Source organism: Sphingomonas hankookensis, assembly GCF_022664465.1.
Classification (GTDB): Bacteria; Pseudomonadota; Alphaproteobacteria; order Sphingomonadales; family Sphingomonadaceae; genus Sphingomonas; species Sphingomonas hankookensis.
Map to the genome: position 1 here is coordinate 775478 of NZ_JAKREV010000002.1, position 54224 is coordinate 829701.

48 protein-coding genes and 3 pseudogenes (1 of these 51 cut by a window edge) are annotated in these 54224 nt (G+C 67.5%); 25 read left to right on the forward strand and 26 right to left on the reverse strand.

Going from position 1 to position 54224, the window contains the following annotated elements; genetic code table 11:
- Positions 1–459: the 3' portion of a LytR/AlgR family response regulator transcription factor gene (locus MF610_RS09085; RefSeq protein ID WP_242195131.1), read on the forward strand. Its footprint begins 345 nt before the window's first position; only the last 459 of its 804 coding nucleotides appear in the window; its start codon lies beyond the left edge, outside the window; the stop codon is at positions 457–459.
- A 136-nt stretch (positions 460–595) separates the two neighbouring features.
- Positions 596–1528: an oxygen-dependent tRNA uridine(34) hydroxylase TrhO gene (trhO, locus tag MF610_RS09090; protein WP_242195134.1), complete on the forward strand. Its 933-nt coding sequence runs from the start codon at positions 596–598 to the stop codon at positions 1526–1528.
- 112 nt (positions 1529–1640) lie between these two features.
- Here trhO and MF610_RS09095 read toward each other — a convergent pair whose 3' ends face one another.
- Both MF610_RS09095 and MF610_RS09100 read right to left on the reverse strand, forming a co-directional pair.
- Entirely contained in the window at positions 1641–1931 is a 291-nt protein-coding gene (locus tag MF610_RS09095; protein WP_242195135.1) for a DUF3297 family protein, read from the reverse strand.
- Between the two features lie 170 nt (positions 1932–2101).
- Entirely contained in the window at positions 2102–2533 is a 432-nt protein-coding gene (locus MF610_RS09100; protein ID WP_242195138.1) for a hypothetical protein, read from the reverse strand.
- 153 nt (positions 2534–2686) lie between these two features.
- Between MF610_RS09100 and MF610_RS09105 the strand changes: the two genes are divergently transcribed.
- Positions 2687–3088 (forward strand): EVE domain-containing protein, encoded by a 402-nt coding sequence (locus MF610_RS09105; RefSeq protein ID WP_242195141.1) that lies wholly within the window; start codon positions 2687–2689, stop codon positions 3086–3088.
- 270 nt (positions 3089–3358) lie between these two features.
- Here the strand turns inward: MF610_RS09105 and MF610_RS09110 are convergent, their stop codons facing one another.
- Both MF610_RS09110 and MF610_RS09115 read right to left on the reverse strand, forming a co-directional pair.
- A complete protein-coding gene (locus tag MF610_RS09110) occupies positions 3359–4642 on the reverse strand; it encodes an MFS transporter (protein ID WP_242195144.1) in 1284 nt (427 codons plus the stop codon).
- A 193-nt stretch (positions 4643–4835) separates the two neighbouring features.
- Positions 4836–5663: a 2-keto-4-pentenoate hydratase gene (locus MF610_RS09115; RefSeq protein WP_242195147.1), complete on the reverse strand. Its 828-nt coding sequence runs from the start codon at positions 5661–5663 to the stop codon at positions 4836–4838.
- 118 nt (positions 5664–5781) lie between these two features.
- On the opposite strand from MF610_RS09115, the gene MF610_RS09120 reads away from it, so the two are divergent.
- A complete protein-coding gene (locus tag MF610_RS09120; protein ID WP_242195150.1) occupies positions 5782–6810 on the forward strand; it encodes a LacI family DNA-binding transcriptional regulator in 1029 nt (342 codons plus the stop codon).
- Between the two features lie 145 nt (positions 6811–6955).
- Positions 6956–8488: a carboxylesterase/lipase family protein gene (locus MF610_RS09125; RefSeq protein ID WP_242195152.1), complete on the forward strand. Its 1533-nt coding sequence runs from the start codon at positions 6956–6958 to the stop codon at positions 8486–8488.
- Positions 8489–8558: 70 nt separating this feature from the next.
- On the opposite strand, the gene MF610_RS09130 is transcribed toward MF610_RS09125, so the two are convergent.
- The 3 genes and pseudogenes from MF610_RS09130 to MF610_RS09140 all read right to left on the reverse strand — a co-directional run bounded on the left by MF610_RS09130 (position 8559) and on the right by MF610_RS09140 (position 11014).
- Complete coding sequence (locus tag MF610_RS09130; RefSeq protein WP_242195345.1) at positions 8559–8909, reverse strand: cupin domain-containing protein; 351 nt, start codon at positions 8907–8909, stop codon at positions 8559–8561.
- Between the two features lie 36 nt (positions 8910–8945).
- Positions 8946–9746 (reverse strand): annotated as a pseudogene (locus MF610_RS09135) (ThuA domain-containing protein); the annotation flags it as partial.
- Positions 9644–11014: a pectate lyase family protein gene (locus MF610_RS09140; protein WP_380870968.1), complete on the reverse strand. Its 1371-nt coding sequence runs from the start codon at positions 11012–11014 to the stop codon at positions 9644–9646. The pseudogene MF610_RS09135 and the gene MF610_RS09140, both read right to left, overlap by 103 nt.
- A 242-nt stretch (positions 11015–11256) precedes the next feature.
- On the opposite strand from MF610_RS09140, the gene MF610_RS09145 reads away from it, so the two are divergent.
- The 4 genes from MF610_RS09145 (at position 11257) to MF610_RS09160 (ending at position 17540) form a co-directional block, all read left to right on the forward strand.
- Positions 11257–14094: a TonB-dependent receptor gene (locus MF610_RS09145; RefSeq protein WP_242195155.1), complete on the forward strand. Its 2838-nt coding sequence runs from the start codon at positions 11257–11259 to the stop codon at positions 14092–14094.
- 23 nt (positions 14095–14117) lie between these two features.
- On the forward strand, positions 14118–15674 hold the full coding sequence (locus MF610_RS09150) for a family 43 glycosylhydrolase (protein WP_242195158.1): 1557 nt from the start codon (positions 14118–14120) through the stop codon (positions 15672–15674).
- Positions 15675–15766: 92 nt separating this feature from the next.
- Complete coding sequence (locus MF610_RS09155) at positions 15767–16201, forward strand: hypothetical protein (RefSeq protein WP_242195161.1); 435 nt, start codon at positions 15767–15769, stop codon at positions 16199–16201.
- Between the two features lie 67 nt (positions 16202–16268).
- Complete coding sequence (locus MF610_RS09160; protein ID WP_242195164.1) at positions 16269–17540, forward strand: MFS transporter; 1272 nt, start codon at positions 16269–16271, stop codon at positions 17538–17540.
- Positions 17541–17564: 24 nt separating this feature from the next.
- Here MF610_RS09160 and MF610_RS09165 read toward each other — a convergent pair whose 3' ends face one another.
- The 8 genes from MF610_RS09165 to MF610_RS09200 form a co-directional block, all read right to left on the reverse strand.
- The gene (locus MF610_RS09165) at positions 17565–18173 is read right to left on the reverse strand and encodes a hypothetical protein (protein ID WP_242195167.1); all 609 of its coding nucleotides are present in this window, start codon (positions 18171–18173) and stop codon (positions 17565–17567) included.
- Positions 18170–18520 carry a thioredoxin family protein gene (locus MF610_RS09170; RefSeq protein ID WP_242195170.1) on the reverse strand — a complete coding sequence of 117 codons (351 nt, stop codon included), beginning with the start codon at positions 18518–18520 and terminating at the stop codon, positions 18170–18172. The genes MF610_RS09165 and MF610_RS09170 overlap by 4 nt, the downstream gene beginning before the upstream one ends.
- Before the next feature lie 29 nt (positions 18521–18549).
- Positions 18550–20010, reverse strand: a complete 1461-nt coding sequence (locus tag MF610_RS09175) for a metallopeptidase TldD-related protein (RefSeq protein WP_242195173.1) — start codon at positions 20008–20010, stop codon at positions 18550–18552.
- Complete coding sequence (locus MF610_RS09180) at positions 20007–21359, reverse strand: TldD/PmbA family protein (RefSeq protein ID WP_242195175.1); 1353 nt, start codon at positions 21357–21359, stop codon at positions 20007–20009. Before MF610_RS09180 ends, MF610_RS09175 begins: the two co-directional genes overlap by 4 nt.
- Entirely contained in the window at positions 21356–23140 is a 1785-nt protein-coding gene (locus tag MF610_RS09185; RefSeq protein ID WP_242195178.1) for an ABC transporter ATP-binding protein/permease, read from the reverse strand. Before MF610_RS09185 ends, MF610_RS09180 begins: the two co-directional genes overlap by 4 nt.
- A gap of 31 nt (positions 23141–23171) precedes the next feature.
- Positions 23172–25493: a TonB-dependent siderophore receptor gene (locus MF610_RS09190; protein ID WP_242195181.1), complete on the reverse strand. Its 2322-nt coding sequence runs from the start codon at positions 25491–25493 to the stop codon at positions 23172–23174.
- A 261-nt stretch (positions 25494–25754) separates the two neighbouring features.
- The gene (locus MF610_RS09195) at positions 25755–26738 is read right to left on the reverse strand and encodes a LysR family transcriptional regulator (RefSeq protein WP_242195184.1); all 984 of its coding nucleotides are present in this window, start codon (positions 26736–26738) and stop codon (positions 25755–25757) included.
- A 52-nt stretch (positions 26739–26790) separates the two neighbouring features.
- Positions 26791–30372, reverse strand: a complete 3582-nt coding sequence (locus MF610_RS09200) for a hydantoinase B/oxoprolinase family protein (protein WP_242195187.1) — start codon at positions 30370–30372, stop codon at positions 26791–26793.
- A 103-nt stretch (positions 30373–30475) separates the two neighbouring features.
- On the opposite strand from MF610_RS09200, the gene MF610_RS09205 reads away from it, so the two are divergent.
- Together MF610_RS09205 and MF610_RS09210 are read left to right on the forward strand one after the other, a co-directional pair.
- A complete protein-coding gene (locus MF610_RS09205) occupies positions 30476–30988 on the forward strand; it encodes a winged helix DNA-binding protein (RefSeq protein WP_242195189.1) in 513 nt (170 codons plus the stop codon).
- Positions 30988–31986 (forward strand): DUF2891 domain-containing protein, encoded by a 999-nt coding sequence (locus MF610_RS09210; protein ID WP_242195192.1) that lies wholly within the window; start codon positions 30988–30990, stop codon positions 31984–31986. The genes MF610_RS09205 and MF610_RS09210 overlap by 1 nt, the downstream gene beginning before the upstream one ends.
- 12 nt (positions 31987–31998) lie before the next feature.
- Here the strand turns inward: MF610_RS09210 and MF610_RS09215 are convergent, their stop codons facing one another.
- Both MF610_RS09215 and MF610_RS09220 read right to left on the reverse strand, forming a co-directional pair.
- Entirely contained in the window at positions 31999–33228 is a 1230-nt protein-coding gene (locus MF610_RS09215) for an NAD(P)/FAD-dependent oxidoreductase (protein WP_242195195.1), read from the reverse strand.
- On the reverse strand, positions 33225–33425 hold the full coding sequence (locus MF610_RS09220) for a hypothetical protein (RefSeq protein ID WP_242195197.1): 201 nt from the start codon (positions 33423–33425) through the stop codon (positions 33225–33227). The genes MF610_RS09215 and MF610_RS09220 overlap by 4 nt, the downstream gene beginning before the upstream one ends.
- Between MF610_RS09220 and MF610_RS09225 the strand changes: the two genes are divergently transcribed.
- The gene (locus tag MF610_RS09225; RefSeq protein WP_242195200.1) at positions 33424–34422 is read left to right on the forward strand and encodes an alpha/beta hydrolase; all 999 of its coding nucleotides are present in this window, start codon (positions 33424–33426) and stop codon (positions 34420–34422) included. The two genes, MF610_RS09220 and MF610_RS09225, sit on opposite strands and share 2 nt — an antisense overlap.
- A 133-nt stretch (positions 34423–34555) precedes the next feature.
- Here MF610_RS09225 and MF610_RS09230 read toward each other — a convergent pair whose 3' ends face one another.
- The gene (locus tag MF610_RS09230; RefSeq protein ID WP_380870952.1) at positions 34556–36850 is read right to left on the reverse strand and encodes a GH92 family glycosyl hydrolase; all 2295 of its coding nucleotides are present in this window, start codon (positions 36848–36850) and stop codon (positions 34556–34558) included.
- A gap of 292 nt (positions 36851–37142) precedes the next feature.
- On the opposite strand from MF610_RS09230, the gene MF610_RS09235 reads away from it, so the two are divergent.
- The 5 genes from MF610_RS09235 to MF610_RS09255 are packed head-to-tail and all read left to right on the forward strand — an operon-like array spanning position 37143 to position 42124.
- The gene (locus MF610_RS09235; protein WP_242195203.1) at positions 37143–38090 is read left to right on the forward strand and encodes a hypothetical protein; all 948 of its coding nucleotides are present in this window, start codon (positions 37143–37145) and stop codon (positions 38088–38090) included.
- Positions 38087–38959: a HesA/MoeB/ThiF family protein gene (locus tag MF610_RS09240; protein WP_242195206.1), complete on the forward strand. Its 873-nt coding sequence runs from the start codon at positions 38087–38089 to the stop codon at positions 38957–38959. The genes MF610_RS09235 and MF610_RS09240 overlap by 4 nt, the downstream gene beginning before the upstream one ends.
- Complete coding sequence (locus MF610_RS09245) at positions 38956–40074, forward strand: hypothetical protein (protein WP_242195208.1); 1119 nt, start codon at positions 38956–38958, stop codon at positions 40072–40074. Before MF610_RS09240 ends, MF610_RS09245 begins: the two co-directional genes overlap by 4 nt.
- The gene (locus MF610_RS09250; RefSeq protein ID WP_242195210.1) at positions 40071–41168 is read left to right on the forward strand and encodes a GNAT family N-acetyltransferase; all 1098 of its coding nucleotides are present in this window, start codon (positions 40071–40073) and stop codon (positions 41166–41168) included. Before MF610_RS09245 ends, MF610_RS09250 begins: the two co-directional genes overlap by 4 nt.
- On the forward strand, positions 41165–42124 hold the full coding sequence (locus MF610_RS09255; protein WP_242195211.1) for a hypothetical protein: 960 nt from the start codon (positions 41165–41167) through the stop codon (positions 42122–42124). The genes MF610_RS09250 and MF610_RS09255 overlap by 4 nt, the downstream gene beginning before the upstream one ends.
- On the opposite strand, the gene MF610_RS09260 is transcribed toward MF610_RS09255, so the two are convergent.
- The 6 genes from MF610_RS09260 to MF610_RS09285 are packed head-to-tail and all read right to left on the reverse strand — an operon-like array spanning position 42121 to position 46575.
- The gene (locus MF610_RS09260; RefSeq protein WP_242195363.1) at positions 42121–43764 is read right to left on the reverse strand and encodes a c-type cytochrome; all 1644 of its coding nucleotides are present in this window, start codon (positions 43762–43764) and stop codon (positions 42121–42123) included. The genes MF610_RS09255 and MF610_RS09260 overlap by 4 nt on opposite strands.
- Positions 43749–44414 carry a zinc ribbon domain-containing protein gene (locus tag MF610_RS09265; RefSeq protein ID WP_242195214.1) on the reverse strand — a complete coding sequence of 222 codons (666 nt, stop codon included), beginning with the start codon at positions 44412–44414 and terminating at the stop codon, positions 43749–43751. The genes MF610_RS09260 and MF610_RS09265 overlap by 16 nt, the downstream gene beginning before the upstream one ends.
- Before the next feature lie 45 nt (positions 44415–44459).
- Positions 44460–45092, reverse strand: coding sequence for a hypothetical protein (locus MF610_RS09270; protein ID WP_242195217.1), 633 nt, complete (start codon positions 45090–45092; stop codon positions 44460–44462).
- Positions 45093–45105: 13 nt separating this feature from the next.
- Positions 45106–45693 carry a TetR/AcrR family transcriptional regulator gene (locus MF610_RS09275; protein WP_242195220.1) on the reverse strand — a complete coding sequence of 196 codons (588 nt, stop codon included), beginning with the start codon at positions 45691–45693 and terminating at the stop codon, positions 45106–45108.
- A gap of 4 nt (positions 45694–45697) precedes the next feature.
- The gene (locus MF610_RS09280; RefSeq protein ID WP_242195222.1) at positions 45698–46153 is read right to left on the reverse strand and encodes a DUF5991 domain-containing protein; all 456 of its coding nucleotides are present in this window, start codon (positions 46151–46153) and stop codon (positions 45698–45700) included.
- A gap of 32 nt (positions 46154–46185) precedes the next feature.
- The gene (locus tag MF610_RS09285; protein WP_242195226.1) at positions 46186–46575 is read right to left on the reverse strand and encodes a hypothetical protein; all 390 of its coding nucleotides are present in this window, start codon (positions 46573–46575) and stop codon (positions 46186–46188) included.
- A gap of 150 nt (positions 46576–46725) precedes the next feature.
- Between MF610_RS09285 and MF610_RS09290 the strand changes: the two genes are divergently transcribed.
- Together MF610_RS09290 and kynU are read left to right on the forward strand one after the other, a co-directional pair.
- The gene (locus MF610_RS09290) at positions 46726–47538 is read left to right on the forward strand and encodes a tryptophan 2,3-dioxygenase (RefSeq protein ID WP_242195228.1); all 813 of its coding nucleotides are present in this window, start codon (positions 46726–46728) and stop codon (positions 47536–47538) included.
- A complete protein-coding gene (gene kynU / locus MF610_RS09295) occupies positions 47535–48773 on the forward strand; it encodes a kynureninase (protein ID WP_242195231.1) in 1239 nt (412 codons plus the stop codon). Before MF610_RS09290 ends, kynU begins: the two co-directional genes overlap by 4 nt.
- Before the next feature lie 278 nt (positions 48774–49051).
- Here the strand turns inward: kynU and MF610_RS09300 are convergent.
- Positions 49052–49808, reverse strand: a pseudogene (locus tag MF610_RS09300) (IS5 family transposase).
- A gap of 46 nt (positions 49809–49854) precedes the next feature.
- On the opposite strand from MF610_RS09300, the gene MF610_RS09305 reads away from it, so the two are divergent.
- From MF610_RS09305 to MF610_RS09315, 3 genes are all read left to right on the forward strand, one after another.
- A complete protein-coding gene (locus MF610_RS09305) occupies positions 49855–50076 on the forward strand; it encodes a tautomerase family protein (RefSeq protein WP_380870956.1) in 222 nt (73 codons plus the stop codon).
- A gap of 123 nt (positions 50077–50199) precedes the next feature.
- Positions 50200–50943, forward strand: coding sequence for an alpha/beta hydrolase (locus MF610_RS09310; protein ID WP_242195237.1), 744 nt, complete (start codon positions 50200–50202; stop codon positions 50941–50943).
- An 84-nt stretch (positions 50944–51027) separates the two neighbouring features.
- A complete protein-coding gene (locus tag MF610_RS09315; RefSeq protein WP_242195240.1) occupies positions 51028–51438 on the forward strand; it encodes a nuclear transport factor 2 family protein in 411 nt (136 codons plus the stop codon).
- Positions 51439–51609: 171 nt separating this feature from the next.
- On the opposite strand, the pseudogene MF610_RS19210 reads toward MF610_RS09315, so the two are convergent.
- Positions 51610–51876: pseudogene (locus tag MF610_RS19210) on the reverse strand (helix-turn-helix domain-containing protein); the annotation flags it as partial.
- A 100-nt stretch (positions 51877–51976) separates the two neighbouring features.
- Here MF610_RS19210 and MF610_RS09320 point away from each other — a divergent pair.
- The 3 genes from MF610_RS09320 to MF610_RS09330 form a co-directional block, all read left to right on the forward strand.
- A complete protein-coding gene (locus MF610_RS09320) occupies positions 51977–52753 on the forward strand; it encodes a recombinase zinc ribbon domain-containing protein (RefSeq protein WP_242195244.1) in 777 nt (258 codons plus the stop codon).
- 262 nt (positions 52754–53015) lie between these two features.
- Positions 53016–53773 (forward strand): IS5 family transposase gene (locus tag MF610_RS09325; protein WP_242195246.1). Its coding sequence is split into 2 segments (ribosomal slippage): positions 53016–53349 and positions 53349–53773, totalling 759 coding nucleotides; the frame shifts between segments, so codons are not numbered across the junction.
- Positions 53774–53850: 77 nt separating this feature from the next.
- On the forward strand, positions 53851–54224 hold a 374-nt coding region (locus tag MF610_RS09330), incomplete at its 3' end, for a transposase family protein (protein ID WP_479687779.1).

Consider the following 54224-nt stretch of genomic DNA (forward strand, 5'->3'; position numbering starts at 1 on the left):
GTCCGCCAGCGCCTGACCGAAAAGCGCGGCCAGGCCGAGGTCGAGAAGCTGAAGGAAGTGCTGGCCGAAGTCGCGCCCGACACCGCGGCCGAGATGGAGGCGGAGGGCGACGACGCGGTCGGCGCCAACCGTTTCGAAAAGCTCATCAACATCAAGGATCGCGGCCAGATCTTCCGCGTCGACGTCGACACGATCGAGATGATCGAAGCGGCGGGCGATTACATGGTCATCAACACCGGTGACAATTCGCTGGTGCTGCGCGAGACGATGAAGGACCTCGAAAAGCGGCTCGACCCGCGCCGTTTCCAGCGCGTGCATCGCTCGACCATCGTCAATCTCGACCTCGTCAAGCAGGTGAAGCCGCACACCAATGGCGAATGTTTCCTGATCCTCGAATCGGGATCGCAGGTGAAGGTCAGCCGCTCCTACCGCGACGTGGTGGCGCGCTTCGTCCATTAGAGGCTGCCTTCCCCCGTTTGAACCAGACGTCATCCCAGCGCAGGCTGGGATCTCCCGGTCAAAGCACGGGACAGGAGCCGCTTGAGGCCCCAGCTGGCGCTGGGGCGACGTTTCTGCCTGAGTGGATCAGAGGCTGATGGCCGAGATTAATGTTGCGGCGCTGTACCGCTTTGTTTCGATTGCCGATCCGCAAACCACCCGCGACGCACTGGAAACGGTGCTGGCGGGTGCCGGCATTCGTGGGACACTACTGATCGCGCCCGAGGGGATCAACGGTACCATCGCCGGCAGCGCGGACGGCATCGCCACCGCGCTCGCCGCGATCCGTGCCCTGCCCGGCTGTTCTGACCTGGCACCGAAGTTCAGTGCGGCGGAAACCATGCCGTTCCACCGGCTGAAGGTGCGGGTAAAGCGCGAGATCGTGACGATGGGTGTGCCCGGCACCGATCCGAACCGGATCGTCGGCACCTATGTCGCGCCCGCCGACTGGAACGCGCTGATCGCCGATCCGGAGACGGTCGTGATCGACACCCGCAACGCCTATGAGGTGAAGGTCGGCACCTTTGCCGGCGCGGTCGATCCGGGCACCGACAGCTTCCGCGACTTTCCCGACTGGTTCCGCGCGAACCGCGCCACGCTGCTGGCGGGCAAGTCGAAGGTCGCGATGTTCTGCACCGGCGGCATCCGCTGCGAAAAATCGACTGCCTTCCTGAAAGGCGAAGGGGTCGATGCGGTCTATCACCTCGACGGCGGCATCCTGAAATATCTGGAAGACGTGCCGGCCGAGGCCAGCGCGTGGGAAGGCGAATGCTTCGTCTTCGACGAACGCGTCGCTGTGGGACACGGGTTAGCCCAAGGCACCCACGCCCTGTGCCGCGGCTGCCGGATGCCGGTCAGCCCGGAAGACCGCGCCTCGCCATCCTTCGAGGACGGCGTGCAATGCCCCGCCTGTGCCGGCACCCGCGACGCGGCCACGCTGGCAGCAAAGGCGGAACGACATCGGCAGGTGACGCTGGCCGCGCGGCGTGGCGAGCAGCATGTCGGAGCGCGGATGGAAAGGGAAGCCTAGCCTCCACGATCCGCGCCACAAACGTCACCCCAGCGCAGGCTGGGGTCTCCCAGCGATGGAGCGCGCTCCTCGCCGCAGGAAGCCCCAGCCTTCGCTGGGGCGACGTTCTTTACTACTCGGCCCCGTCGTCCTTCGCCTCGTCCGCCGGCACCTCATCACCCTCGGCCGCCGTCTGGAAATACGCTTCCACCGGCCCCGACAGCTTGATCGTCAGCGGCTGGCCCTTGCGGTCGACCTTCTTGCCGAGGCCGACGCGGATCCAGCCTTCGGACATCGAATATTCCTCGACATCGGTGCGCTCGGCACCCTTGAAGCGGATGCCGATGCCGCGCTCCAGCGTCGGCTGGTCGAAATGCGGGCTGCGCGGATTGATCGACAGGCGATCGGGGGGCGTATCAGTCATGGGCGCGGCCCATGCCGCAAAACGCCGCACCCGCCAAGTGGAAAGGGCGGAGGACATGCTCCCCCGCGCGTTAGCCGTGCGGTGCCGGCCCGCTCCCCCACCCGGCCACCCACAGCGTATCCTGACTGGGTGGCCGGGTGGGCGAGCGGGCCGGCACCGTCTTTCAACGATCAGTTACATACGCGGACGCGGACGTTCTGATCGTAATAGGGATCGTAGCGCCGCTCGATCCAGCACCGCTGGTAGTTGTTGTAGCGATGGGCGTAATAGCCGTCGTTCGGATAAAAGCCGCGCTGGCGATAGAAGCGGTCGTCGTAATTATAGGCAAAGCCCCGATCGCGATAATAGCGATCGCGGAAGCGGCGGTCGTTCGCGCTCGATGCCAGTGCCGCGCCGATGGCGAGGCCGGCGATCCCGGCGACGACGGCGGTGCCGCCATTGCCGCGGTTGCGGTTCCAGCCGCGGTCCCAGCCCCGGTCGTACCCACGGTCCCAGCCCCGGTCATAGCCGCGACGCCATTGCGCGTCGGCGGGGGCGGCGGCGGTCAGCGCGGTGGCGGCCAGCGAAAGCCCCAGGGCCGCCTTGGTCAGCAAGGTGTTCATGCCAATCTCCTCGACATACATGGGGGCTAACGCGCCCCCAAAGTCCCGTCTTGTCACGTCGACGCATCTGCGCCGATGATCGATTCGGTAGCAGCAAGCGACTGAACGCACGCGGAACCGGGTATTCACCGGCCGTTTATGAAGAGGTTAACCATGGCGCACTGGCTGTTGAAGTCCGAACCCGACAGCTATGGCTGGGACGATCTGGTCCGGGATGGCGGGACCGAATGGGACGGGGTGCGCAACCATGCCGCCGCGAAGCATCTGCGCGCGATGGCGGTCGGCGACCGGGCGTTGTTCTACCATTCGGGCAAGGACAAGGCCGCGGTCGGCGTCGCGCGGATCGCCCGGACGGCGCAGGCGGACGGCGACGAAGGCTGGGTGTCGGTACGGGTCGAGCCCGACCATCCCCTGCCCCGCCCGGTCACGCTGACGGCGATGAAGGCGGAAGGGGCGCTGAACGACATGGCGATGCTGCGCCAGTCGCGGCTGTCGGTATCGCCGGTCAGCGATGCGGAATGGGCGGTGGTAATGGGGTTGGCCGCCCCCCAATGAATCCGTTGGGTTCGAGCAGCTTCGAGCTTGTCGAGAAGCGTCCGTCGAGAACGGGCTGCCCCAAACGGGACGTTCTCGACTATCGCTTCTCGACAAGCTCGAAGCTGCTCGAACCAAACGGTTAGGGGTTGAGCCCCACCCCCAACCGTTCGTACCGAGTTGAGATTGAGCGAAGTCGAAGGCCCGTATCGAAGCACCAGTCACAACCGGTCCTTCGGTACGCCACTGCGACTCGCTCAGCGGCTACTCAGGACGAACGGATGGGACTCGTCACGCCCCCTCCACCCGCGCCAACCGCGGCGACAACACATGCACCAGCGCCAGCGCCACGAAATACGCCGACCCGGCGACGAAGAACAACGGCGCATAGCTGCCGATGCCGTCCAGCACGTACCCGGCATACTTCGCCATCAACATGCCCCCGACCGCGCCGACCGTGCCGCCGATGCCGACGACCGACCCGACCGCCGCCCGCGGAAACAGGTCCGACGGCAGCGTATAAAGGTTCGCCGAGAACGCCTGATGCGCCGCGGTCGCGATGCCGATCACCAGCACGGCGACCCACAGATTGTCGATCGACTGGGCGAAGAACACCGGCAGCACCGCGATGGCGCAGACCAGCATCGTCGCCTTGCGCGCGAAATTGACGCTGCGCCCGCCCGCGATCAGCCGCGACGACATCCACCCGCCCGCGACGCTGCCCAGATCGGACAACAGATAGATCGCGACCAGCGGCGGCCCGAAGCTCAACAGGTCGAGGTCGTAGCGATCGCCCAGATAGCCCGGCAGCCAGAACAGGAAGAACCACCAGATCGGATCGATGCAGAATTTGCCGAGCGCATAGGCCCAGGTCTCGCGCTTGGTGATCAGCCGCCGCCACGGCAGCGCCTGCACCGGGTCGGCCGGGTCCTGTTCGATCCACGCCAGTTCGCCCGACGACAGCTTCCGGTGCTCGCGCGGCGATCGGTAGAAGACGAGCCACGCGACCAGCCATACCAGGCTGACCACCCCGGTCACCACGAACGCCATGCGCCAGCCATAGGCGACGGTCAGCAGCGGCACGGCCAGCGGCGTGATGATCGCGCCGACATTGGCCCCGGCGTTGAACACGCCGATCGCAAACGCCCGTTCCTTGGCCGGAAACCATTCGGTCACCGCCTTGATCCCCGCCGGGAAATTCCCTGCCTCGCCGATGCCGAGGCCGAACCGCGCCATCGCGAACTGCGTCACGCTATACGCGCCGCCATGGGCGATATGCGCGACCTGCCAGATGACGAACGCGACGGCATAGCCCATGCGCGCGCCGATCACGTCGACGATGCGTCCAAAGCCGATGTAACCGATCGCATACGCCATTTGGAAAAAGAAGATGACGTTGGCGAAGTCGGTTTCGGTCCAGCCAAGGTCTTGGGAAAGCGTGGGTTTCAGCACGCCGATCATCTGCCGGTCGACGTAATTAATGACCGTTGCCATGAACAACAGCCCCACAATGCCCCAGCGATACCGCCCGGCGCGGTGTACCGCGCGTTCGATGCCGTCCGCTTGTCCCGCCATTCACGCCTCCACTTGCATCCTCTGTGGATCGACCATTCTTGCCGGGCCGATTCCGCGTTGTTTTCAGTGCCACCCATGCCGCGGCATGTTTTTTCGAGCGGGTGACGGAAGTATCCTTACCCTTAAGCAACTGCGATCCGTGCCCCCGCGCAGGCGGGGGCCCAGGGCCCAGCAGTTCAGGCGTAGTTTATCATCAACCCTGGCCTCCCGCCTGCGCGGGGGTACCAACGGTCGGCGTGGAACCGCCCGCCGCCACGATCCCGCAAGCTACCCGCATCGCATCGAAATCCGCCTCGAACCGCTGCCCCGGCGCAACCTGGTGTACGCCGGTCACCGCCCCCGACGAAACCCATGTCCCCGGCGCCAGCACGATGCCGCGCGCGGCAAGGCAGTCGACCAGAAACGCCACCGCGCCGATCGGCCCGTCGAGCATCGTCCGCGCCGACGCCTGCCCGACGACCACGCCGTCGATCCGCGATTCCACCGGCCAGTCGATGAACGACAGGTCGCGCCAACCGGGCACTTCCGCGCCGATCAACAGCCCGAAATTGTTACCGTAATCGCTGATCGTGACCAGCGGCCCGTCGACGTTGATCCCGGCATAGGGCGAACTGGCGATCTCGATCCCGACATGCACCGCATCGACCAGTTCCAGTGCCTTGCCCAGCGACAGGCCGGTCCGCCCCGGCGCGGGGCTGCGGCCGATCCGCACGCAATATTCGGCTTCGGCGGCGGCAAAGCCATCGGCGATCACGCCCATGTCCTGCACCTCGCCGCCGACGACCTGATCGGCGAAGATCGGCCCGGCCAGCCGGTTGGCGCCCAATTGTCCGTCGAGCGGTGCGTTGATCCGTCCGACCTTCCACCCGACCACCTGTCGGCCGTCGAGCGCGATCGCCCGGTCCTGAATGGCATAGGCCTCGGCCAGCGTCGTCGGCGCGTCGCCGGGATAGGGCGACAACCCCGCCGCCTGCCGCCGCGCGGTGACGAACGCCTGCGCGATACGATCGCGATTACCCATGCCCCAGCCTCTCCAACCTTGTTCTTATTCGGTAACGGAAACCGGTGTCACGTACAAGTCGTCTAAATCGTCATGGGGGACATTGGCGGATCGTATCGGCCAAGCTATCGCTGGTTCCATGAAGAAAACGGGCCAGCCGACGATCAACGACGTCGCGCGACTTTCCGGCGTGTCCAAAAAGACGGTCAGCCGCGTCATCAACCAGTCGCCGCTGCTCAATCAGGAGACGCGCGAAAAGGTTCAGGCGGTCATCGCCGAGCTGGGATACATCCCCAATCCACAGGCGCGCGCGCTGGCACTGCGCCGCAACTTCCTCATCGCGCTGATCCACGATAATCCCAATGCGCAGATGGTGTTGCGCGTGCAGCAGGGATTGCTGGAGGTGTTGCGCGACACCGAATTCGAACTGCTGGTCCATCCGGTCGATCGCGGCGCGCCCGACATGCGCGATGAAATCCGCCGCTTCCTCGAACGCCAGCGGCCGTACGGCGTGATGCTGCTGCCGCCGATTTCGGAAAACGACGCGCTGGCCGCGCTCTGCGAACAGATCGGCTGCCGCTATGTCCGCATGGGATCGGCGGCGTTCGATGATCCGGCGCACATGGTGTCGTCGAACGACCGCGAAGCGGTGCGCGGCGCGATCGAGCATCTGCTCGCCGCCGGCCATCGCCGCATCTGCATGATCGCCGGCCCGCACGGCTTCCGCTCGGCGTTCGAACGGCAACAGGGTTATGAGGAGGCGATGGAGGCCGCCGGGCTCGGTGTGCAACGCACCTGGATCGCGCAGGGCGATTACCGTTTCGAATCGGGGATGCGCGCCGCCGAACGGCTGCTCGACCTGTCGCCGCGCCCGACCGCGATCTTTTCCTCGAACGACGAAATGGCGGCCGGCGCGCTGCATATCGCGCGCCAGCGCGGGCTCGACGTGCCCGAGGATTTGTCGATCGTCGGCTTCGACGACACCTCGATCGCCTCGCATCTCTGGCCACCACTCACCACCGTCCGCTGGCCGATCGCCACCATGGCGCGCGCCGCCGCGCTGAAGCTGATCGGTGAGGAGGAGGACGACGATGCCGAACCGGCCGAACCGACGATGTTCGTCTCGACCCTGATCCGCCGCGCCTCGGTCGGCAAACCGCAGCCCTGACTTGCCACGGCAGATGACACCGATTACCCTTCATCCAAACGATCGGCCGTAATCCGTCGCCCCAGCGCAGGCTGGGGCCTTTTTTCACGGGAGCGCGGCCCGACGCCACCGCCGGCAACGACCGGTTCCGGAAGGGAGAGGACCCATGACCCCGTCGATCGCCCGGCGCGACCTGATCGCCGGCGCCGCCGCACTGGCGATGATCCGTCCTGCCCGTGCCGCGGCCGGCGATCCCGTGGTCACCGCCCCCGGCGGCCGCTGGCAGGGCACGACCGAAGCTGGCGTCCACGTCTTTCGCGGCATCCGCTACGGCATCGACCCGACGACCCAGCGTTTTCAACCGGTTGGCGCCCCCACGCCGGTCCGCGACGTACAGCGCGCCACCGCCTTCGCCCTGTCCTGCCCGCAGCGTGCCAACATCGGCGACCAGCGCGAGGATTGCCTGTTCCTCAACGTCTGGACCCCCGATGCCCGCGTGGGCGCGAAACGACCGGTGATGGTCTATTTCCACGGCGGCGCGTACATGAACGGCACGGTCGTCGATCCGCTGGTCTACGGCCACCGCCTCGCCGCCGATGGTGACGTCGTGGTGGTGACGGTGAACCACCGGCTGAACGTCCTCGGCTATCTCTACCTCGCCCGGCTCGACCCGCGCTTTCCCGACAGCGGCAATGTTGGACAACGCGATCAACTGCTCGCGCTGGCATGGGTCCGCGACAACATCGCCAACTTCGGCGGCGATCCCGGCCGGGTGATGCTGTTCGGCCAGTCGGGCGGCGGGGCCAAGATCGCTACCCTGATGGCGATGCCCGCGGCCAAGGGTCTGTTCCACGCCGCCGCGACCATGAGCGGGCAACAGGTCACCGCGTCGGGGCCCCTGAACGCCACCCGCCGCGCCGAGGCATTCCTCGCCCGCCTGAAAGCCACCCCGGCCGACGCCGCGACGCTGCCCGTCGCCCGCCTGATCGACGCGCTGTCCGCCGAGGACCCGATCCTGGGTGGCGGGGTCTATATGGGGCCGGTGCTCGACATGCGTTCGCTGGAGCGCCACCCCTTCTGGCCCGACGCGCATTCGCTGGGCCGCGCCATCCCGCTGATTCTGGGCAATACCCGCGAGGAAACCCGCGCCTTCATCGCGCCGCAGGCCGGGCTCGACTGGAGCAATCTGGCCGCACGGATCGCCCCGCAACTGCGCGTCGACGCCCCGCCCGACTGGGTCGTCGCGCAGTATCGCGGTCATTTCCCGACGATGACCCCGACCGACATCCTCTACCGCGCGACCACCGCCGGGCGCAGCTGGCCGGGACAGGTGATCGAGGCGGAGGCCCGGGCCGCCGCCGGGGCGCCGGCCTGGGTCTATCAGCTCGACTACAGCTCCCCGCTCCGCCCCGGCGGCGGTGCGGCACATACCGACGACATTCCGCTGGTGTTCGGCACGCTCGATGCCCCCGGATCGATGAGCGGCACCGGTCCCGCCGCCCGCGCCCTGTCGCAGCGGATGATGGCGGCGTTCGTATCGCTCGCCCGCCACGGCCATCCCGGCCGCGACTGGCCGCGCCACGCGCTGCCCGGCCGCGCGACGATGGTGTTCGACACGACCAGCCGGGTGGTCGACGACCCCCGCCGCTGGGAACGCGAACTGTTTGCCCGGTTTCCGTATATCCAGCCGGGGACGTGAGCCTGCGAAACGGCCACCTTCTTCCGTCAGCCCGGGTCAAGCGCGGGGTGACGATCAGGACATCGCCCCCTCAGCGCACCGGTACCGCCAGCGGATAGCTGATCGTCAACGCCAGCGGCTTGACCCCACGCTGCGCGATCCCGACTTCAGCCCCGGCATAGAGGTAGACGGTCATTCCCGCGCCCACCCGCCGGGTCGTGCCGTCGCTGGTCACCTCACCCTCGCCCGACACGACCTGATACACCTCGTCATGGTCGATGCGGTGGACGCCGATCGCCGCGCCCCTGTCGAGCGTGCGGCGGCGGAACTCCATCGTACGTCCGGGTACGCGGTCGGTGATGCGCCATGCGGTGCTCATGCCGAGGTTCCCATGCGGTGGCGCTTCGCGGACGCGGGTGGCGGCTTCGTCGATCACGACCATCGCCGGCGCCTTGGCCCGGCCCGCCGCCCAGTCGAGCGCCCCGCCGACATGAGACAGGACGCGCGGATCGGCCCAATTCTCTTTGGCGTGGCCCAGCCCGGTATAGAAAACCCGCCCCTTGCCGACCCGATGCGCCCAGGCGAGCGGCTTCGGGTTCACGTCACTCGCCCCGATCGATTGCGGATCGAAGGTGAGCAACTGGTCGAGATCGGTCGACAGGTCGCGAAAGCCGTACCATTCGTCGGCAATGCGAAACCGTTCGGGCAACCCGTTGACCGCCGGGTGGCGGTGCTGGGTCCGGGTGACTTCGGCTTCGGGGGTTCCCGGCGGGTGCTGGGCGAAGCGGCCGCCGATCATCCGTGCATACCACGGCCAGCTATAGTGCGAATCGGCGGCGGCATGGATCGCCACCATCCCGCCGCCGCCCTCGACATAGCGTTGCAGCACGTCCCGCCGCGGCCCGACGAACCATTCGCTCTCCGTCTTCTTCGGATCGGTCGTCGTCGACACCAGCACGATCGCCGCATAGTCGAGCGGCGCATCGAACACCGCCGGATCGTCGCTCGCCACCGGCTCCATGCCGCGTTCGCGCGCCAAACTGGTCAGCGCTACGACGGCGGCGGGAATCGAATCATGCACGAACCCGGTCGCGCGGTGGAACAGCAGCACGCGCGGCGCGGCCAGCGCCGAGGTCGCGCACAGCAGCGCCGCCGCGACCGTCAGCAATCGACCGATCACTGCCGCATCGCCCGGTCGCGCGCCGACAGCGATTCCTGGATCGGCCCCGTCTGCCCCGGATAGCGTCCCGATTTCGGCTCCATCGTCACCAGATCCCATTCCGCATCGACAAAGGGTGCCGCGGTCGGCACCGGATGCGGATATTCACTCACTTCGCGTTCGTCGTCGATGATCTTTCCACGCCCTTCCGCCACGAAGAACAGCACGCGGATATCGTCGGCGTCGCGGTCCCACGGACGGGCACCGGCATTGGCCAGCACATGCGTCTCGACATCCTGCGCCGGCAACACCGGCAAGCCAGTCGGCCAGACCGGCGGCGTCTTCACCTCGATCAGCTTGGCGCGGGTCACGCCGTAGCGGCCGAACATCGGCAGCGGATTGCCATGCTTGTCGACCGCGACATTGTCCCGCTCGTGATAGCGCAGGTCGCCATCGCCACCGAGCATCAGGAACGGCAGCCCGTCATCGGTCGACGGCCCGCCGCGCATGACGTTGCCGACCGCCGACAGCTTGCCCTCCTGATAGTCATGCCCCGCCCATTCGAGCGCCATCAGGTTATAATGCACCGCGCGCGTACCCGGATCGTAGATCAGGTTGTTGACCACTGCCGCCTGCACGCCACCTTTCAGCAGCGGGCTGCGTTCGACATTATGGGCGTAGACGTTGCGCCAGATCAGCACGCCGGTCGCATTGTCGTGGATCAGCGAGCCCTTGCTATGCTCGCCCTTCGGGTGACTGGCGTCGGCAAGGCCTTCGGCGAGCAGATTGTAGCTGAAGGTGATGTTATGGCTGGTACCGCGGCGCCAGTCGTAGGGGGTGGTGCCGGTGAAGCGCGGACCGGAGGCGGAAAGGTTTTCGTCGAGCGCCCAGCTCATCGTGCAATGGTCGACGATGACGTTGTGCGCCGACACGGTGTTCATCGCATCGACCTCCCACCCCGACCGCTTGGGCTGTCCGTCGAGGCCGGGACGGACGCGCAAATGGCGGACGATCACGTCGTGCGCGCGGATGTCGATGCCGCCGCGGATGAGGGTGATGCCGGGTGACGGCGCGGTCTGCCCGGCGATAGTCAGGAACGGTTCGGTGATGGTCAGCGTGGAGCGACCGAGATCGATCACCCCGCCCACTTCGAACACGACGATGCGCGGCCCCTTCGCCTCCAGCGCGGCCTTGAGCGATCCGGGACCATCGGCCGCCAGCGTCGTCACGCGCAGAATGCGTCCACCGCGCCCGCCGGGCGTCACCGCCGCCCAGCCCTGAGCCCCTGGAAAGGCGATGGCAGCGACCGGCGTAACGGTCCCCTGCGCCACAGCGACGGTACCGGAAAACGCGGCGGGCAGCACGCCGCATAGCGCGAGCGCAATCATTCGGGTCATATCGATTTCCTCTCCGAGCGGTTCTTGACAGCTTCGTCGCGACGGCACAATGTCGCGTTGACACCGGTTTCTCAAGCCGAAAACGGCAAGACCGGAATCCTGGACCGCCACTTGGCGGTTCGGGGAGGATCGACGGAGGTACGGGCCGAACCGGGAACCGTGCCCCTGACAGGCGATGGCCGATCGGACGCAGGAAATGCGCCCGGTGTCATCGGACAGGGAGAGGGATTGCCATGAAGTATCGCAACCGCCGCCACGGCATGCGCGCACTGCTCGCCGCGACGTCGTTCATCGCCGTCGCCGGGGCCGCACAGGCACAGGACGTCACGCCAACGCCCAGCGAACCCACCGCGACCGAAGAGGCCGAGGGCGAGATCATCGTCACCGGATTCCGTGCATCGCTGAACGCCGCGCTGAACGTGAAGCGGCAGGCGGTCGGCGCGGTCGACGCGATCGTTGCCGAGGATATCGCCAAATTCCCCGATCAGAACCTCGCCGAGTCGCTGCAGCGTATTCCCGGCATCGCGATCCAGCGCGACGGCGGCGAGGGCCGCGCGATCACCGTCCGTGGCCTCGGATCGCAATTCACCCGCGTCCGCGTGAACGGCCTCGAAACCGTGACCACGTCGAGCGACGGCGCCTCCGCCAACCGCGACCGGTCGTTCGATTTCAACGTCTTCGCCTCCGAACTGTTCAGCTCGATCGTGGTGCACAAGACCGCCGCGGCCGATCTGGACGAAGGGTCGCTGGGCGCGGTCGTCGACCTGAACACCGGCAACCCGCTGGCGGGCAAGTCGGGCTTCACCTTCGTCGGATCGGCGGTCGCCAACTATAACGACCTGTCGAAGACGGTCGGTCCGCGCTTCGCCGGACTGATCGGGTGGAAGTCGCCCGACGGGACGCTAGGCGCATCGATCTCGGCGGCGTATCAGGATACCGAGACCAAGGAGATCGGCAACAACACCGTGCGCTGGGCACAGGCGCGGTTCGATTCGGTCGACGGCACGCGGTGCTGGACCGCCCCCAATCGCGGCGGCACGTACATCCCCGGCGCGGCGTGCGACAAGGCGGCGCTGTCGTTCCACCCGCGTATCCCGCGCTATGGCGAGGTGACGCACAACCGCGAGCGCCTCGGCCTGACCGGCAGCGTGCAATGGGCCCCGACCGACGCGACCAAGGTGTCGATCGACGGCCTGTATTCGCGCTTCCGTGCCGACCGGCGCGAGAAATGGGGCGAGGTGCTGCTGCGGTCGAACGAGCGGCAGATCGACGTGCTCAACCCGACCTATGATTCGAACAACAACATGGTGTCGGCGACGCTGAACGACGCATGGGTCCGCACCGAGCATTTCTATCGCCAGTCGCAGACCGAATTCTACCAGATCGGCGGGACGTGGGATCAGGACGTCAGCGATACGTTCCGCTTCACCCTGCTGGGCGGCTATTCGAAGTCGGACGCGAGCGTGCCCGTTGAAACGACTTTGGTGTTCGACGATCGCGATGCGCAGGGCTATCGCTACGACTACAGCGACAAGAATTCGCCGCTGCTGTCGTTCGGCACCAGCGTGACCGACCCGGCCAATTTCCAGTTGGCCGAAATCCGCGACCGGCCTTCGGACGTGGTCAACCAGTTCAAGACCGCGCAGCTACGCACCGAATGGGACGTGACCGAAGGGTTCAAGGTGCGCGCCGGCGGCGTGTGGCGGCGCTACGATTATGACATCACCGCCTTCACCCGCGACACGGCGGTGTGCGGCAATGGCGGGCGCGATCTCGTTCTCGGCACGATCACCTGTTCGCCGACCACCGCGTTCGGTCCGACCGCCGTCTATGGTTTCCAGGCGACCCCGGCGCTGTCCGAGCTGTTCACGCTGAAGGGTGCGAAGGTGCCGACCGGCACGACGACCCAGTGGCTGATCCCCAATCTCGACGCCGCGACGCAGTTCACCGGCCTCTACGACCGTCCCCTCGCGCTCGACGTCGGCAATAATCGCGGCGTGGTGGAAGAGACGAAGGGCGGCTACCTGCAATTCGATGCCAAGGGCACGGTCTTCGGCCTCGAATATGCCGCCAATGCCGGCATCCGTTACGTCCGCACCGATCAGTCGTCCTATGGCATCAATAGCGGCGTGAACGTGACGGTGAAGCGCGATTACGAGGACTGGCTGCCCTCGATGAACGTCGCGCTGTATCCCACGCCCGACATCATCGTGCGCGGCGCGATCGCCAAGGTCATTACCCGCCCGTCGCTCGGCAACCTGACGCCGGGCGGTTCGGCCGACGGCTTCAACTTCCGCGTGACCAGCGGCAATCCGTTCCTCGAACCGTTCCGCGCCACGAATTACGACCTCGCTGCCGAATGGTATTTCGCACCGCAATCGGCCTTCTCGGTCGCGCTGTTCCGCAAGGATATTGCGAGCTTCCCGGTATCGGTCACGCGCAGCGGCACCTTCACCGAAACCGGCCTGTCGCCCTCGGTCCTCGTGCCGTCGTCGCCCGCCGCGGTGAACCCGGCGCTGCAGGGGCAGGATATCTGGACGATCGCAACGACGACCAATGGCGAAGGTGCCTCGCTCGACGGGATCGAGGTCGCGTTGCAGGCACCGTTCCGCTTTCTGCCCGGTTCCTTACGTAACTTCGGCGGGATCGTGAACGCGACCTTCGTCCGCTCCAACGCCGATTACACGCAGCAGGGGCCGGCAACGGTGCCCGGCGGCGCGCTGCCCACGGTGACGCGCAACGAGACGCTGTACAATGTGTCGAAGCGGCAGTTCAACGCGACGCTGTATTACGAGGATGCCAAGTTCAGCGCGCGCACCTCGGTCGCGTATCGCGGGCCCTATGTCGATGGCGGCTCGGGCACCGGCAACATCTTTGAAGGCTATGACTCGATCGCCAATGTCGACGCGTCGATCCGCTACAAGCTGACCGATTTCCTCGAACTGTCGCTGGAGGGCACGAACCTGACCGACGCCTATCGCCGCCGCATCGTCGACGTCGATGTGCGCCGCAATTACGAGAACAACCATTTCGGGCGCACGCTGCTGGTCGGCGCGCGGGTGAAGATGTGAGCGGCTTCTCGCGGCGGGGAGTAATGGCGGGGGCCGCGCTGGGCGGTGCCCTCGCCGCGCTCCCGGCCGCGGGGGCGGCACCCTCTCCCGCCCCGGCGTGGCGCCGTGGGTATGACAACCAGCGCGTCGCCGATCTGGGCGACGGGCGGTTCCTCAACCCGTTGATGGCGGGCGACCATCCCGATCCGACGATCCTGAAGGATGGTCGCGATTATTACATGACCTTCTCGACCTTTGATTCCTATCCGGGGCTGGTCATCTGGCACTCGCGCGATCTGGTGAACTGGACCCCGCGTACCGCCGCGCTGACGACGAACATCGGCGCGGTGTGGGCGCCCGAGCTGACCAAGCACAAGGGCCGCTATTATCTCTATATCCCGACCAAGAACCCGACGACCAGCTGGGTGATCTGGGCCGATCATATCGATGGGCCATGGTCGGAACCGATCGACCTCAAGCTGCCCGACCATATCGATCCGGGCCATGCCGTGGGGGAAGACGGGTCGCGCTGGCTGTTCCTGTCGGGCGGCGACCGCATCCGGCTGTCCGACGACGGGCTGAAGACGGTGGGCAAGGTCGAACATGTCTACGACCCGTGGCGCTACCCCGACACCTGGGACGTCGAGGGGTTCAGCCCGGAGGGACCGAAGGTCACACGGCGCGGCGACTGGTTCTACCTCGTCACCGCCGTCGGTGGCACGGCGGGGCCGCCGACCGGGCATATGGTGATCGCCGCCCGGTCGCGGTCGATCCATGGCCCGTGGGAGCATCATCCAGGGAACCCGATCGTCCGCACCACCTCGCTCAGCGAAAAATGGTGGTCGCGCGGCCATGCGACGCTGATCGAGGGACCGGACGGCAGTTGGTGGTCGGTCTATCACGGCTATGAGAACGGTTATTGGACGCTCGGGCGGCAGGCGCTGCTCGATCCGGTCGAATGGACGCCCGATGGCTGGTTCCGGATGACCGGCGGCGACCTGTCGCAACCGATCGCGAAGCCGAAGGGCGGGCAGGCGGTGCGCCACGGGCAGGCGTTGTCCGACGATTTCGCGAAGCTGGCGCTCGGCACCAAATGGAATTTCTTCCGCCCAACGCCGCAGGACCGTGCGCGTGCGCGGGTCGAAGGTGGCGCGCTGTTGCTCGATGCGAAGGGCAAGGCGCCGTCGGACGGTGCGCCGCTGCTGCTGATCGCGGGTGACACCGGCTATCGCTTCGAATGCGATATCGAGATCGCGCCGGGCGGGACCGCCGGGCTGATCCTGTTCTACGACGACCAGCTCTATTGCGGGCTGGGCTTCGATGCCGACCGGTTCGTGACGCATCAATATGGCATCGAACGCGGGCGCCCGGCCAATCCGCATGGGGCAAGGATGCGGATGCGGGTGACCAACGACCGGCATATCGTGTCCTTCCACACCAGCGGCGACGACGGCGCGACATGGCGACGGTTCGACCGTGGGATGGAGGTATCGGGATACCACCACAATGTGCGCGGCGGCTTCCTGATGCTGCGGCCGGGGCTGTATTCGGCGGGCAGCGGTACTGCTAAATTCCGCGATTTCCGGTTCACTGCACTGTAGGGCGGCGCCCCTGTCGCCCCGGGCTTGACCCGCGGTGACGTTGGGTTGCCGAACCGGTGCGGATCGGTAATCCTTCAACGATGTGCCGTCTGTTGCCGATCCTGTTATTTGCCAGCGCCTGCACCCCTTCCCCGCCAAGGATCGACCGGATCGACCTTTGGCTGCCGGGCGTGGAGGTGCGGATCGATGCGCAGGGCAAAGGCTGGTTCCGCGAAGCCGAGCCCAGACGGGAAGGCCGCTTTGCCCTTACCGCACCGCAATTGACCGAACTGATGGCAACCCTCGAACCACTGCGGCGATCCAAAGACGCTTTTCCCGAGAGCGACATGTGGAAGCGGATGCGGACGCCCTGCACCGGACACTACGTCACCGATCAAGGCGGCGTAAATGTCCACTGGACCGGTCCGGAACTTGACCGCTGGGCGATGGTCGATTTCGGCTGCGAACCGGACAACAATGCCGACAGCAACGCACGACTGTACGCGGTGCTGCACAGCCTGCCGGTGCGGGCGCAGCCGTTACCCTGACGACTACGCAGAGCCCGCTTGCCGCTTACCCGATAACCGTTCACCACCGCCTGCGAAGGGAATGGCGATGAACGATGGCAGCACGCAGCACGGCATTTCGCGCGGGTCGATGACCATCGCCGCCTTTTCGACCGTGGTCGAATGGTACGACTTCACCCTGTATCTCTACCTCGCGACCCTGTTGTCGCGTGTCTTCTACGGCGGGGGTGCGGAGTCGCTGGCGGCGACGCTGGGCGGGTTTGCGGTGTCGTACCTGATGCGGCCGCTTGGGGCGCTGGTGTTCGGGCAGGTCGGCGACCGGTTCGGGCGGCGGCGGATGATGCTGTGGTCGATGGCGCTGATGACGGTGGCGATGCTGGGGATCGCACTGCTACCGACCCGCGCGGCGATCGGGCCGGCGGCGGGGTGGCTGTTGCTGGCACTTCGCTGTGTGATGGCGTTCTCGGTGGGCGGCGAATATACCGGGGTCGTCGCCTATCTCTACGAAGGCGCCCGGCCCGAGCGGCGCGGGCTGGTGACGTCGTCGGCCTCGGCGGCGAGCGAGGTCGGCGGGCTACTCGCGGTCGGCATTTCGGCGGCGACGGTCAGCCTGATGCCGACCGCGCAGCTGGAGGCATGGGGCTGGCGCATCCCGTTCTTCGTCGGTGCGGCGCTCGCGGCGACGATCGGCATCGCGCGGTCGACCTTGCAGGAATCGCCCGAATTCGAACGGCAGCAGGCCATCGGATCGGTCCCGTCCAACCCGTTCGTCCATGCGATCACCCATCACCGCACCGCGATCGCGCGCGGCTTCGCCATATCGGCGCTGGGGTCGATCACCTATTATGTCGGCATCGTCTATGTCCCGTCGTTCCTGACCGGAACCGGTGCGATGGGCGAAGGCGCCGCGTTATGGCTGTCGACCACGGCGGCGGTGATGGTGATCGCAGTAACGCCGCTGGTCGGGCTGTTGTCGGATCATGTCGGGCGCAAGCCGGTGCTGCTGACCGCGTGCGCCGGGGCCGCGATCCTGCCGATGACAATGTTCGCATGGATGGCGGGCGCAGGGTCAGCCGCGCTGATCGGCGCGCTGGTGCTGGCGGCGCTGGGCGGTACGGTGAGCGCGGTCGGCGCGGTCGCGACCGCCGAACAGCTGCCGGGCGAAGGGCGGCTGACCGGGCTGGCGCTCGGCGCGACGGCGGCGACGGCGATCTTCGGCGGCCTCACCCCGCTGGTATCGCACCTGCTACTGGAGGCGACCGGCTGGGTGATGGTGCCCGGCGCGATGATCGCCGTCGTCGCGGTGGCGGTCGCCCCCGTGCTGCTGACCCTGCGCGAGGGGGCGGTGCGGCGAGGCTGACGGTTCGGCCGCTGGCCTACCTCGTCAGCGTGCCGCGCCAGCCAGCCATGCGGCGACCTCGCGCTGGAACCCGAGATACGCGGTGTTGACGGTGTGCAGGTTGAACGCGAACCGCCGTTCGAGCGCCGGATCGGTGGTGCGGAACAGCGCGGGGATGTCGTCGCGCGCAGGCTTGGTCACGCCGTCGCCTTCGGCAATGGCGGACAAGATCGTATGGGCGGCCGCTTCGTCCGCCGCGCTCCACCCATTGGCGAGCGACGCCTGATGCGCGCGCACCGCACAGATCGCGTGCAACAGCTCGACCAGCCCGGCGCGTGCCGTCGCCAGCGGCCATGCCGCCGCCTCCGCCACCCGCCCGTGGAGACCGACATCGGCATCCGCATGCTCGGACAGGTCGATCGCCCTGCGCCGCAGCGTGCTCCAGATCGCATCGTCGCCCTCACCGTCACGATGTGCCGTGAACAGCGCCTCCATCACGTCACTGGCCGCCGCCGGCCATGGTCGCGTTGCTGCCAGCATCCAGCACAGCAGCCGCGTGGCGTCGTCGGCCCCGGCCAGCGCGGGGTCGGTCGGCACGACCCCGAGCGTGCTGCGCAGGTTCGCGATGGCGGGCGATACCGTGTCGCTGCTCATGCCAGCGCCTGTCCCCGCGCGAGCGTATCGTCGAGCAACAGCGACAGTCGGGTCCGGGTCAGCATGCCGACATGGCGATCGACCTCCTGCCCGCCATGCCGCAGCACCAGCGTCGGCACGCCGCGCACCCCGAAGCTGTCGGCCAGCGCGGACGATGCTTCGATATCAATCTTCGCCACGGCGACCCGCCCGGCATAGCTGTCGGCGACGTCGTCGATCGCCGGGGCCATCGCCTTGCACGGTCCACACCATGTCGCGCCGAACACCAGCAGTTGCAGCCGGTCGCCCGCGGCGGCATCGATCGGATCGAGCGAATTGCCATCGATCGAGAGGATGGAAGAGGTCACGGATAAGCCCTTTGTCAGGAGGAATGCGGTCAGGCGGCGCCGCCGACCATGATTTCGTCGATGCGGATGGTGGGCTGGCCGACGCCGACGTCGAGGTGCTGGCCCTGCTTGCTGCAACTCGCAACGCCCTCGTCGATCGCCAGGTCGTTGCCGACCATCGAGATATGCTTGAGCGCTTCGTGCCCGACGCCGATCAGCGTCGCGCCTTCGACCGGCGCGGTGATCCGCCCGTTCTCGATCCGCCACGCCTGGGTCGTGGTGAAATTGAACCGGCCGCTGACGATATCGACCCGCCCGCCGCCGAATGCGGTGGCGTAGATACCGTCCTTGACCGACGCGACGACATCCCCCGGCGCATGCTTGCCGTTGAGCAGAAAGGTGTTGGTCATGCGCGGCATCGGCAGATGGGCATAGGATTGGCGGCGACCGTTGCCGGTCGGGCGGGCGTTCATCAGCCCAGCGTTCAACCGGTCCTGCAACAGCCCGGTCAGGATACCGTCCTCGATCAGCGGCGTGCATGCACCCGCCACGCCCTCGTCATCGATGCCGAACGATCCGATCCGTTCGGGCAGCGACCCGTCGTCGACGACGGTCACGCCCTTCGCCGCGATGCGTTCGCCGATCCGCCCGGTAAAGGCCGACTGGTTCTTGCGATGGTGATCGCCCTCCAGTCCGTGCCCAATGGCTTCGTGGAACAACACCCCGCAATAGCCGGGACCGAGCACGACGGGCATCGGCCCGGTGGGCGCCGGCCGCGCGTCGAGGTTGATGCACGCCATGTCGACCGCCTGCGCGACCAATGCAGCCAACCGCGCATCGTCGACCTCCCCGGCACCGTGCCGGCCACCCAGCCCCGCCTGCCCCGTGGCGCGGCGGCCACCGGCTTCGGCGACGATCGTAACGAACAGCTGCATCATCGGCCGGACATCGCCCGCGATCCGCCCGTCGAGATCGGCGACCAGTACCGCCTGATCGACGACGCGCAGCACCGCTTCGACCCGCATGACGCGCGGATCGGCGGCGCGCGCCTTCGCATCGATCCGGTCGAGCAGCGCGATCCACGGCACGCTGCTGCCGGGCAGGTTAAGGTCGATCGGCGGATACAGGTCATGCCGCGGTGGCGCGCCGGTGATCGGCACAGCCACTGTACCGCCCACGCCACCATCGAGCGCGCGCACCGCCTCCGCCAGCGTCGCGAGCGCGTCCGCCCCCATATCGGCCGAATGGGCGAAGGCGACCTGTCCGCCGCGTGCCGCGCGTGCGCCGACCCCCTGCGCGATCTGGAACGATCCACCGGCGATGCGGCCATCCTCCAGCCGAAAGACACGCGTCCGCTTCGCCTCGAAGAACAGGTCGGCAAGGTCGATGCCCGGCGCGGCCAGCGCCCCCAGCGTCCGCGACAGGTCGGCGGGATCGAGCCCCGCCGGGGTCAGCGTTCGCGCGACGGCGCCATCATAGGACGCCATGGCGGGTTGCATGCCGGCGGTCATGCCGCGCCTCCAATCTGCAGGTCGTCGATCAGGATCGATCCGGTCAGGACCACACCGCTCCGCTCGACATCGTTGCCGACCGCCACGATCCCCATCAGCATGTCGCGCAGATTGCCGCCGACGGTGACGTCGGTGACGGCATGGACCCGCATGCCGTCTTCGACCCAGCTGCCGCTGACCGCATAGGTCCAGTTGCCGGTGACCGGATCGGTCGCGCCGCCGGTCATGCGGTGAACGATCAGCCCCCGGCCCATCTGCCGGCAGAGCGCATCGAACGATCCGCCCGGCGTCTGGCTGGTCAATTGCAGGTTCCACGGCCCGCCGGCGTTGCCGGTCGACGTCATGCCCAGCCGTCGCGCCGATCGCGTGCCGAGGAACAGTCCCTCTGCTTCGCCACCGTTCAACACCCAACGCCGCCGCCCGGCGATGCCTTCGCGATCATATCCGCCGCTGCGCAAGCCATAGGGTTCGAACGGGTCCTCCCACAGGTTCAGATGCGATGCGGCGACCTGTCGTCCCAACGCATCGGGCAGGAACGTCGCGCCGCGCTGCTGCGGATTGCCTGACAGCGCGCCGACCAGATCGCCGATCAGCGCGCCGACAGCCCGCGCCTCGAACAATACCGGGCTGCGTTGACTAGGGATCGAACGCGCACCGAGTTGGCCCGCGACGCGCGCCACCACCCGCCGGGCGAGTGCCGCCATCGGATCGAGCCGATCGAACCGGCGGTCGTTGCTTTCGACGCTGTCGTTGACCGCCCCTCCGCCGTCGCGCGCCATCGCCACCAGCCATGCGTGATGGGACGAATAGCGCTCCCCCCGCGAAAAGCCCGCACTGGTGACCAGCGCTTCGGCACCCTCGCTCGACGCGACGCCCGCGACCAGCGTTTCGATCGTGGCCCCGGGCACGATCGTGGCAGCGAGCAGCGCGTCGCCCTCCAGCGCCATCGCACGCAGGGCCGACGGATCGCGCCCCGATGGCGCGTCGATCGGCGGCAACGGGGTATCGAGCGCCATGTCCGCGAGTGCCGGTGGCAAACCGTCGGGATCGGTACCCATCAGATCGGCGATCGCCAGCGCTTCCTGCGCCGCCTGGGCCATCGCTGCGGGATCGAACGCCGCCGTGGTCGCGGTGCCGGCACGGGCGCCACGATACAGCGTCAGCGTCAGCCCCTGTCCCGCGTCACGCAGCGCGGTGTCGACCTCGCCGCCGCGTGCCGTGACGCGCACCCCGGCATTCGCACGGACCGAGGCGACGGCATGGTCGGCGCCGATCGATCGCGCGATGGCAACCGCCTGCGCGCCGACGTCCTGCAACCGGTCGACATCGGTGGACAACATCCGGGTCATGCGAGCGCCTCGATCGGTCCGCCGGTCGCGCGGCCGTCCGCAATCACCAGCGCATGGTCGTGATAACGATGCAGCCGTTCTTCATGGACGACGCTGACCAGCGTCACGAACGGCAGATGCGCAGCGAGCATCCGATGGAAATGCTCGGTATTGGCGGGATCGAGCGCGCTGGTGGCTTCGTCAAGGATCAGCAATGAAGGTTTTTGCAGCAGGATGCGGGCCAGCGCGATGCGCTGCTGCTCGCCAGGCGACAGTTCCTCCTGCCACAGCCGCAAGGCATGCAGGTCGACCAGCAGATGCCCGAGATGCGCATCCTCCAGCAACGCGGCGATCGTCGCATCGTCGTGATCCTCCGGCGCGTCGGGGAAGCATATGGCTGCCTTCAACGTGCCGAGCGGCAGGTACAGGCGCTGCGGCACGAACATGGTCGTCGACCGGTCGGCCAGCGCCACACCGCCCTCACCGTCGCGCCACAGGCCACCCAGCGCCAGCAGCAACGTGCTCTTGCCGGCGCCCGACGGGCCGCGAATGACCCAGCGTTCGCCGCGGCGCACCTGCCAGTCGCCGATCACGACCAGCGGTTCGCCATGCGGACGCCGGAGTGTGAGCGCCGAGGTCGCCAGCGCGACCCCCGCCGCCGCACCCCCGGACACCTCGATCCCCGCCACCCGTTCATGATCGATGGCATCGTCCAGCGCCTTCAGGCGGTTGAGATAGGCGACCTGCTGCGCAATCCGGGGATAGAGTTGGACGAAATACCCGATCTGCGGCGTCAGCTGGGTAAAGGCGTTCACGCCCCCCATCACCTGACCGAAGCTGATCGATCGCGCAAAATAACTCGGCACCAGCAGGAACAGCGGGATGATCGATCCCAGCCGGTCGTACAGCCCGTTGGCGGTTCTGAGCCCGACATTGGTGAGCACGACCGAGCGGAAGCTGCGGCGGACGTTGTCGAACGCGATGCCCAGCGATGCGCGTTCGGTCGGGACAGCATTGGCCAGTCCGATCTGCGCGGCATTCCGCCGGACATGGATCAGTCCGGCGCGGAAATCCGCCTCACGGTGCTGATACCGCATCGTCGCACGGATGAACGGCTTGCCCAGCAGGACCATCACCACGCTCATCGCCAGCGTATAGCCGACCGCGTACCACACAGTGCTGCCGGGGATCGAGATCGCGCGGCCAAAGGCGGTGAACGCGATCGGCGGCGCCGTTTCCAGCAGCACGCCGATCATCAGGACCGTCTGCACGACCGCACCTAATGCGCCCAGAATGATCGACAGCAATCCGATGCCGACGTCGGTCACCAGCCTGACATCTTCGGCGATACGCTGATCGGGGTTGTCGATGACGCGGACGCGCTCGATCTCGACATAGCGGTGCCGCGCCATCCAGCGGTCGAGATATTTCTCGGTCAGGTAGGTTCGCCAGCGCAGGCTGAGGAACTGGGTCACCACCGGCTCCACCGCGATCCAGAGGATCTGCACGGCAAGCAGGCCGACGAACGTCATCACGAGCGGCACGAACCGCGCCACTTCGCGCTGTTCGACGCTTTCGTAAAAGGTCTGCTGCCAGCGATTGACGCCCAGCATCATGTAGCCAAGCCCGAACTGGAAGGCGATGAGCGCGATCAGCGCGGCCCAGGCGAACTTCCAGTCCTTCGAGGTCCAGTAATCGCGGATCAGGCCAAAGGCATGCCGCCACCGCTCCCCCGCCGGCTGGGGCGGGGCGAGGCCCGTCTCGCGACGGGACTCTCCGGACGGGATCGGTGGGGGCAGCATCCTTTGGTCCTCGTGTTCGTCGTCGCCCGGCTCAGCGGAACCGGTAGCCGGCGGTCAGACGCCAGATCCGCGGTTCGCCGATCGGAACATAGGTCGTGGTCGATGTCGGGTTGTAGTTCACCCGGTCGAACAGGTTGCGGATACCGAAATTCAGGTCGAACTTGCCGACCGTCAGGAAGGCGTTGAGATCGACCTGGTTCGTACCCTCCAGCCGATACAGGTTCAGCGAATCGATCGCGATGCTGGAGCGGCCATAGGTGCCGATGCCTGCACCCGCGCTCACCTGATCCGCCACCTTGTGCCGGTAGGAGGTGTAGAGGCTGTACTGATCGCGCGGCTGCAACGTCACCGTCGTTCCGTCGGTGAAGGTGCCGGGGACCGACAGCTTGTAGTTGGTCCGCGTGAAATTGCCGCTGATCGTCCAGCCGCGCAGCGGTTCACCCTGGATGCCCAGGTCGATCCCCTTGGCCGTCTGGCCCGGTAGGTTGATGTAGGCCCCGGGCGTCGTCCGGTCGGCATCCTTCAAATTGCTCTGGTACAGGTCGAAATAGGATGCGTTGATCAGCACCCGCTTGTTGAACAGGTCCCATTTGATGCCGGCTTCGGCGTTCCGCGTGTCAGTGTCGGGCAACAGGACATTGTTGGCATCATATTGGAAACTGGGGATAAAGCCGTAGCCGAGCGTTCCGTATAGCGACAGGTCGTCGGTAACGGTAAAGACCGCACCATAGCTCGGCGTCGTCTGTCCGTCCGACTTGTACGTCATCGTCGGCTGGTTGCGCTGTGTGCCGCTGAAATCCGACGCCGTGCGCCGCGCGCTCGCCATCAGCGCCAGCCGCCAGAATTTCAGCAGATACTGACCGTAAAAGGACGTCTGCGTGCCTACGCCGGCGTTGTTGGCCCGGTATGCCGCCGGCCGCACCGGCAGCGCCGGCGACTTCGTCACGTAATTATACAGCAGGAAGCCACCGTTCGAGACGGCGTCGTCCTGCGTGATGTCGAAGCTGGAATACATGCCGCCGACGATGATCTTGTGTTCGAACGCTCCGGTGCTGAAGGCCGCCCGGACATAGCCGTCGACGACGTCGTTGTTGCTCTGCTGGCTGACGCCGGTCCGCGACAGGAGCAGCGTCTCGGGTGCAAGCAGCACGAACGGCGAATATTGCCGCAGCAGCAGCGACGAATCCTGATGCTGATAATGCGCCGCGACGATCAGCCAGTTCCCGAATTGCTGCTTGGCCTGAATGTCGTAGATCGTGCCGGTGATCTGCGAATATTGATCCTTGTCGCCGATGAACGGCGTGCCGAACGGGATCGCGATCGGACGCTTCGCGGTCGTGTCGTACAGCGTGTACGGGATCATGCCGAAGATCTGGTTGGTCGCGGTCAGGCTGGCGGTGATGTCGGTCTGCGCGTTCTTGAACCGGATTGACGGCGCCAGCAGATAATCCTCGTTGCCGCGATATCCGCCGAAATTGCGGTCGGAATCGGCGGCGGTCGCGATGATGCGGGCACTGACGCGCTGGTCCGACGTGATCGCGCGATTGGCGTCGACCGTGATCCGGCCCGCGCCGAACGATCCGGCTTCGGCCGACACGTACAACCGCTCCTCCGCGCTGGGCTTCTTGGTCACGATGTTGACCGTGCCGCCCAGACTGTCGCCGCCCAGCAGGATCGCGTCGGGACCCTTCAGCACCTCCAGACGCTCGACATTGGCGACCGACTGGGTGCTGCCCGCCGCGAACAGGCTGCTGGACGGTGCCGGCGCACCGTTGACCGCCCCGCCCGAGGTGAACCCGCGCACAGTGTATCCGACGCCGCCCTGAACCGTCGCGCTGTTGACGGTGACGCCGCCTGCGTTGCGCAACGCGTCGGGCAGGGTCTGCGCCTGCTGTTCGGCCAGCAGTTTGGACGAGATCACCTGCGTATTGCGCGGCTGGTCGCGCAGCGATTCGCCGGTGCGGGTCGAACTGGTGTCGCCCCGGACCAGGATGCTCGTCTCCGCCTCGTCGCGGCGGGCGACGACGACGATGCCGTTTTCGACGAGGATGCTGCCGTCGCTGCGGACGGTGACCTCCACCGCCTTGCCGCGCGTCGCCTGCTGCACCGCATCGGCGGCGGTCCGGGCGTTGCGGACCGGTGCGGAGGTCAGGTGCCGGACCGCATCGGGATCGACCTCCACCTGGGTTCCGCTCTGTGCCTGGATCATCTGCAGCGCGCGGCCGAGCTCCATTGTGGGCAAGGTGATCGGCGCGCTTTGGGCAAAGGCCGGCACCGGTGCGATGCACGCCAGCATCGGAACGAGTGCGACGGCGGCAACATGAACATGCGTGATGGCATGACGACGTGACATAATATCTCCCCCTTCTCGGCAACGTTGCGCCGTCCCGGCCCACGGCCCATCGGCCGCGGGCGGGATCACGCGATGCGCGATACCCCATAGTCTTGCTGGAACTTCCCCCTGGCCGGGCGAAGCGATCGACCGCCGCCGCCCTTGACCGGGCGTGTCGGCTATTCGTCCTGCGTCGATCGAAACCGTTTCCGTCACTAGCAAAGCCGCAAGGGATGGTCCGTTTCGATCGTTGTTGAAGACTGATCCTTACATATCGGTGCATCAAATTGTAATATTCGATGCTGCCATCCGGTTTTTGGATGGCGCCCCGATGCCGTTGCGCGCAAGGACCATCTGGTCGATCAGCCAGCGGATCATCGGCTCTTCGGCGCGATAGGGCTGCCACTGAACGACCAGCTGCGACGACGGCACCGCGAACATCGGGCTGCACAGCGCGACCGGAAGATAGGCGGCGCAGTGCTGCGCGAACCAGTTGCTGGTCGTGACGATCAGGTCGGTCTGCATCGCGAGCATCGGCAGCATCGAATGCAGGCCGGTGCGCACGACGACGTTGCGCCGGGCGATCGGATGCATCGCATCGAAGCGGCCGAACATCGCCGATTCGATATGATCGTCAACCGCCGCATGGCGCGCCGCCAGATACGCTTCCGCCGACACGTCGCGCCCGGCCAGCGGGTGATGTCTGCACACCATGCCGGTCAAGCGATGGTCGTGGATCGGGAGCGCATTCAGCGCCGGATCGACCATGCCTTCGGGAACGATCGCGACGTCGACGCCGGCATCGAACATCCGGCGGACAGAGCCGGGTACGAACGGCGCGGCGCGGATGGTGATGCCCGGTGCCGCGTCATGCAGACCGGGAATCAGGCGGCTGAAGAACGGCAACTCGACGATCTCCGGCGCGGCGATCGTGATCGTCTGGCGCGCCGTCGCCGGATCGAAATCCAGCGTCAGGCGGAACGTGTCGTCGACCTCGCGCAGCACCCGCCCGACCCGCGGAGACAGCGCCTCGCCCAGCGCCGTCAGCCGCCGGCGATCGCCATACAGGATCAGCTCGTCGCCGAAATGGTCACGCAGCTGGCGCAGCTTCGCGCTCATCGCCGGCTGGCTGAGCGCGATCGAATGCGCGGCGGCGGTCAGCGATTGCGAACTGAGGAGCGCATCCAGCGCATAGAGCAGGTTGATGTTCAGCCGTCGCAGGCGCGTACGCGGTTCCGGATCGAGCGGTGTTTCGAAATCATCCACCGAATGGCCCCTGCTGTTGTTCGAGCGAACCTGATCCATTCCCCCGCCGCTGTCACCCCGAACCATAGCCGCCCCCGCCCGGCGTTTCGATCACGATGCGGTCGCCCGGCGCCAGTTCGACCGTCGCGGTGCCGCCGATCGGTTCGATCCGGCCGTCGCCTCGCTCGACCCGCTGCGTGCCGCACGCCCCCGCTGCGCCGCCCGCCAGCCCGAACGGGGCGACGCTGCGGCGCGAGGCGACGATGGTCGCGGTCAGCGGGGCGAGCGCGGTGACCGCCCGCTCCGCCCCGTCGCCGCCGCACCATTCCCCCGTGCCGCCCGATCCGCGGCGGATGGCGAACCGGTCGAGCCGCACCGGATAGCGCAGCTCGAGGATTTCGGGGTCGGTGATGCGGGTGTTGGTCATGTGGCTGTGCACTGCCGAGGCGCCGGCAAAGCCTGGCCCGGCCCCAGTCCCGCCGCAGATCGTTTCGTAATATTGGTGGGTCGCATCGCCGAACAGGAAGTTGTTCATCGTCCCCTGCGCCGCCGCCGCCGCGCCCAGCGCGGCGAGCAGCGCGTTGCACACCGCCTGGCTGACCTCGGTATTGCCGGCCACCACCGCGCTGCCGGGCGGGGGTGACAGGAACGATCCTGTGGGAATGACGATCTCCAGCGGGGCGAGGCAGCCTTCGTTGAGCGGCAGGTCCTCGCCGACCAGACAGCGAAACGCGTAGAGGACGACCGCGCGGGTGACGGCGGGCGGCGCGTTGAAATTGCCGGCATGTGCCGAGCCGGTGCCGGTGAAATCGATCCGCGCCGATCGCGCGGCGCGGTCAACGGTCACCGCGACGCACAGCGGCGTGCCGTCGTCCATTCGGTCGTCGAAGCGCCCGTCGGACAGCCGGTCGAGCACGCGGCGGATGCTTTCCTCGGCATGCGCGCGGACATGGCCCATATAGGCCTCGACCATCGCCCAGCCGCGCGCACCGACCAACGCCGACAGTTCGGCGATGCCGGTGGCGTTGGCGGCCAGCTGCGCGCGGATATCCGCGACGTTGACGTCGGGGCTGCGCGCCGGCCAGCGCGCATCGGCCAGCAGCGCGCGGAACGCCGCCTCGCGGAAATCGCCACCGGCGACCAGCAGGAAGTCGTCGATGACCACGCCCTCGTCCTCCAGCGTACGCGAGTTCGGCGGGGTCGATCCGGGAGTCAGCCCGCCGATATCGGCATGATGGCCGCGATTGGCGACGAAGAAGCGCAGCGTCCGGCCATCCTCGGCGAACACCGGCGCGATGACGGTGATATCGGGCAGATGCGTGCCGCCGTTGAACGGATCGTTGAGTGCGACGGCGTCGCCGGGCTTCAGCGTATCGCCGCGGCTGGCGATCACCGCGCGCACGCTTTCGCCCATTGCGCCCAGATGCACCGGCACATGCGGTGCATTGGCGATCAGCCGCCCTTGCGCATCGAACAGCGCGCACGAGAAATCGAGCCGCTCCTTCATGTTCACGCTGCTGGCGGTGTTGCGCAGCACGACGCCCATCCGCTCGGCGATCCCCATGAAGCGGGTGTTGAACAGTTCGAGCTGCACCGGATCGGCGACGGCATGGTCCACCTCCCCCACCGCCGCGATGGCGCCGTCATGGGTGAGCAGCAACTCGCCACCCTCGCCGACCGTCATCGTCCAGCCGGGTTCGACCATCGTCGTCGCGATCGCCTCGCGGATCAGCACCGGCCCGACGATGCGGTCGCCGGAGCGCAGGTCGCTGCGGTCGTGGACCGGCGTGGCGTGCGCCGCACCGCCGGTCCATACCGACAGCGTCGCGATCGGCGGCGGCAGCGCACCGGTCCGCGGCGGCAGCGCGGCGGGTACGGGCGGATCGCCGGGGAGCACCGCCTCGACCAGCAGGCTCTCGACGATGATCGCCCGGTCCGGATCGGCAAAGCCGAAGCGGGCACGGTGCGCCGCCGCGAAGTCGGCACGCAAGGCATCCGCTTCGCCAAACGGTACGGGCAGCGCGGTATCGGTGCCGCGATAGCGCAGATGCGCGGTGACGGTCCGCCGAACGCCAGGCACATCGCCCAGATCGCCCGCCGCTTCGTCGCCCAGCGCCTGCGCCAGCCCGGCAAGCGCGTCGCTCGTCGCGCCCAGTTCGGCCTCGACCGAGCGCTGGCGCAGCGCGGCGCGATCGGCCAGCCCCATGCCGTACGCCGACAGCACGCCCGCCAGCGGATGGATCAATACCCGCGTCATGCCCAGCACTTCGGCCACGCGACAGGCATGTTGCCCGCCCGCCCCGCCGAAGCATTGCAGCACGAAGCCCGCGACATCCTCGCCCCGATCGAGCGCGACGCGCTTGATCGCCGCGGCCATGTTGGCGACCGCGATCGACAGGAAGCCCTCGGCGACCGCGCGCGGGTCCTGCGCCATGCCGGTCGCCTTGGCGATCGTGTCGGCCAGCACGGCGAAGCGCCGTTCGACGGTCGCGGCGTCGAGCGGCGCGTTCCCTTCGGGCCCGAACACCGCCGGGAAATGCGCGGGCACGATCTTGCCGACCAGCACATTGGCGTCGGTGACGGTCAGCGGCCCGCCGCGGCGATAACAGGCCGGCCCCGGATCGGCGCCTGCGCTGTCGGGTCCGACGCGGTAGCGGCCACCGTCGAAGTGCAGGATCGACCCGCCGCCCGCCGCGACGGTATCGATCGCCATCATCGGTACGCGCAGTTCGACGCCCGCGACCTCGGCATCCAGCACCCGCTCGAACCGGCCGGTATAGAGCGCGACGTCGGTCGAGGTGCCGCCCATGTCGAACCCGATCACCCGGTCGAACCCGGCACGCTCGGCGGTGCGCGCGGCGGCGACCACGCCGCCCGCCGGCCCGGACAGGATCGCATCGCGTCCATGGAAATGCCGCGCATCGGCCAAGCCGCCGTTCGACTGCATGAAGTGCAGCGGCGTATCGCCCAGCGCCCCTGCGACCCGGTCGACATAGCGGCGCAGCACCGGCGAGAGATAGGCATCGACCACGCTCGTCCGTCCGCGCGCCACCAGCCCGATCAGCGGGCTGACGCGGTGGCTGACCGACACCTGTTCGAACCCGGCCTGCGCGGCAAGGTCGGCGACGCGAGCCTCGATCGCGGGGTGCGCCCAGCCATGGGTCAGCGCGATCGCCACCGCCGCATAGCCCTCGCCCCGTGCCGCGCTCAGCGCGGCGAGCGTCGCCGCTTCGTCCAGCGGGTCAAGTACCGCACCGTCGCGATCGATCCGCCCGCCGATCTCGATCACCCCGTCATACAGTGGGGTCGGCAGGCGGATGGCAAGGTCGAACAGCTGCGGCCGCGCCTGATTGCCGATCGCCAGCAGGTCGGCGAAACCGCGATCGACCACCAGCAGCGTCCGCGCGCCCTTACGCTCCAGCAGCGCGTTGGTCGCGACAGTGGTGCCCATCTTGACCTCGGCGATCGCGCCCGCCGGCCAGGCGGCATCGTCGGCCAGCCCCAATATGCCGCGGATACCGGCGATCGCGGCATCGGCATAGCGTTCGGGATTCTCGCTCAGCAGCTTGGCGGTGGTCAGCGAACCATCGGGCGCACAGGCGACGATGTCGGTGAAGGTGCCACCGCGATCAATCCAGAAACGCCATCCCTGCATGCAATCTTCCTTATTGACGATTTATCGATGAATCATCTCTTACATGTTGACATATTATTTGACTAGTCGGATGATTGCGGCGGTTTTTGGAAAGGTTCGGGTGGTGACAGCGCAGCGTGGCAAGACGATCGTTTCCTCGGCACATCTGGCCGATGGTGCCGTTCCTGCGCTGTCCGAACTGGAATTCAGCCTGACGCTGGCGGCGACCGCCTATCATCGCTGGATCGCGCGGTGCGCGACGGCAGCGGGGATCGCGCTTGCCCCGCTCGACGTGCTGATCCTGCATACCGTGCGCCACCGCGACCGGCCCAAGCGGCTGGCCGATGTTGCGCTGGTGCTGGATATCGAGGACACGCATCTGGTGACCTATGCGATCCGCAAGCTGGATCAGGCCGGGCTGGTCGCGACGCACCGCGCGGGCAAGGAAAAGCTGGTGACGGCGACCGACAAGGGCCGCGACTTCTGCACCGCCTATCGCGACCTGCGCGAAACGATGCTGGCGGAGGCGATCGCCGCCGACGGCCCAGACGCGGCGCAATTGTCGCAAGCCGCCGCGCTGCTGCGGCGCCTGTCGGGTCAGTATAACCAGGCCGCACGCGCGGCGGCGACGCTGTGATGCATCCGGTGCTCGACGCCGACCTCGCCGGTCGTTTCGCGCGGATCGCACTCGGCCATGTGACGCGCGAATATCCGCACAAGCCCGACCATGTCATGACGTCGGCCGACGATGTGTACCTGCCGTCGCAGGTGCATCCTTTATTCTATGGCAGCTTCGACTGGCACAGCTGCGTCCATAGCTATTGGCTGCTCGCCCGCGTCGCGCGGCTGTTCCCCGCCTTGCCCGAAGCCAAGGCAATCGAGACGCTCTTCGTCGACAGCTTCACCGCGCAGAAGGTCGCGGTCGAATGCGCCTATCTCGACCGGCCGGCCTCGCGCGGGTTCGAGCGGACCTATGGCTGGGCGTGGGCGCTGATGCTTTCGGCCGAGTTGACCCTGGGCAACAGCCGCCATGCCGCGACGCTGCAGCCGCTGGCGAATGCGTTCGTGGCGCGGTTCCACGCCTTTCTGCCGCTGCTCGACTATCCGATCCGTGCCGGCACCCATGCGAACACCGCGTTCGCGCTGATTCTGGCCGAGCTTTATGCCGCGGTGACGGGCGACCAAGGCCTCGTCACGCTGCTGCGCGACCGGGCGCGACACTGGTTCGCGGCAGACCGCGCGGCACCGGCGCTGGAACCGGGTGGCGACGAATTCCTCTCCGCGACGCTCACCGAAGCGGTGGCGATGCGGCGCCTGCTGCCCGATGCCGAGTTCGCCGCGTGGTTCGCGCGGTTCCTGCCCGAGTTGGCCGGGGACGATGCGGCGCCGATCTTCGCCCCCGCGCGGGTCAGCGATCGCAGCGACGGCAAGATCGCGCATCTCGACGGGCTGAACCTCAGCCGGGCATGGATGCTGCGAACGCTGGCACCCACGCTGTCGCCGGGCGCGGCGGAGGTGGTGCAGGCGAGCGCCGACGACCATCTCGCCGCAGCGCTCGATACCGTCGCGGGGCATTATATGGGCGAACACTGGCTTGCGACGTTCGCGCTGCTGGCGCTGAGCGAAGCCGCCTGAGCGGCGGCATCCTTACACCATATCCTTTAAGGGGATCGTGCTATCGGCCAGCGCCTCGCGCGACACGATCGCACCCTGCTCCACCAGCTTGTGCCCCTGGACATAGTTCCGCGTCGAATTGACGCAATCGAGCGCGACGACCCGTCCTCGACGCAGATAGACGATCGCGAACGACCGGCTCGCCATGTCACCGCGCACGACGATATCGTCATGGCCGACCGACAACCCGACTGTCTGCAACCGCAGGTCATATTGGTTCGACCAGAACCACGGCAGCGCGGCATGCGGCGGGGTGTCGTGGTCGATCAGGTGCGCGGCGGCGGTCATCGCCTGATCGTTGGCGTTCTGCACGCTTTCGACGCGCAGCCGGACACCATCGGCATAGCAGTTCGCCTGCGCCGCGCAGTCGCCGATCGCATAGATGCCGGGTACCGACGTGCGGCACCATCGGTCGACCTCGACACCGTTCGTCCCCAGTGCCCCGGCGGCGAGCAGCGGTTCGACCGACGGCACGATGCCGATGCCGACGATCACCATGTCGCACGCGACCGCGCCGCCATCGGCGGTGCGCACCGACAGGCCATCGCCCGCCCGCTCGATACACTCGACCGTGACGCCCAGCCGCAGATCGACGCCGTGCGTACGGTGTTCCGCTTCGTAGAAGGCAGACAGTGGCACGCCGGCAACACGCGCCAGCACCCGGTCCTGCGCCTCCAGCAGCGTGACCCCTTTGCCGAGTTTGGTCAGCACCGCCGCCGCCTCCAGCCCGACATAGCCACCGCCGATGATGCAGACGCGCTCGACCCGGTCGAGTTCGCCTAGGATCGCGTCGACATCGGCACGGCTGCGCACGCCATGGACACCGGGCAGGTCGTGGCCGCTGCACGTCAGCCGCCGCGGCGCGCCGCCGGTGGCCCAGATCAGCGTACCGTAGCCGAACGCCGCGCCGTCCGCCGTCTCGACGCGGCGCACCCGCGGATCGATCCGCACCACCCGCCGCCCGAGCAGCAGTTCGACCTGCCGCTCCTCCCAGAACGCGACCGGGCGGATCAGGATGCGCTCGAACGCCTTTTCGCCCGCGAAATAGTCTTTGGACAGTGGTGGGCGTTCATAGGGCGGCTCCGCTTCGTCGCCGAGGATCGCGATGCTGCCGGCGAACTTCTTCTGCCGCAGCGCGATCGCCGCCTGCGCCCCGCCATGGCCGCCGCCGACGATCAGCACGTCATAATGCGGTCCGCTCATGCGGCAGTCGCCGGTTCGCGCGCGTCGGCAGTCATGTCGAGTTCCTCCGGAAAACGCCGTCTTGCCTTTCGCAGACGGCAGCGGTCAATGCGATCACCGGTGAAACCGGGCTTGCCAAGCGCGACATCGCCGCCAAGATCGTGGGCGCTGCGCCGGGCCCGCGGCGCGGGATGATTCATCGACAGGAAGCCCATCATGGTCGCTCGTTCGTTTTCGCTGCGTGTCGCGTTGTTCTCCACCCTCGCGCTGGCACCGGTAGGCGTGTCGGCGCAGACGCCCACTCCCCGCGCCACGGCCGCGCGGCCCGCTCCGCCGGCGGCGTGGACCGCGGCGCCGTTCGTACCGCTCTGGACCGGCACCCCGCCCGGCGGCGGGTTCCACGCAGTGGCGGTGCCGAAAGACAGCCCGGCGACGTTCCTGCGCAATATCGAACAACCGGGCATGCGGCTGTTCCGCCCGGCACGCGCCAATGGTGCATCGGTGCTGGTGATCCCCGGCGGGGCGTACGACTTCCTGTCGATCGGCAACGAGGGCGTCGACATTGCCGGACGGCTGAACGCGCTGGGCTATACCGTCTATGTCCTCGTCTACCGTCTGCCGGGCGAAGGCTGGGCGAACCGCGCCGACGTGCCGTTGCAGGATGCGCAACGTGGACTGCGCATGGTCCGCGCCGCCGCGTCGAAGGACGGGCTCGACCCGCATCGCGTCGCGGTGCTGGGCTTTTCGGCCGGCGGGCATCTGGCGGCGACGCTGGAAACCGATTTCGCCCAGTCCGTGTACGCGCCGCGCGACGCGACCGACCGGATCGACGCCCGTCCCGATGCCGCCGCGCTGATCTATCCGGTGATCGCGGCCGCTGCGCCCTTCACCCACGCGCTGTCGGCCGAGCGGCTGCTGGGCAAGACCCCCGCCCCGGCCGCCATCGCCCGCCGCTCCCCCGCCGAGCACGTGACCGCGACCACCCCGCCGACCTTCCTGCTCCACGCGATGGACGACGGCGCGGTGGTACCCGACAACAGCATGGCGATGATGACAGCGCTCCGCCGCGCCGGCCGTCCGGTCGAGGCGCATTTCCTGACCGAAGGGGGCCACGGCTTCGGCGTCGGTTCACCGACGCTGCCCGCCGGGCACTGGGTCGAGGCGTTCGACCGCTGGCTGAGGCGCAGCTTTGCCCGACCGGAGGCGAAGGGGTGACGGGTCGATCCCGCCGTCCGCGCCGAACGTCATCCCAGCGAAGGCTGGGATCTCCCGGTCGTAGCACGGGGCAGGAACCGCTGATGCCCCAGCCTTCGCTGGGGCGACTTTCCTGCGCTGCTAATCGGGACAGCTACCGGCTCATCGAATAGGGCCGATCCCCCGGCGCGGTCGCCCGGCTGCGGTCGGGCCGGGGCCCCATCCGGAACGCGAGCGTCCCGCCGGCCATGATCTCGTCATGCCGGATGTACCCGCGCGTCAGCGGCCGGCCGTTGAGCGTCACCGACGCGACATAGCGGTTTGCCTCGCTCAACCCCTGCGCCGTCACCACGAACCGCTTGCCGCCGGCCAGGTTCAGCACCGCGCGGTTCACGAACGGACGGCCGAGGACATATTCGTTGGTACCTGGGGCCACGGGATAAAAACCGATCGCGGTGAACGCCAGCCATGCCGACATCTGGCCCAGATCGTCGTTACCCGACAGCCCGTCGGGCGTCGCCTTATACTGGCTGTCGACGATCTGCTTCAGCCGTTCCTGCGTCCGCCACGGCTGCCCGGCATAGCCATAGAGATAGGCGACATGGTGGCTCGGCTCGTTGCCATGGATATATTGCCCGATCAGCCCGGCGATATCCTCGGCATGGCTGTAGTCGAGCTTCGAATTGTCGAAATCGAACATCTGGTCGAGCTTCGCCACGACCTTCGCATCGCCGCCCATCGTCGCAAACAGCCCGGCCTGATCGTGCGGCACGAACCAGCTATATTGCCATGCATTGCCCTCGGTATAATCCGATCCGTAGTTGATCGCGGTCGGATCGAACGGCACGCGCCAGCTGCCATCGGCTTTCCGCGCGCGCAGGAACCCGGTCTGCGCGTCGAAGCTGTTGCGCCAGTTGCCCGCGCGCCGTTCGAACTTTGCCGCGACGTCGGTGCGCCCCATCGCGCGCGCCATCCGGGCGATGGTCCAGTCGTCATAGGCATATTCGACGGTCTTCGACGCCGCCTCGGGCTCGCGGTCGATCGGCACGTACCCGCGCTGCATATATTCGCCGAGGCCGCCGTATGGCGCGTAGCTGGCGCTGGCGACCATCGCGTCCAGCGCCGCATTCGCATCGAAGCCGCGAATGCCCTTCAGGTACGCGTCGGCGATCACCGGCACCGCATGATAGCCGATCATCGTCCACGTCTCGCGCCCATGGAACTGCCATACCGGCAGGATACCGTCGGGACTGGCTGTGCGGCTGGCGATCAGCGAACGGACGATCTCGGCGTTGACCGCCTCCGGCTGGATCAGCGTCAGCAACGGGTGCTGCGCGCGGAACGTGTCCCACAGCGAAAAGGTCGAGCGGAAGGTGAAGCCATCGGCCTTGTGCACCTGATCGTCGGGGCCGCGATAGCGCCCGTCGCTGTCGCTCCATACGCTTGGCGCCAGCAGGCTATGGTACAAGGCGGTCGCGACCATCCGCCGCATCGCCGGCTTCGCCTCCAGCTCGACCGCGCCCAGCGCCTGGCGCCATGCGGCATGGGTCCGCGCCCGGACCGCATCGAAATCGCCCGCCTCGCCCGCCAGATTGGCGATCGCACCGGCCTCGTCCACGCCCGAGATCGCGACCTTCACCTCCAGCGGCGCGTCGAGCCTGCCGAAATCGAGCCGTGCGACCAGCGCGCGGCCCAGCCGCTCCGCCACCGCATCGCTGCCGCGTCCCGGCCCCTGAAACCCCTTGTACGGAATGTCGCTCTCGCGGTTGACGAGCGCATGGGCGGTGAGCTGCGCGGAAAAGCGCATGGCAAAGAAGAATTTGCGCCCCGGCGCCCAGCCGCGCGTCTCGCGAAACCCGGTCAGGATGCCGTCGGGCCGCAGCCGCAGCCCCGACCACAAAATCTTGCCGGGATAATTGTAGAGCGACGAGCGCAGGTCGACGACCAGATGCGCCGCCTTGCCCGCCGGGAAGCGATAGCGATGCACCCCGACGCGCGTGCCCGCGGTCAGCTCGGCGCGCACCCCCGGCCGGTCGAGCGTCACCGCATAATAGCCCGGCCGCGCGGTCTCGGTCGCGTGCCGGAACGCGGAGCGATAGCCCGGTCGTTCGGGTGATCCGGGGTCCATCGGCACGTCGTCCCCCGCGACCGGCATCACCAGCAGGTCGCCCAGATCCGAATGCCCCGCGCCCGAAAAATGGGTATGGCTGAACCCCTGGATCGTCGGGTCGTCGTAGCGATAGCCCGCGGCATGGCCATAGCATTCGCGCGTCACGCAACCCGTATCGGTGTCGGGCGACAACTGCACCATCCCGAACGGCGCCACCGCGCCGGGATAGGTATGCCCCTCACCCCCCGTGCCGATGAACGGATCGACGTCGTCGACCGTCCCGCGCTGTGCCGAGGCGGCGGTCGATACGATCGCCAGTGCCAGCATCACCCACCGCATCCGACACTCCTCTTTATCTTTCGCGCATTGTCGCCGAGCGGGGCGGCGCTGCCAACCCCGTATGCAGAAAGGATATTTCTGCGCCCGCCGGCCCCATTCGTCATTCCCGCGCAGGCAGGAATCCATAAACGCAGCGTAGCGAAGCCAGCCCGACCGTCGGCGGCAACGGATTTCCGCCTTCGCGGGAATGACGGATTGGGACGCGCGAGAACCTCCCACCCCGGCAGGGATGACGATCCCCCCGCAAAGCTGATAAGCCCATCGCCACAATGGGTTCGGACGACGAAAAGCGATGCGGTCCACGACACTCTTGCGCGCGTTCACCGGCAGGTTCCTGCACCTCCGCTTCCGCTCGGGCCGCGAATATCGCGTCGAGATCGTCGAGCGCCCGGCGCGCACGTTGTCGCCACCTGCCTTTGCCGAACTGGAGGCCGCGTGCCGCCAAGTGGTCGCCGCCTGCCTCGACGGGCGGCAGCTCGATTACGGCCTGTTCGCGCCCGACGGATCGGCATGGGATGCGAGCGTGGTGACGCTGGTCCGTGCGGCCGATGAAGACACGCCGATCGCGTTCAACGCCATGCCGCTGCTGCCGGTCGAACGCGGCGGCGTGCGCGAAGAGGTGCTGCATCTGGGGCTGGTGATGGTCGATCCGGCGGCGCGCAGCGGCGGGCTGTCGTGGATCCTCTATGGCCTGACCTGCTTCGCGCTGTTCGTCCGCCGGGACCTGCGCCCGCTGTGGATCAGCAGCGTCACGCAGGTGCCGGCGGTGGTCGGCATGGTCGCCGAGACGTTCGACGACGTCTATCCGGCACAGGCGGGCACGCAGGCGAGTTTCGCCCACCGCCATCTGGCGCATCAGATCATGCGCGCCAGCCGCGCGGCGTTCGGCGTCGGCGACGATGCCGGGTTCGATCCCGTCGGCCATGTCATCACCGACGCCTATACCGGCGGGTCGGACAATCTGAAGAAACGCTTCGACGTGGCCGCCAAGCATCGCGACGACCGCTACAACCGCTTCTGCGCGACGACGCTCGATTACGACCGGGGCGACGACGTGTTGCAGATCGGGCGGATCGACCTCGCCACCGCGCGCCGTTTCCTGTCGCGCAGCGTGCCGCGCCATGCCGTCCCGCAACTGGCGGTGCAGGCGGTGATCGTCGGGGTACAGGCGGTGGCCGCGCCGCTGCTGCAATGGCTGTCCGCCGACAAACCCCTTGGCCGATTGAGACCCGCACGATGACCCGCTTCGACTATGCCGAGATGACCACCCGCAACCGCGGCTTCGTGACCGAGGCGGAGCAGGCGCGGCTGCGAACGGCGAGCGTGCTGATCCCCGGCGTCGGCGGCATGGGCGGGGCGGCGTTCATGGCGCTGGTTCGCGCCGGGATCGGCCGCTTCGTCATCGCCGATATCGACCATTTCGAGGTATCGAACCTCAACCGCCAGCTGTTCGCGACGCTCGACACCGTCGGGCAGGAAAAGGCGGCGGCGGCGCGTGACGGCGCGCTGCGCATCAATCCTGAGGCGCAGATCGAGGTGCTGGGCGGCGAATGGCCCGACGCGCTCGACCGGCTGATCCCCGCCGCCGACGTAATCGTCAACGGCATGGACGATGCCGCCGCGGGGGTACACCTCTATCGCCGGGCGCAGGCGCATGGCCTCACGGTGATCGACGCCTATGCCTCCCCCCTGCCCTCGGTCACCGTCGTCCGGCCCGATGCGCCGCGCCCGGAGGCGCGGCTGCGCTATCCGACGGTCGGGGTCGATTGGCGGCAGGTGACACCCGCGATGCGGGTGACATGCCTGCAGCGCGAGATCGAATATGTCCTGACGCACAGCTCGTCGCACCGCCATGTCGACCTGACCGTCGCGGCGGAGGTGGCGGCGGGCACGCGGTCGCGCTTCTCGTTCGCGACGATGGTGACGATGGCCGGCACGATGATGGCGGACGAAGCGATCCGCGCGATCCTCAAGCGCCCCGGCGGCACCGACCATCGCGGCTATTTCTTCAACCCCCATGCCGTAAAGGTCGAACGGCCGTTGCCCGCCCCGATCGCGGCGGTGCGCGGCTTTGCGGTGCGGCGGTTCATGCAGCGGATGATGGCGTGATCGACACGATCGTCACCGGCATCGCGCTGGTCGCGGTGCTGATCGCGCGGGTGCCTGCGGCGGAGGCCGCTGCGCGATCCGCGGTCGCGGCGCGGCTGCGCAGCCTCTACACGCTGACCGCCATATTGCTTGCGCTCCGGCTGCTGACCCCAGTCGTCGCGGCGACGCCGCTGGTGGTGGCGTTGATGATCGTCGCGGCATGGTTGCCGTTCGCCGCGCTGCGTCTGGTCGAGGAACTGTGCCGGCGGCATGCGCGGCGGGTCGTCAAGCTGCTGGCGCTGGGCGGCGGTATCGCGTTTTCGATGCTGGCGGTGACGCTGGGTGTGGTGTGGAGCGAGGGCGCGCTGCTGGCGCTGGCGGCGTGGCAGGCGGCGATGCTGGCGCTGATGATCGTGCAGATGGCACGGGCGCGGCGCGATCTGCGCACGGCCGAGCGGCGGACGCTCGATAGCTTCCTGCTCGCGCTGCTGCTGACCATCCCGCTGGCGCTCAGCGACTTCACCGCGCTGCTGCCCGATGCGCCGGTGCGCGGCGGGGCGATCGCGGTGCTGGTGATCGTGCTGGGATCGTCGCGCCTGACCGACGATCGCGGCACGCCGCTGGGCCTGCTCGCCGACCTCGCCGTGGCGCTGAGTGCCGGCGGCATGGTCGCGCTGATCGCGCAGGCGATGATGCCCCAGGCGCTCCAGCTGGCGGCGGCAGGCTGGGCACTGGCCGCGCTGTTGCTGCTGGTCGAGCGCACGCGCGGGCGGGCGGCGGCCGGATCGGGGCTGACCGCCGCGCTGGCGCGGGTGCCGGGCGACGACCTGCCCGCGATCCTGTCGGCACATCCGTTGCTGGAGGGCGCGCAGCTGCTGGATGGGGACCGGCTCGCCGCCTATCCCCCGGCGAGTATCGCGCGGCTGCTCGATCACCGCATCGTCGGCGCCGACCTTGCCGATGCCGAAACCCGCGATGCCGCGCGCGAATTGCTGGCCGCGACGCAGGCGACGCATCTGATCCGCGTGTCGCGCACGCCGCCCCGGCTGCTGGCGGTGGCGGCGGGCGGCCTTGCCGGGCGCGGGCTCGACGACGAACTGGCGCTGGCGGCGCGACTGATCGAGGGGGCGGCATGACGATCGAGTTACGCGAAGGCGACCGCAACGCCTTTTTCGACGCGCCATTCCACGCCTATTCGCCGGCGGACGGCTATGTCTCGCCGCTGAGAAGCGACATCCGCCGGATGCTCGACCCCGCCGCCAATCCGCTCTGGCGCGCAGGCAACCCGTTCCGCTTCTGGACCGCCCACCGCTCGGACAAGCCGGTCGGACGGATCGTCGCCCATGTCCACCGCGCGTCGAACGAACGCCACGGCACGGCCCGCGCACAGTTCGGCTTCTTCGACTGCGCCGACGACCCCGCCGCAGCGGCGGCCTTGCTCGGCGCGGCGGAACGCTTCGCCCGCGACACCGGGCAACGTGAGCTGGTCGGCAATTTCAATCTGACCGCGATGCAGCAATGCGGGGTGATGACCGGCGGGTTCGGCGCGCGCGGCTATACCGACATGGTGGTCAACCCGCCGCACGTCCCGCGCCTGCTCGATGCGAACGGCTTCACGCGTTTCTTCCCGATGCGCACCTTCGAACTCGATCTGGCCAAGGCGCGGACGCAGGATTTCCGCAAGCCGCTGGCCGGTGACGGTTTCCGCTTCGCGCCCGTCGAAAAGGCCAGCTTCGCCGCACGGATGGAGGAGGCGCGCGGCGTGCTGAACGACGGCTTCGCCGACAATCCGATGTTCGTGCCGCTGACGTCGCACGAGTTCCAGTTCCAGGCGGGCGAGATGATGGCGATCCTCGACCCCCGGCTGTCGTCGGTGCTGCTGCATCACGACCGCCCGGTCGGCACGATTATCTGCATCCCCGACCTGAACGGGTTCTTGTCGGCCACCCGCTCGCGGATCGGGTTGACCACGCCGTTCCACTATCTGCGCTATCGCCTCGCGCGGCGGCGGGCGGTCGTCATCTTCTATTCGGTGGTGCAGGATCACCATGGCCGCGGGCTGATGGGCGGGATGCTCGCGCGCACCGTCGCCGCGCTACGCGGGGCCGGCTATCGCCAGCTCGGCATCACCTGGATCGCCGACGCCAATGCCGCGAGCCTCCGCCAGATGGAAAAGCTCGGCGCAAAACCGCTGCACCAGCTGCACCTGTTCCGGAAGGACGTCGCATGATCGACCGCATGGCGCTGATCGCCGAGGCCGCGCTCGCCCCGAGCGTCCACAATGTCCAGCCGGCGCGCTGGCGGCTGGTCGGCGACGACGGCATCGCCCTGTTCGAGGATGCGCGCACCCGGCTGCGGGTGGGCGACCCCGGCGGCAACGACGCGCAGATCAGCCTCGGCGCAGCAGCCGAAGGACTGCGCCTCGCGGCAGGCCGGGCGGGACTGGCACTGGTCGCCGACGCGCCGGGGGCCGCCGTCGCCGCGTGGCGGCTGGTACCGGGCGATACCCCGCCCGATCCGCTCGCCGAACGGGTCGCGCACCGCCACTCATGGCGCGGCGACTTCGCCAAGGTCGGTTCCGCCGACCGGACCGCGGCGGCGGCACTAACGGCGTCCGACGCGAAGGTCGTGACCGATCCCACGGCACTGGCCGATCTCGCGCGCACCTACGACGCGGCGAGCTACGGCTTCCTGCGCGACCCCGGGTTCCGCCGCGAACTCCTGTCATGGATGCGGCTCGGGCGCAGCCATCCGCGCTGGGCGCTCGACGGATTGAATGCCGAAGCGATGGCGATGGGCCGGGTCGAGGCATGGGGTGCAGGCGTGGTGCTGGGCGGCGGCTTCGCGCTGCTCGACCGGATCGGTCTGGCCCGCCCGCTGCTGGCGGAGGGGCGCAAGATCGCCCGCAGCGCCGCCCTGGTCGTGTTCCACCGCCCCGCCGACGAAGCACCGTTCGACAGCGGGCAGCATTTCTACCGCCTCTGGCTGCGGATCGAGGCGGCAGGGTTCGGCGCGTCGGTGCTGGCGGCGCTGGCCGACGATCCGGTTGCGGCCAAGGCGACGGCGCAACGCGCCGGCGTGCCGTCCACCGACCGGATCGTCAGCGCCTTCCGCATCGGCCGCCGCCCGTCCGGCGCCACTCCGCCATCCCGCGCCCGACGGTCGGTCGAGGAACTGCTGGTCTAAAGCAACTTGAGGAACGCCAGCAACGCCGCCTTGTCCTGCGGCGACAGGTCGGCGCCGAAGGCATGGCCGTCCTTGCCCCGCCCGGCCCTCCGCGTATCGATCCACACCGGCGTCGCGAACGGTCGATAGCCGGAGGGATAGCTGCCGTCCGCCGCCAGCCGCAACCCGACGCGCTCGAACTCCAGCGCATGGCCGCCGACTTGAAACCGCGCGATCCGCCGCGCCGGGGTCAGCAGCGCGTCGAGCGTCGCGACCGACCCGTTGTGCAGATACGGTGCCGACGCCCATAGTCCGGTCAGCGGCGGCGCGGCATAGCCCTGTCCCGCCGCGACCGCGATCCGATCGCGATACGCCGTCCGCCCCACTGCCGCGGCCAGCGGCTGACCGAACGTTGTCGCGCGCAGGCGATCGGTGCCGACATCCCCCACCCAGTTGGGAAAGCGGATCAGGCGCGGGCGTGCGCCGCGCAGGTCGTAATCGCCATGGCACGCGGCACAGGCGCGCGCATACACCCCCGCCCCGCTCCGCGCCTGCACCCGATCGACCGCGCCCGGAAATGGCTGCGGCCGATAGGTTTCGAGGAACGCCACCACCTGCGTCGCGTCGTCGATCGCATCATAGGCGGCATCGGGATGCACCCCCATGCTCGGCACGGTGAAGAAGGTCGTGATCGCCGCCAATGCCCGCCGATGTTCCGGCGTCAGATCGGCGCGCGTCGTCGGCCCCGCCGCCCCCGGCACGCCATAGGCACCATCGGCCAGCAACCGGTTGCGCAACACACGGTCGCCCAGATCGGGGATCGACACGGTCCCGACATCGCCCCGCCCGCCCTCGATCAGCGGCAGGCCCAGCGCGGCTTTCAGCGCCGCCACGCCATTGGTCGTCCCCGGCGTCCCGTTGGGAAAGGGCAACGGCCGGTCCGCTCCACCCAGCGCGGCCAGCCGCCGCTTGACCAGCGGCAGCACCAGCAGCCGCAGCGTCGCCCGCTCGCGCGGCCCCATGTCGGGGAACAGCGCCTCGGCGGTCGGCAGCAACCTCTCGCTGCCGGCATGGCGGCGGAGCGCCCCGAACACCGCCATCGTATAGGCTTCGAGGTCGAGCGAACTGTTCGGCATCCCCAGCACCGCGCGGCCCGGATCGGGCGTCCCGTCGGCGCGATAGGCTACCCCGGCATGGCAGGCGGCGCATCCCAGATTGGCGACGCGCACCACGCTGCCCCCGACCGGCGCGACGTTGCCCATCGTCATGCCGAGCGGCAGGCCGGTCATGGGCGGCACGACGCCCACGGGAAGATTGACGACGCTCGCCTCGGTCAAGAACCCGAAGCGCCCCAGCACGCGGTCCAGCGTCTTGCCATCGACCGCCGCCGGATCGCGCGCTTGTTCGTCGAGGACCAGCGCGGCGGCGACCAGCCGCCACGGCAGTGCGTTGCGCGACAGCGCGTCCATGCTGATCCCGCCGAACGCGCCCCCTTCGAACGCCGCCGCGCCCTCGGCCACCGCCCCCGCGCCGGGCGCCACCGCCGGGCGGGTCAGCGACACGCCGACCGGCCGCGCCCCGCCCCACAGCAGCGCGGCGGCGAGTACGAGGCCCAATCCGGCCAGCGCGACGCGGCTCCAGCGCATCAGGCGGGCGCGCAACCCTGCAGGATCGTCGTTCCCGCCAGCGTCGTCACCGACCGGCAAGTCAGCGTCACCCGGTCGCCCTTCGCCCGCCCTGCAAAAGGCGCCAGATCGGCGACATTGGCGACGACATAGTTGAACCGCGTGTTACCCTCCAGCGACAGCGAAGGACTGCCCGCGGTCGACACCGATACCAGCGTACCGTCGAGCGTGACCGAGCCGTCATAGCGCCGCGCCGCACCCGCCGGATCGGTGCGGAACGCCGCATCGATCGCGGCGACGGAGGTCCGCGTCGCATCCCCGTCCGCTTCGCGCGGCACCGCGGCGGCGGGGGCCGGCGCTTCGTCGGGTGCGTTCAGCGTCGCTTCGGCGATCGGCGCGGCGTCGTTGCCCGCGCCTGCCCGCATCCCGTCGCGCTGGCTCCACAGGAACACGCCGATGACGATCAGCGCGATGACGATCATCGCCGGCAGGATCATCCCGCCCCCGCCGCTGCGATGCGGCCGGAGCGGCGGCAGCGCCGGTCGCGCGGCGGGCGGGGCCGGTTCGGCCGGGCGGAACGCTGCTTCGGGCGTCGGCGCGACCGGTTCGGCAGTCGCCGTTCCGCACGCCGGACAGAAACGGGCATCATCGGGAAGGTTGGTGCCGCAATTGGTGCAAAACGCCATGGTTTCCTCCTATTCGACGGGGGGCTCGATGAAGATCGGCAGGGTTCAGGGCCAGCTCGGCAGCGATTCGAGCACGCTGTCGCCGGTACGACGGACACACAGCCGGTCGATCAGGAAGACGACCACGATCGCCGCGATGCTCCCGACGATCAGACTGCCCGTCTCGCTCCAGTCGCGCAACAGCCAGGAGACGCCGATAAAGGTCATGAATCCAACGACGATTTCGGCGACCAGATAGCCAAGGAACGACCAGATGCCGCCCTTCGGCTTCGCGGTCAGTGGTACGGGTCGCGCGTCGCCCGGCGCCTCGGCGATCGGCGGCAGGTCGACCGGCGTCCGCCCGGCCAGCGCGCGTTCGGGCGCGCGCATCTCCCACTTCTGCGCCCGGTAGAGGCCGAAGCCGATCGCGACCAGCGCCACCATCATCAGCGCGAACCCGCCGAGGTCGTTGCCCTCGGGAAACCATAGCGAAATCAGCATCGCCGCCGCGATGATCGATGCCATGATCGCCGCCACGCTCATCGCGAAGCTGATCCCGGCCCGGTTGACGAAGTCGATATATTCCAGCTCGGTGACCGGCCATGCCGGGCCCTTGCCGTCTACGCGGTACCAATAGCCATCGGGTCGCTTCTCGAACTGCATCGCCATGAAGCCGCCCATCGTGGTGAATAGTCCCATGGTCCTGTCTCCATCATCTGGCGGCGGCGAGGCTTTCGCGCACCCGCGCCAGCGCCGCGCCTTCGACGTCGCGCTCGCCCATCGCTTCCCACGATCCGCTGACCGCAAAGGCGCAGTGGCCATGGACGGTCGCGACCAGCGAGCGGGCGAGCGTCCCCACCGCCGCGTCGGGCGTGCGGTCCAGTGCCGCCGCTACCTCGCGCACGATGATCCCGGTCAGCCGCCCGCGCACCGCGCCCTGCGCCTCCGGGATCGCGTCCGGCGCGATGCGGTGTTCGTAGATCGCCGACCAACGCAGCGGATTGTCGCGCGCGAACGCGAAATAGGCATCGACAAGCACGGCGATCCGGTCCTGCTCCGCCCCGGCCAGCCGTGCTTCGAGCGCATCGGCCCATAGCGCGAAGGTCGCGGTGTTGATCGCCATCACCAGCCCGTCGACATTGCCGAACACATTGTGGACGGTGCCGATGGTATAGCCCACCCGCTTCGCCACTTCGCGCGCGGAGAAATCGGACAGGCCGGTTTCGGCCATCAGCGCCGCGCCGGCCGCAAGGATCAGCGCGTGGAGTTCGACGCGGCTGTGATCGGATCGCCGTCCCATCGCCTTACCCGACCTTGCGGAACAGCTTGCCCGCGCGCGGGGTGGCGTCGCTCGACGCGGTCAGCGCCTGCAGCCGCGTCGCGATGCCGCGCGGAGCCCGGCTGAGCGTGAACAGCGCCTGCCCACGACGATAGCCGGAATCGAACATGTTGTCCGCGCCATAGCCATAGAATTTGACGACGATGCTCCCGCGCTCGGGCGTGACCGTACAGCGGATGCGCTTGTTGGTCTGGAATCCCTGTCCGTTCAGCATACAGCCGGTCGGGCCGTTGCCGGGTCCGATGCTCAGCGTGTAGGTAATGAACGCGACGATGCTGTCGTCGGGCGACGATCCGCCGTGGCGGCCGACATTCTCTTCCCAGACATAGCGGCCGTTCCAGCCGGCGACCTGCGCCGATGCCGGCGTCGCGGCGGTGGCGACCAGCGCGAGGCCGATCGCTGTAGCAAGGGGGTTACGCATGATGACTCTCCCAGGATACGAGTATGATAGCGTCAACGCGCGGTCAGCGACATCCGGCCGGTCAGCGGGGTGATGGCGAAATCGGCACCACCGCGCGGCGACGGCCACATCGCGATCTGGAACCGCTGCTTGGCGGCGCAGACGTTGAGCGACCACACCTCGAAATGGCCCCCCATGGACGTTGCCGGCCGGGTCGGCTGGCGCGGGACGTAGGTCCGCGGCATCACCGCACGGTCGGCTGAAAAGATCATGCGGCACCCGCCGGTGCGCTTCGAATATTCGGCGATCGCCGTCAGCACATCGGCCTGCAGCTGCGGGCTAGCCATGCTGCGGCCGGTGACCTTCAGCGGATAGGCGGCGGCCGGCTGTGCGGCGATCGCAGCGGTGACGAGAGCTGCGGCGATGAAATGCTTGCGCTTCATGTTCCTACTCCTGCGTGCGTCCTGTTGTTAGGCGCAGGACAACAATTAATCAACGCTCAATTAACAGATAATGAACAGTGTTCATTTTAATGAGGACGGCCGATCGTCGAAAAGAAGCCCGTTGTGCGCAAACTTCGCTACCTTCCGACAATGGAGAAACGCGACGACGCCCCCGCTGCCGGCTCGACCTATGGCAGCTACCTGCACCTGCCCACCCTGTTGTCGTGTCAGCACCCGCTGTCCGATACGCATGACGAGATGCTGTTCATCGTCATCCATCAAGCGTCCGAGCTGTGGATGAAGCTGTGTTTGCACGAACTGGAGGCCGCACGCACCGCGATCGTCGATTCGCGCCTCGACGAAGCGTTCAAGATGATGGCGCGCGTCGCCCGCATCCAAGCGCAGCTGATCCAGAGCTGGGACGTGCTCGCCACCATCACCCCCGCCGATTATTCGGCGATGCGCGGGGCGCTGGGCAGCAGTTCGGGGTTCCAGTCGCACCAGTATCGCCTGCTCGAATTCCTGATGGGTAACAAGAACGCGGCGATGATCGACGTGCACCGCGATACGCCCGACGTGCAGGCGACGCTGCGTGCGGCGCTGGTCCGGCCCGGCCTGTACGACGAAGCGTTGCGCGCCGCCGCCCGTGCCGGCCTGCCCGTCCCGGCCGACCGCCTCGACCGCGACTTTTCGCAGCCCTATGTCGCGTCGGCGCAGGTCGAGGATTGCTGGCGCGCGGTCTATGCCGATCCGGCACGCTACTGGGACCTGTACGAACTCGCCGAAAAGCTCGTCGACCTCGAATATCGGTTCCAGCTGTGGCGCTTCGGGCATCTGAAGACGGTCGAGCGCGTGATCGGGTTCAAGCGGGGCACCGGCGGGACTGCGGGCGTACCCTATCTGGCGAAGGTGGTCGAACAGGTGTTCTTTCCCGAACTGCTGACGGTACGGGTGGCGCTATGACCGCCCTGACCCTCGACGCCGCCCGCGCGCGTGATGCCGCCGATCCGCTGCGCCACAAGCGCGCCAATTTCCTGCTGCCCGCCGGTAAAATCTATCTCGATGGCAATTCGCTGGGTGCCCTGCCCCGCTCGACCCCGCCGCGCATCGCCGCGCTGGTCACGCAGGAATGGGGCGAGGACCTGATTGGCAGCTGGAACAGCGCCGGCTGGATCGACGCGCCGCGCACGCTGGGCGCGCGCATCGCGCCGCTGATCGGGGCGCAGGCCGACGAGGTGCTGGTGACCGACTCCACCTCGGTCAATTTGTTCAAGCTGCTGACCGCCGCGTGCCTCGCCCGACCGGATCGCTCGACGATCCTGAGCGAACCCGGCAATTTCCCGACCGACCTCTACATCGCTGACGGCGTGACCCGCACCCTGCCCGGCCGGCGGCTGCGTACCGTGCCCGCCGAGGATATCGTCGCCGTAATCGACGACGATGTCGCGGTCGTGCTGCTGACCGATGTCCATTACAAGAGCGGACGGCGACTCGACATGGCGACGATCACCGCTGCCGCCCATGCGCGCGGCGCGCTGGTCCTGTGGGACCTCAGCCACAGCGTCGGCGCGGTGCCGGTGGCGCTGGGCGCCTGCGATGCCGACCTCGCGGTCGGGTGCGGCTATAAATATCTGAACGGCGGCCCCGGTGCGCCGGCCTTCCTCTACGTCGCACGGGCGTTGCAGGACACGCTGCGCTCGCCGCTGACCGGCTGGATGGGGCATGACGCGCCGTTCGCCTTCACCGACGACTATCGTCCGGCACCCGGTATCGCCCGCTTCCTGTGCGGCACCCCGCCGATCGTGGCGATGGGGGCGCTCGAACAGGGGTTGGCGCAGTTCGACGGCGTTGATTTCGCCACTTTGGTTGCCAAGTCGCAGGCGCTGTGCGACCTGTTCGTCGCGCTGGTCGACGACCGTTGTGCCGGGTTCGACCTGACCTTGCTGTCACCGCGCGACGCGGGGGCGCGCGGCAGCCATCTGTCCTACGCCCATCCCGACGCCTATGCGCTGTGCCAGGCGCTGATCGCCCGCGGCGTGATCGGCGACTTTCGCGCGCCCGATGCGGTACGCTTCGGCTTCACCCCGCTTTACACCAGCCATGAGGACGTCTGGCGCGCGGTCGACATCCTCGCCGATATCCTTGCCGCGAAGGCATGGGACGATCCGGCCTATCGCCGCCGTGCCGCGGTGACCTGACCGCGGGCAGATCGACATTCCAACGGTTCGCGATCCGCCGCCCTGGGTCGGAACAGCTACCTTCTCCGTCACCCCGGACTTGATCGGGGGTCCCGCTTTCTACGGCGGTCGCGAGAAGAAGCGGGACCCCGGATCAAGTCCGGGGTGACGATTCCGGAGGGGGAACCCTTGCATATCGATCCGGCCTAGGAAGCATCACAATGGTGCCGTTCCGCACATCGTGGCACCTCCGCATTCGGCGAAGCGCGGGCTAGGTGTTTAGGGTCAGGACTCGTTGATTACAGCCAGAAGATGATGGTGGCTGCGAGGGCGATGGCGGAGAAGAAGGCGGTGGGGCAGCGGTCGTAGCGCGTAGCGACGCGACGCCAGTCCTTCAGACGGCCGAACATGATCTCGATGCGGCTGCGGCGCCGATAGCGACGCTTGTCGTACCGGACGGGCTCGTTGCGCGAATTGCGGCCCGGGATGCAGGGCTGGATGCCTTTGGCCTGGAGAGCGTCCCTGAACCAATCCGCGTCATAGCCGCGGTCGCCAAGCAGCCATTGTGCCTTGGGCAGGTCATCGAGCAGCGCTGCCGCGCCGGTGTAATCGCTGACCTGGCCTGCGGTCATGAAGAAGCTCAGCGGGCGTCCGTTCGCATCGGCGACCGCATGGAGCTTGGTGTTCATGCCGCCTTTGGTGCGGCCGATCAGGCGGCCAAGATCCCCTTTTTAACCCGCAGGCTCGATGCCGTGCGGTGCGCCTTCAAGTAGGTCGCGTCGATCATGACCGTTCCGGGTTCCGCGCTTGCAGTCGCCACCCCCTCCATCATGCGTATGAACACACCAGCCTCGCCCCAACGCTTCCACCGATTGTATAGCGTCTTGTGCGGGTCGTAGGCGCTCGGCGCATCACACCAGCGCAGCCCGTTCTTGTTGACGAACACGATGCCGCTCAGCACCCGCCGATCGTCCACCCGTGGCTTCCCATGGCTCTTTGGAAAGAACGGCCGCAGCCGCTCGATCTGCTCATCCGTCAGCCAAACAGGTCGCTCATTCCGGTCTCCTTGCAGAGCCTGAATCAGATTGCGACACTCACATCAATGGGTTCTGACCCTACGCCGGGTGCAGACCGCACCACTACCGAGCAGAAAAACGCGGTCTACAAGGGCATCGCCGACCTGCTGTTCGATGTGATGAGAAAGCCCCGCGAAGATACGACCGTCATCTTCCACGAACATGAGATGAAAGATCTTGGCCAAGGCGGCCTGGCGATTGCCGATTATCGTCGTCAGCGCGCGCAGGGTTTCCAAGCAGGCGACTGACACCGCGTCGGGCGGCTCGAACAGCCGACCGCCGATACGATCACGCCAATCAGCGCACCTCAACCCCAACCTGATGGATCGGCTTCCGCTCGTCCGCCGCCGCCCATCGAAAGGAGAAAATTTATGGCCAAAGTTCTTGCCACGATTGCCGCAGCCCTATCCCTCGCTGCGACCGGCGCAGCCGACGCCAAGCCCGCCCGCAATGTCGTGCTGGTGCATGGCGCCTTCATCGACCAGAGCAGCTGGGACAAGGTCGCCACGCTGCTGCTCCACAAGGGCTTCCACGTCACCCAGGTCGCAAATCCGATGACGTCGCTGGAAGACGACGTGGCCGCTACCCGCAAGGCTCTCGTCGCGCAGAACGGTCCCACCGTGCTGGTCGGGCATAGTTGGGGCGGCGTGGTGATCGGCGGGGCAGGGAACGACCCCAAGGTGTCGGCGCTCGTCTACGTCGCCACTTATGCCCCCGATCGCGGCGAGAGCCTGAAGTCGCTGTCAGAAGGTGCGCCGCCCTCTCTGGGGCAGAAGGCATTGCGACCGGATGCGCGCGGCTATCTGTCGCTCGACCCCGGTGCTTTCCCGACCTTATTTGCCGGTGACGTTCCCGCGGCCGAGGGCAAGGCACTGGTCGCACACCAGATCCCGCTCAACAGCGCCGTGTTCGGGACGGAAGCGACAGTCGCGGCCTGGCACGACAAGCCGACCTTCTACCCCATTTCAGCCAAGGATCAGATGATCCCGCCAGCGGCCGAAGAGATGTTCGCCAAGCGGATGAACGCACAGACGGTGACGCTGCAGTCGAGCCACGCCTCACCTATTTCGCACCCGGTCGAAGTCGCCGCGCTGATCGAACGCGCGGCCCGATAACCTTGCGGGCGGGCTGCCGTCCTACCGCCCGGCCCGCCCTTCCCCCCGATTGCTGACCAACCTGCACCTTAGGAGTATCTTGCGATGAACACCGCTCATGTCGACGACTATTTCGCCGCCCTCGCCAACCGGGACAGCCTGCGGATCGTACCGCATCTCGCCGAGAACATTGTCCTGCTCGGCCCCATCTTTCCTGAACCCACCATCGGCAAGGACGCGGTGGTAGAGGTCCTTCCAGGCTTCCTGGAGACGATCGACAGCCTCAAGGTGAACCTCCGCTTCGCACAGGATAATGACGTCGCGGTGTTCTTCAGCTTCACTTGCAATGGCCTGAAGGTAAAGGGTAACGAACACCTCCACCTGAACGAGGACGGCCTGATCGACCGTATCGAAGTGGCGTGGCGCCCCCCTCCCGCGACCATCGAAGTCCAGGAGGTGTTCGCCAGCAAGCTTGGCTTCCCGGCCATGCATCTGGTCCCCGCGTCGGACGCCTGATGCGATCCACGCAGTGTCTCGGGCCGGCGTTGCCTGCGAGATGAGCTCCAGAGGCCTGTAGGGCTGGTTTGGTCGCCAAACCATCCCACATCGTGTGCGCACGGCTGCTGCGGGCTTGGAGAACGAGGCTCTGACGGTCCCTCGATTTACGCCGTCTGGGTACCGGCCTGGGCCGGTACCCAGACGGCGCTGGAACGCAGCGCGCATCTGCTCAGGGCTGGCAAAGCCGCAGTCGTAAGCGACCGTTTTCAGAGCATGATCGCTTGCCTTAAGCAGTTTGCGGGCTTGATCGGTCATGACGCCTTCCACGAACTCGTGGGGCGTCACATCCAGTTCGCTGACAAAGGCGCGAGCAATGCCGCGCTCACTCACCCCCCAACTTCGGCAAGTCGCCGCACCGGCATCGGCTCGACGGTAGTGGCGCCGAAATCCGGACAGCGAGACGCGCGAGCGGCGCTACCGAATTCGCGACCGGTCGGAATGGGTGTAGGCTGCCGTTCCCGACCTGCGCATTCTCGACGACCAGCTCTGGGATGCGGTGCATCAACAGATCGAGCGGCGCAAAAACCCGAATCTGGGCGGCTCACCCGTGGGGCAGAGGCGGAAAAAGCATCTTCTGTCCGGCCTCATCCGCTGCAGCGTGTGCGGGTTGAACTATACCATCAGCGGAAAGGACTATTACCGCTGCGCTGGGCATAAGAAGCGCGGCACCTGCAGCAACACCGTATCCGTACGCAGGGCGTCCCTAGAGCACGCGACGCTGGCGGTGTTCCAGCATCACCTTTTCACGCCCGACCATGCACGAATCTTCGCCGATGAGTTAACGCGGGAGCTGGACCGCCTCAGCCGTCACGCCGGGGGCCGTGACGATGCGCTGAGCGAGCGTCAGGCGGTGGTCACGGCAGAGATTGCTAACCTCGGCGCGAATATGCTGGCCGGCGTAATCAGCGAGACGTTGACGAAGCTGCTGGTCGAGCGCGAAGCAGAGAAGCAGTGGCTCAAGGCGCAGATCCAGCTCCAGCCCCGCGTCGAGACCATCACTCTGCGGGCACCTGCGGACCTGACCGCTCTCTTCGCCGCGAAGGCGCAACGTCTTACAGAGACGCCCAACGAGGACAAGATCTGCGGCGAAGCCGCGGAGATCCTGTCGCGGCTTATAGAGAGCGTGACGATCTATTCTGGCGCGGGCGGCTCAGCCGAGGCCAAAGTCGTGGCAAAGATCGGGGACTTGGTGGCGTTCGCCCCCAACGGCGACGCCGCCTGTGGGGGCGGCGTATGGTGGTTTGGTTGCGGGGACAGGATTTTACCGCTGTAGAACTCGATTTAAGTTGCCAAGCGGCTTGATCGTAGGCCCGTGACGCTCGAAAGCGACCTGATGGACCTGCACATACAAATCCTGCACCGTTAGAAATAGACGCTAGTAGTGAGTAAGAGACGCAAGAACCTAGAACACACATCTTAGCAACGGTGGCATGATCTGTATTACCTTGCTATCCCCACGCATGAGCATTGGCTTAGGGTCAGGACCCATTGATGTCGGCGTCGCGATCTGATTCAGGCTCCGTAAGGAGACCGGAATGAGCGACCTGTTTTGGCTGACGGATGAGCAGATCGAGCGGCTGCGGCCGTTCTTTCCCAAGAGCCATGGGAAGCCGCGGGTGGACGATCGGCGGGTGCTGAGCGGCATCGTGTTCGTCAACAAGAACGGGCTGCGCTGGCGCGATGCTCCGAGCGCGTACGGCCCGCACAAGACGCTATACAATCGGTGGAAGCGTTGGGGCGAGGCCGGTGTTTTCTCGCGCATGATGGAGGGGTTGGCGACCGCAAGCGCGGAACCCGGAACGATCATGATCGACGCGACCTACTTGAAGGCGCACCACACGGCATCGAGCCTGCGGGTTAAAAAGGGGATCTTGGCCGCCTGATCGGCCGTACCAAAGGCGGCATGAACACCAAGCTCCATGCCGTCGCCGATGCGAACGGACGCCCGCTGAGCTTCTTCATGACCGCAGGCCAGGTCAGCGACTACACCGGCGCGGCAGCGCTGCTCGATGACCTCCCCAAGGCACAATGGCTGCTTGGCGACCGCGGCTATGACGCGGATTGGTTCAGAGACGCTCTCCAGGCCAAAGGCATCCAGCCCTGCATCCCAGGCCGCAAATCGCGCAACGAGCCCGTCCTGTATGACAAGCGCCGCTATCGGCGCCGCAGCCGCATTGAGATCATGTTCGGTCGTCTGAAGGACTGGCGTCGCGTCGCTACGCGCTACGACCGCTGCCCCACCGCCTTCTTCTCCGCCATCGCCCTCGCAGCCACCGTCATCTTCTGGCTGTAATCAACGAGTCCTGACCCTAAGTGTTTGATCCCAAGGTTTGATGGTGCGATCCTTTCGTTGGATTGGAAGGAAGCCGTATGGGACAGGTACGTCACGGAAGCGCCACGACCACGCACGCCGTCCGAGCAGCAATACAGCGATCGCAAGCTTCGCTCGCGACGCTGAGCCGGGAGCTGGGGATCAACCCCAAGACCGTGGCGAAGTGGCGCAAGAGGACAACCATCGAGGATCTGAAGACCGGGCCGAAGGCCCCTCGTTCAACGACCCTGTCCGAAGCGGAGGAGGCAATGGTTGTGGCGTTCCGACGGCACACACTGCTGCCGCTCGACGATTGCCTCTACACCTTGCAGCCGTCGATCCCGCACCTGACCCGGTCAGCGCTGCACCGCTGCCTGCAACGGCACGGCATCTCCCGCCTGCCGGATATTGAGGGGAGCAAGCCAAAGCGTCA

What these genes read in the sequence shown, in the direction of transcription:
- MF610_RS09160 (WP_242195164.1), top strand. Translation starts at nt 16,269, where the DNA reads ATGAACGATGGCAGCACGCAGCACGGCATTTCGCGCGGGTCGATGACC.
- MF610_RS09265 (WP_242195214.1), bottom strand. Translation starts at nt 44,414, where the DNA reads ATGGCGTTTTGCACCAATTGCGGCACCAACCTTCCCGATGATGCCCGT.
- MF610_RS09305 (WP_380870956.1), top strand. Translation starts at nt 49,855, where the DNA reads ATGGGTTCTGACCCTACGCCGGGTGCAGACCGCACCACTACCGAGCAG.
- MF610_RS09255 (WP_242195211.1), top strand. Translation starts at nt 41,165, where the DNA reads ATGATCGACCGCATGGCGCTGATCGCCGAGGCCGCGCTCGCCCCGAGC.
- MF610_RS09280 (WP_242195222.1), bottom strand. Translation starts at nt 46,153, where the DNA reads ATGCGTAACCCCCTTGCTACAGCGATCGGCCTCGCGCTGGTCGCCACC.
- trhO (WP_242195134.1), top strand. Translation starts at nt 596, where the DNA reads ATGGCCGAGATTAATGTTGCGGCGCTGTACCGCTTTGTTTCGATTGCC.
- MF610_RS09200 (WP_242195187.1), bottom strand. Translation starts at nt 30,372, where the DNA reads ATGCAGGGATGGCGTTTCTGGATTGATCGCGGTGGCACCTTCACCGAC.
- MF610_RS09315 (WP_242195240.1), top strand. Translation starts at nt 51,028, where the DNA reads ATGAACACCGCTCATGTCGACGACTATTTCGCCGCCCTCGCCAACCGG.
- MF610_RS09145 (WP_242195155.1), top strand. Translation starts at nt 11,257, where the DNA reads ATGAAGTATCGCAACCGCCGCCACGGCATGCGCGCACTGCTCGCCGCG.
- MF610_RS09215 (WP_242195195.1), bottom strand. Translation starts at nt 33,228, where the DNA reads ATGAGCGGACCGCATTATGACGTGCTGATCGTCGGCGGCGGCCATGGC.
- MF610_RS09120 (WP_242195150.1), top strand. Translation starts at nt 5,782, where the DNA reads ATGAAGAAAACGGGCCAGCCGACGATCAACGACGTCGCGCGACTTTCC.
- MF610_RS09310 (WP_242195237.1), top strand. Translation starts at nt 50,200, where the DNA reads ATGGCCAAAGTTCTTGCCACGATTGCCGCAGCCCTATCCCTCGCTGCG.
- MF610_RS09275 (WP_242195220.1), bottom strand. Translation starts at nt 45,693, where the DNA reads ATGGGACGGCGATCCGATCACAGCCGCGTCGAACTCCACGCGCTGATC.
- MF610_RS09130 (WP_242195345.1), bottom strand. Translation starts at nt 8,909, where the DNA reads ATGGTCGTGATCGACGAAGCCGCCACCCGCGTCCGCGAAGCGCCACCG.
- MF610_RS09250 (WP_242195210.1), top strand. Translation starts at nt 40,071, where the DNA reads ATGACGATCGAGTTACGCGAAGGCGACCGCAACGCCTTTTTCGACGCG.
- MF610_RS09125 (WP_242195152.1), top strand. Translation starts at nt 6,956, where the DNA reads ATGACCCCGTCGATCGCCCGGCGCGACCTGATCGCCGGCGCCGCCGCA.
- MF610_RS09095 (WP_242195135.1), bottom strand. Translation starts at nt 1,931, where the DNA reads ATGACTGATACGCCCCCCGATCGCCTGTCGATCAATCCGCGCAGCCCG.
- MF610_RS09165 (WP_242195167.1), bottom strand. Translation starts at nt 18,173, where the DNA reads ATGAGCAGCGACACGGTATCGCCCGCCATCGCGAACCTGCGCAGCACG.
- MF610_RS09185 (WP_242195178.1), bottom strand. Translation starts at nt 23,140, where the DNA reads ATGCTGCCCCCACCGATCCCGTCCGGAGAGTCCCGTCGCGAGACGGGC.
- MF610_RS09235 (WP_242195203.1), top strand. Translation starts at nt 37,143, where the DNA reads ATGCGGTCCACGACACTCTTGCGCGCGTTCACCGGCAGGTTCCTGCAC.
- MF610_RS09270 (WP_242195217.1), bottom strand. Translation starts at nt 45,092, where the DNA reads ATGGGACTATTCACCACGATGGGCGGCTTCATGGCGATGCAGTTCGAG.
- MF610_RS09180 (WP_242195175.1), bottom strand. Translation starts at nt 21,359, where the DNA reads ATGACCCGGATGTTGTCCACCGATGTCGACCGGTTGCAGGACGTCGGC.
- MF610_RS09150 (WP_242195158.1), top strand. Translation starts at nt 14,118, where the DNA reads ATGGCGGGGGCCGCGCTGGGCGGTGCCCTCGCCGCGCTCCCGGCCGCG.
- MF610_RS09290 (WP_242195228.1), top strand. Translation starts at nt 46,726, where the DNA reads ATGGAGAAACGCGACGACGCCCCCGCTGCCGGCTCGACCTATGGCAGC.
- MF610_RS09140 (WP_380870968.1), bottom strand. Translation starts at nt 11,014, where the DNA reads ATGATTGCGCTCGCGCTATGCGGCGTGCTGCCCGCCGCGTTTTCCGGT.
- MF610_RS09210 (WP_242195192.1), top strand. Translation starts at nt 30,988, where the DNA reads ATGCATCCGGTGCTCGACGCCGACCTCGCCGGTCGTTTCGCGCGGATC.
- MF610_RS09175 (WP_242195173.1), bottom strand. Translation starts at nt 20,010, where the DNA reads ATGACCGCCGGCATGCAACCCGCCATGGCGTCCTATGATGGCGCCGTC.
- MF610_RS09240 (WP_242195206.1), top strand. Translation starts at nt 38,087, where the DNA reads ATGACCCGCTTCGACTATGCCGAGATGACCACCCGCAACCGCGGCTTC.
- MF610_RS09225 (WP_242195200.1), top strand. Translation starts at nt 33,424, where the DNA reads ATGGTCGCTCGTTCGTTTTCGCTGCGTGTCGCGTTGTTCTCCACCCTC.
- MF610_RS09100 (WP_242195138.1), bottom strand. Translation starts at nt 2,533, where the DNA reads ATGAACACCTTGCTGACCAAGGCGGCCCTGGGGCTTTCGCTGGCCGCC.
- kynU (WP_242195231.1), top strand. Translation starts at nt 47,535, where the DNA reads ATGACCGCCCTGACCCTCGACGCCGCCCGCGCGCGTGATGCCGCCGAT.
- MF610_RS09285 (WP_242195226.1), bottom strand. Translation starts at nt 46,575, where the DNA reads ATGAAGCGCAAGCATTTCATCGCCGCAGCTCTCGTCACCGCTGCGATC.
- MF610_RS09230 (WP_380870952.1), bottom strand. Translation starts at nt 36,850, where the DNA reads ATGCGGTGGGTGATGCTGGCACTGGCGATCGTATCGACCGCCGCCTCG.
- MF610_RS09190 (WP_242195181.1), bottom strand. Translation starts at nt 25,493, where the DNA reads ATGTCACGTCGTCATGCCATCACGCATGTTCATGTTGCCGCCGTCGCA.
- MF610_RS09105 (WP_242195141.1), top strand. Translation starts at nt 2,687, where the DNA reads ATGGCGCACTGGCTGTTGAAGTCCGAACCCGACAGCTATGGCTGGGAC.
- MF610_RS09115 (WP_242195147.1), bottom strand. Translation starts at nt 5,663, where the DNA reads ATGGGTAATCGCGATCGTATCGCGCAGGCGTTCGTCACCGCGCGGCGG.
- MF610_RS09220 (WP_242195197.1), bottom strand. Translation starts at nt 33,425, where the DNA reads ATGATGGGCTTCCTGTCGATGAATCATCCCGCGCCGCGGGCCCGGCGC.
- MF610_RS09110 (WP_242195144.1), bottom strand. Translation starts at nt 4,642, where the DNA reads ATGGCGGGACAAGCGGACGGCATCGAACGCGCGGTACACCGCGCCGGG.